Here is a 56,666-nt window from a genome sequence, read left to right as displayed (position 1 = left end):
GCGGAACTGAGGCGCCTTTGACGGTATTGAAAGGTTCGATGGCGCGTTCCACTTGAGAGAGGCGCAGCTTATAGAGGTTGGAAGTGCCCACGGCGAATTACCTTTTGAAAGCCTATAGGCTTTCAGTATTGCAATAAATATAAGCCTATAGGTATACAAATAATTCAAAAAATAAGCCTATAGGCTAACAAGATACTTCTTTTTGTTAGCCTATAGGCTTTCGGATTTATTCAGTTTGTTAATTTTAAATGGGACTCAGGTCCACCAGAAGCGCACCAGATGAAAGAAAATCGGCGCCGCAAAACACACCGAATCCAACCGATCCAGCATGCCGCCATGCCCTTCGATCATATGCCCCCAATCCTTTACGCCCCGGTCACGCTTGATCGCCGACATCACGATGCCGCCGGCAAATCCCAGCAGGTTGATCAACAGCGCGATCAGGAACGACTGCCACGGGTTGAACGGCGTGGTCCACCACAGCGCCGCGCCGATCAGGGATGACAGCAAGATCCCACCGACAAAGCCTTCCACGGTTTTGGACGGCGACAGGTTGGGTGCGATCTTGTGTTTGCCGAACAACTTCCCACAGACGTACTGGAGCACGTCCGACAGCTGCACCACGATCACCAGGTAGGCAATCAGCAGCAGGTTGCGGCCTTCGTAGCCGGGGATGTCGAGGGTCAGCAGGGCGGGCACGAAGGATACGCAGAACACTGCGATCATCAGGCCCCACTGCACTTTCGAGGCACGTTCCAGGAAGTGCGTGCTGTCGCCGCCCAAGGACGCGAGGATCGGCAGCAGCAGGAATACGTACACCGGGATGAAGATCGAGAACAGCCCGTACCAGTCGGCGAAGATCAGCAGGTACTGCAACGGCAGCGCCAGGTAGAACGCGGCCACCAGCGCCGGGTAGTCGCTGCGGCGGGTCGGGGTGAGGGTGAGGAATTCACGCAGGGCGTAGAACGACACCGCGTAGAACAACAGGATCACCGCGCCCGTGCCGAGCCAGAAGGCGATGCCGATCACTACCACCATCACCCACCAGGCGTTGATGCGCGCGTTGAGGTTGTCGATCACCGCGTTGGGCGTGCCACGGGTGCGCAGTTTGAGGATCAGGCCGATCAGCGAGGCGAGCACCAGGATCGCGCCGATGCCGCCGAACAGCATTATGGTCTGGCTGTGCATATCAGGAATGCTCCGGGGCAAGGGCAAGCAGGGCGTCGCGGGTACGGGCGAGGAAGGCGCTCTTGTCTTCGCCTTCTTCCAGGTGCAACGGCGCGCCGAAGCTGGTGGTGCACAACAACGGCAGCGGCAACACGCGGCCCTTGGGCATGACCCGGTTGAGGTTGGCTATCCACACCGGCACCAGTTCGGCCTGTGGGTAACTTTTTGCCAAGTGGTAGAGGCCGCTTTTGAACGGCAGCAGGCCATCTTCCAGGTTGCGTGTGCCTTCGGGAAACAGGATCAGCGAATCGCCGCCTTCCAGCGCGGCCAGCATCGGCTGCAAGGGGTTATCCACAGGGTCCTTGCGCTCGCGGTCGATCAGCACGCCATTGAACACGCGGTTGATGATGTAGCGGCGCAGGGCGCTCTTGCTCCAATAGTCGCTGCCGGCCACCGGGCGCGTGAACTTGCGCAGGTTTTGCGGCAACGAGGCCCACAGCAACACGAAGTCGCCGTGGCTGCTGTGGTTGGCAAAGTAGATGCGCTGCACCGGCACCGGCGCGCAGCCGAGCCACAGGCTGCGGGCGCCGGTGACGGTGCGGGCCATGGAGGTAATCAGCGTGGCGACCACGGGTTCGAACATGGGAATTCCTTATCCGGCGAAAGGCAGCCAAGGGCTGGCGAGGATCACGCTGAGGGTCAGCAGCGCTTGCGCACCCAGCAGCCAGGCTTGTTTGCGCAGCAGTTTGAGGGCGCCGCGACGGCGTTCGGTCCACGGCCGGCCGGCGCGCTTGGGCGCTTGCAGGCCGAGGGTTTGCAGGGCCTGGTCGAGGTCGGCGGTGCGTTCGGTGTCGCGGGCGAGCAGGGCGAACAGGTCGGCGTCGAAGGCCACGCGCAGCGCCCAGTACTTTTGCAGCAGGCCGAGGATAATCATCCACAGGCTCAGCAACAGGCAGATCGGCGTAATACTGGCCATCAGCAGTTGGGCCAGGCCGAACAGGACGCCGAGCAGGGTCAGGCCTGTGGATAACTGATCCAGCGAACGGCCACGGCGCAGCAGGCTGGCGACGACCTGGAGTTCCATATCAGCGGGCATGGGGCAAACCCTCCAAAGCTTCACGGTGAGCGGGGTGCAGGACCACATCGGCCCGCGCTGTACGAATAATAGTCAGCGCCTCTTCCACCGTCGCGGCGCGACCGCTGTGCAGCAGCCACGCGGCCACGGCGGTGGCGCTGCGCGAATAGCCGAGCGCGCAGCACACCAGCAGCGGGCCGCTGGCGCGCAGGCGCTCGATGGCGTGTGCGGCGTGCAGGCATTCCGCAGGCGTCGGCGCGATCAGGTCCAGCACGGGGATGGATTGATAAGCGCGGCCCTGTGGATCAATTGGCAATTCGGCGCAGAGATCGACGATGGCCTTGAAGGGCTCTTGCTCACGCGCTGTAGGAATACGCCCGAGCCAGACGTTATCCACAATCAGGTCGGGCTGTGGATGTTTGTGTGTCCACAGGCGCGAGTTGATCCACGCCGCCGCCAGATACGGCGCATACAGCCAGCGTGCGGCGGGTGTGAGTTGGCCATCGACGCGCTTCTGGAAACCCGCCGCGCCCAGCACAAAGTAGTTCGCCTTGATCAAGGCCAGGGCAACCGCCGGCCACAGTAGCCACAGCCAGCCGCCACCCATGACAAACGCCAGGACCGCCAAGACCAACGCCCCCAAGCCATAACGCACGCCCAGCCGCCAGCGTTTGCGGTCCCGCGTCAGCCGCGCATTCAGCAGCGGGCTGGGATGTTCCACCGGCCACAACCACACACAGATCCACCCCGCGAGTGCGCCTGTGGGTAAGTCGATAAAGTGATGTTGATAAGTGGTCAGCACCGAAACACCGATCAACGCAAACCAGCCATGCACCAGCCAGCGCCACACACCCTGGGTATGGCGCTGGTACATGACCCACAGGATCACCAGCAGGGCGATATGCAGCGATGGCGCCTGGTTGAAGGGTTTGTCGAAGCCGGCCAGCACGGCAAACAGCCAGCCGAACACGCCGTCCAGCTCTGGCCGCTCGAAGGTGAAGCGCAGCGGCCAGATCAGGAAGCAGCTCACGGCAATAAGCTGCGCCGAGAGCAGCCGCAACGCGTGCTGCTTCAATTCATGCCGGGTGTTGGGCAGCAGCAGGGAGAACCCGTAGAGCAAGTCGATGGACCAGTAGGGCACGATGGTCCATGCCCAGAAGGGCATGTGGGTTTCCCAGTCGAACACCAGCGTGCCGACGTCACTGCGCTGGCTGGTGACCCAGGTGGCGAAGCCGTAGGTGCTGAAAAACAGCGGCGCCAACAGCAGCAGCCAGAGGACGGCGGGTTTCAATAGACCGGGTTCGCGCATGCTCAGATCTTCTGTGCCAGGGACACGGTAAAGATGCCCCACTCATCCACACGCTGGGTGATCTTGCGAAAGCCCGCCGCCTCGACCAGTTGATCCATTTCCGCCTGGCTGCGCCGGCGCATCACCCAGGCCTGGCCCTGGCGATGGCTGGTCAAGGCGCGGGCGATCAATTCCAGCTGCGGGTGCCATGGCTGGCCGGTGTAGACGAGATACCCGCCGGGCTCCACGGCTTCGGCAAGCCCGGCCAGCGAACCGCCGACCATGGCGTTATCGGCAAACAACTCATACAACCCGGACACCACCGCCAGCGTCGGCTTGGGCTCCAGCGCCGCCAGGTCGGCACGGTCAAATGCATCGCCTTTGACGAATTGGGCGATATCCCCCAGGCCTTTTTCGCGGATCAGCGCGCCACCGTCGCGCACGTTGATGTCGCTGTAGTCGCGCAGCAGGATCGATTCCGGCAGTGGCGATACGCCCTGCAACGCTTCCAGGATGTAGCGCCCGTGGCCGGCGGCGATATCGACGATGCGCACTTCGCGATCATCCCCACGCAGCTTGGCCATGGCCAGGCGCAGCAGTTCCTCGACGTTCAGCTTGCGCTGGCGAATGCCGCGCCAGCCGATGGAGTTGAGGTAGTTGGTGTCGATCATCCGCCCCAGCCCGCCCTTGCCGGTGGGGGTGTTGCGGTACACGTAGTCCAGGGTGCTGCCGGAGTCGAAGCCGGTGTCGAAGCCCAGCTTCACGCCGTCCGACAGGTTCTTGCCCAGGCCCATGCTGGCGCGGGTCAGGCGCCAGTACAGGTCGCGCAGGGAGTTGCGCGGCAGCGGCGCGGCGAGGGCTTCGGACTCGGCGCAGGTGGCGCCGATCTTGTCGGCGTCCAGCAGCGAGGCGCGGTCCAGCGGGTGGGCGAAGTTTTGCAGGATAAAGCGCTTGGCGCTGCTCACGGCTGTGGCACGGTCGCGTTCGCCGAGGGTGTCGTGGAAAAAGCCGGGGAGGATATGCAGCTCTTTTTTCAGGCTGCCGAGGCGGTCGAAAAATTGCTGCTGGGGTTTGCGATGCACCACGAAGTCCGAGCCGGAGACCAGCAATTGGGTCGGCACTTGGATCGCCTGGGCATCGGCTACAACCCGGTCGGCGGCTTCGTACAGGCCGAGCAGCACATTTACCGAGATCGCCTTGGTGATCAGCGGGTCGCTGTCGTAGGAGGCCACGCGTTCCGGGTCATGGCTGAGGAACTTGGCCTTGACGTAGCTGTTGACGAAAAAGTTGCCGCGAAACTTGCGCATCAGTGCCAGGCCCGGGCGGGCGAAGGGCACGTAGAGCTTGACCTTGAACGCCGGGGAGGCGAGCACCAGGGCGCGGATCTTCGGTGCGTAGTCGTGCACCCAGGTGGCCGCGATCACGGCGCCGACGCTTTGGGCGATGACCGCGAAGTTTTCTTCTTCGATGCCGTAGGTGGCGCCGATGTGGTCGCAAAAGGTCTGCACATCGCGGGCGCTGGTGGCAAAACTGGGGCTGTCGCCGCGCTCGCCGGGGGATTGGCCGTGGCCGCGGGCGTCCCAGGCGAAGAAGTCGAACTGCGGCAGGTCCAGTTCATCCACCAGATGCGCGATCCGCCCCGAATGCTCGTGGCCGCGATGGAACAACACGATGGCCTTGCGCGGCCCGTCGTTCGCGGTGGCCGGCCAGTGGCGGTAGAACAGCTCGACGCCATCGTGGGTGCTGAAGGTGTGTGCTTGTTGTTCACGCATCGCAAAATCCTTATGCAGAAGGGGAAGTCGGTTCTTTGAGACCTTGGCGCACGCGGTTGACCAGGGTGTAGGCAAGCAGGGCGGCCACCAGCCACATCACCCCATCCACCCAGCCCGCGCCCAGCCAGCCCAGCGCCACACCGGTAGCCAGCACGCCGAGCACAAAGGCGCGGTCACTCTTGCCCATCGGTCCGTCGTAGCGGCGTGACGCGCCGACCATCGGCCCGAGCACGCCGGCGTATTCACTGAACACCGCCAGTAACGCCACCAGCAGCACCGGCGCCAGGCTCACGCCGGGGATCAGCGCAAACGGCAGGATCAGCGCGCTGTCGGCGATCACGTCGCACAGTTCATTGAGGTAGGCGCCCAGGCGCGACTGCTGGCCGAATTCCCGGGCGAGCATGCCGTCGATGGCGTTGAGGGCCATGCGCAGGATCATCCACAGCGGGATCAGCGCAAACAGCCACAGGTGGTGGGCGAAGCTGGCGATCAACAGGCCCACCAGCAGGGAAATCACGCCGGCCAGCACGGTGATCTGGTTGGCGGTGGTGCCGTTGTCATAGAGACGCTGCACGAGGGGGCGCAGCAGGTTTTGAAAACGCGGCTTGAGCTGATAGATCGAAATCATGGGAGGTGACGCTTCCTTGTCCGTGGACCCGCGAAAAACTGGTTCGGAGTGTGCCGCTTAATCCTGGGCTGCACCAGTGATGGCTCGTGTTTATGGGGGGTTAGTCACGCTCTTGAATGCAGCGATGTAACCCTGTGGGAGCTGGCTTGCCTGCGATGCTGACAACTCGGTCTTCCAGCAAAACCGCGGTGATTCAATCGCAGGCAAGCCAGCTCCCACACAAGCCAGCTCTCACAGGGATCGGTGGTCGGGTTTGAAAGCTGCATTCAGCGGACAAAAATTTCACGCCCCGTGTTATATCGTAACTAATTGTGTGCAAATGGGCGTGTTGGGATGCAAGTGGATCTAGAAGCTGACGGCGCTTCGGTAGAGGGCCTGCCGCGTTTTCAGCAAGGGCTGTTCCATGCCCGTCGATTGCGCCAGGCCGGTATCAGCCTGACCGCTGTGGCCGTGTGCGGCTGGGTGCTGGCGCTGTTTGTCGCGCTGTTCGCACCGCTGTCGATCTGGCCGGTGGTGTTGATCAACTGCGCCTCGGCCTTGCTGCTGCTGGTGGCCGGTTTGCAATCGGCGTGGTGGGTCGCCGATTGGCGCGCTCAGGCGCTGGAAGAACCGCCGCAGGAAGCCCCCGTAGAGGAAACCGGCCGTTACGCACGCCTGGCCGGGCGCTTCGGCAAGCAGATCGGCACCCCGGTGTTGTGGCTTGGCGGTTGGTCGCTGCTGGCGCTGATCAGCATTGTCGAGTTCTGGAACCTGGCATTGCCCGCTGCGCCTGTTGGTCAATCCGCCAGCATCGGTGCAGCGCTGGCCTTGGCGCTGGCCTTCGGCTTGCTGGTGTTCGAACGCCGCCTCGCCCAGGAAACCGCCGCCCAATGGCCGGAAGCTTCGCAACTGGCGCAATTGAGCCGGGTGGCGATTATCTGCCTGTTGATCAGCGCGATTTGCCTGTTGTTTGCGGGTGCCGAATCGGTCTGGCCGTTGCGCCTGGCGGTGATGATCGGCCTGCTGCCAGCGCTGGTCGCCGTGGAGTTTCTATTAAGAGCCGTGCTGTCACTGTTCAGCCCGCGCCAGCCACGCCTCGAACCGCGCCTGATGGCGCAAAGCTTTATCGCCGGGCTGTTACGCTGGCCGCCCCAACCCTTGCTCGCCTTGCAGCACGAATTGCACAACCGCTTCGGTATCGACCTGCGTCAAATCTGGGCGTTTACCTACATGCGCCGGGCGTTCCTGCCGGTGCTGCTGGTGGTGTTGGCGGTCGGCTGGGCGCTGACCGGTGTGCACGAAGTGCCCCTGCAAGGGCGTGGGATTTATGAACGCTTCGGCAAACCCGTCGAGGTGTTCGGCCCCGGCCTGCATGCCGGTTTGCCCTGGCCGCTGGGCCGTGTGATCAACGTGGAAAACGGCGTGGTGCATGAACTGGCCACCAGCGTCAGCGAAGCCGCCGCACCGGAATTGGCTGCTGCCGAAGGTCCCGCGCCATTGATCGCCAACCGCTTGTGGGACGCCAGCCACGTGAATGACAAGTCCCAGGTCATTGCCAGCAGCAGCGGCGACAAGCAGAGCTTCCAGATCGTCAACATGGACGTGCGCTTCGTCTACCGCATCGGCCTCACCGACCACGCCGCGCTCGCCGCCACCTATAACAGCGCGGATGTGCCGACCCTGATCCGCAGCACCGCCAGCCGTATCCTGGTCCACGACTTTGCCTCACGCACCCTCGACGAGTTGCTCGGCGAACAACGCACGAGCCTCGCCGAGGAGATCGGCCGCGCTGTGCAGGCCGACCTGCAAAAACTCGACAGCGGCGTGGAAATCCTCGCCACCGTCGTTGAAGCGATCCACCCACCGGCCGGCGCCGCCAACGCCTACCACGGCGTGCAAGCCGCGCAGATCGGTGCGCAGGCCCTGATCTCCCGCGAGCGCGGTGCGGCCAGCGAGCAGACCAACCTGGCGTTGCTGCAAGCCAGCACCGCCCGCGACCAGGCCACCGCCACGGCGCGCGAAGTGAATGCCGGCGCCCAAGCGGCCGACCTGCGCTTTGCCGCCGAACAAAAGGCCTACGCCACCGCTGGCAAAGCCTTCGTGCTGGAGCAGTACCTCGGCCAACTCAGCCAGGGCCTGGCCCACGCCAAATTGCTGATTCTGGATCATCGCCTGGGCGCCGACAGCGCGCCGACGATCGATCTGCGTTCTTTTACCTTGCCGGCCGATCCGTCGCTGCCGCGCAAAGCCGTTCAATAAGGAGTCGGTCTGTTGAGCGCTCATTCTCACGATCACGGTCATCATCATGGCCATCACCACCATCATCACGGTGACGAGCAAGCGGCTGGCCCGTTCCCTTGGCGGCGCATGGCCTGGGCGCTGTTGCTGGTGCTGTTTGCGGTCGCGGCCGCGAGCCTGGTGCAAGTGCGCTCCGGCGAGGCCACGGTGATTACCCGTTTCGGCAACCCGGTGCGGGTGCTGTTGGAGCCGGGCCTGGGCTGGCGCCTGCCGGCGCCGTTCGAAGCGGCGATTCCGGTGGACTTGCGCCTGCGCACCACCTCCAGTGGCTTGCAGGACGTGGGCACCCGCGATGGCCTGCGCATCATCGTGCAGGCCTACGTGGCGTGGCAGGTGCAGGGCGATGCCGACAATGTGCAGCGCTTTATGCGCGCGGTGCAGAACCAGCCGGACGAAGCGGCGCGGCAGATCCGTACCTTTGTCGGCTCGGCGCTGGAAACCACGGCGGCCAGCTTTGACCTGTCGAGCCTGATCAACACCGATGCCAGCCAGGTGCACATCGCCGATTTCGAGGCGCAGCTGCGCCAGCAGATCGATCAACAATTGCTCACCACCTATGGCGTGCGCGTGGCCCAGGTTGGCATCGAACGGCTGACCTTGCCGTCGGTGACGCTCACCGCCACGGTTGATCGCATGCGCGCCGAGCGCGAGACCATCGCCACCGAACGCACCGCCGTGGGCAAGCGTGAAGCGGCGCAGATCCGCTCCGCCGCCGAGCGCGACGCGCGCATCGTGCAGGCCGATGCCACGGTGAAAGCCGCCGATATCGAAGCGCAATCGCGGGTCGAAGCCGCGCAGATCTACGGCCGCGCCTACGCCGGCAACCCGCAGCTGTATAACCTGCTGCGTTCGCTGGATACCTTGGGCACGGTGGTGACGCCGGGCACCAAGATCATCCTGCGCACCGATGCTGCGCCGTTCCGCGCGTTGGTGGATGGGCCCAAGGACGTCCAACCATGATCGAGCGTGACAGCCCGGACAGCCCGTGGATCCAGGCCGGGCGCCTGACTTTCATGGCGCTGTACGCGGTGACCGTGTTGGCCGCGTTGGCCTGGGCGTTTTCCAATGTGCGCCAGATCGACCCGCAGAACCGCGCCGTGGTCCTGCACTTCGGCGCCCTCGACCGTATCCAGAACGCCGGCTTGCTGCTGGCCTGGCCGCAACCGTTCGAGCAAGTGGTGTTGCTGCCGGCGGCCGACCGCGTGATCGAACGGCGGGTGGAGAACCTGCTGCGCTCCGAGGCGGCGCTCCAGGCCGACCGCGTGGCCAGTTTTGCCACGCCGTTGAGCGATGCCCTGGCCGGCTCCGGTTACCTGCTGACCGGCGACGCCGGGGTGGTGCAGCTGGATGTGCGGGTGTTCTACAAAGTCACCGAGCCTTACGCGTTTGTGTTGCAGGGCGCCCATGTGTTGCCTGCCTTGGATCGCCTGGTGACGCGCAGCGCCGTGGCCCTCACGGCGGCCCGCGACCTGGACACGATCCTGGTGGCGCGCCCCGAGCTGATCGGCACCGACAACGGCGCCGCCGAGCGCCGTGAACGCTTGCGTGGTGACCTGGTGCAAGGCATCAACAAACGCCTCGCCGAATTGGCCTCGACGGGCTTGGGCCTGGGCATCGAAGTCACCCGCGTGGATGTGCAATCCAGCCTGCCGAGCCCGGCGGTGAATGCCTTCAACGCGGTGCTGACCGCCAGCCAGCAGGCTGACAAAGCCGTGGCCAACGCGCGCACCGACGCGGAAAAACTCACCCAGGCCGCCACCCAGCAGGCCGACCGCGTGGTGCAAGTCGCCCACGCTCAGGCCAGCGAACGCTTGGCCAATGCCCAGGCGCAAACCGCCACGGTCGCCAGCCTGGCCCAGGTGAAAGACCCGGGCTTGCTGTTGCGCCTGTACCGCGAACGCCTGCCGAAGATTCTCGGCCAGGCCGGTTCCGTGACCACGGTCGATCCGAAAGACGACTCCCGCTTGATTATCCAGGGAGCCGAACAATGAGCGCACCCATGCTGACCTCCGCCGAGCAGCGCAGTGCTGCGCGGCAATTGACCCTGGCCATGCTGGCCCTCGGCTTGCTGGTGTTGGGCCTGGTGTGGCGCTGGCTGGCGCCGGACCAGACCGGCGTGAGTCAGTTGTTGCTGGGTGTGGCGTCGCTATTGGTGGCCGTGCCGGTGATGCGTTCGGCGTGGTACAGCCTGCGTTTTCCCAGCCTGCATGGCATCACCGATCAACTGATCGCCCTGGCCATGCTCGGCGCCTGGGCCACCGGTGATCTGCTGACCGCTGCGCTGCTGCCAATCATCATGATCTTCGGCCATGTGCTTGAAGAACGCAGCGTGATCGGCTCCCAGGAGGCGATCCACGCACTGGGCAAACTGACCCGCAGCCACGCGCGCCTGGTGCAGGCCGACGGCAGCATTGTCGAGGTGGACAACGGCACGCTGCACACCGGCGATATCGTCGAAGTGCGCGCCGGCGACCGCGTGCCCGCCGATGGCGTGGTGCTGTCGGGTCAGGCGAGCCTGGACACCGCGCCGATCACCGGCGAGTCGGTGCCGTTGGAGGCGAGTGTGGGTGTGCAGGTGTTCGGCGGGGCGATCAACCTCGACGGCTTGCTGCGCCTGGAAGTGACCCGCACCGGCAATGAATCGACCCTGGGCAAAGTCATCGCGCTGATGCAAAACGCCGAGCGTTCCAAGCCGCCGATCACGCGGCTGCTGGAGCGTTACGCCGGCAGTTACATGGTGTTGGTGTTGCTGCTGGCGGCGGTCACCTGGTTTGTCACCAACGATGCGCAGGCGATGCTCGCGGTGCTGGTGGCGGCGTGCCCGTGTGCGTTGGTGCTGTCGGCGCCGGCCACGGCGATTGCCGGGATTGCAGTGGCGGCGCGCCATGGGATTCTGATCCGCAGCTCGGCGTTTCTGGAGGAGCTGGCGGACTTGACCTCGCTGGTCGTGGACAAGACCGGCACCCTGACGTTTGGCACCCTGCGCCTGCAATCCATCGAAACCTCGGCGCCGGATCGGCAGGTGTTGCTCAACCTGGCGGCCAGCCTCGGCTCCGCCAGCAGCCACCCGGTCAGCCGGGCATTGGCCGGGTTGGCCACGCAGGAACAGCTGCTGGTGCTGACGGATATCCGTGAGCGCCAGGGCCTTGGTGTGGTGGCGCAGACCGCACAGGGCGAAGCGGCGCTGGGGCGGCCGGAGTTGTTTGAGCAACTGGGGATCGTCACCACGCCTGTGCCGAACCACGACGGCCCGATTGCCGGGCTGGCGCTGGACGGGCAATTCCTCGCCTGGCTGCTGCTGGCCGACAGCGTCAAACCCGAGGCCCGCCAGGCGCTACAAGAGCTGCGCGACCTCGGCCTGGGCCGTCAATTGCTGCTCACCGGCGACCGCCAAAGCGTCGCCGACAGCCTGGCGCTGGACGTGGGCATCAGTGACGTCGAGGCGCAGGCGTTGCCGGAAGACAAGCTCAACCGTGTGCTGGGGGAGATCGGCAGCGGTTTCCGCCCGATGGTGGTGGGCGACGGCATCAACGATTCCCTGGCGCTCAAGGCTGGCGTGGTCGGCGTGGCCATGGGCGCGGGCGGCGCGGACATTGCGTTGGCCTCGGCGGACGTGGTGCTGATCGGCAGCGACCTGCGACGCCTGGGCACCTGTGTGCGCTTGAGTCGCCAGTGCCGGCAGACGTTGCAGGTCAACGTGATCATCGGCCTGGGTTGGACGCTGGCCATCGTGGTATTCGCCGCCTTTGGCTGGCTGGGCGCTGCCGGGGCGATGATTGCGGCGGTGTTGCATAACCTCAGCACCTTGCTGGTACTGGGCAATGCCGGGCGTTTGCTGCGCTTTCAGGAGCCTTTGTCGAAGCTCGAAGAATAAATTTTCGCGGGTGCTGTAACGCCAGGCGGGGACCTCTCTCTAGTGGTGTGTCGAGACTGAACAATCCGTTCAGACCGACACCCTACTGATATGAGGAATACAACAATGAACATCAAAAACGCGGTTTCCGGTGCTGCCCTGGCTATCGCTGCCGCCACCATGTTTGCCGGTGTCGCCACCCAGGCACAAGCCGCCGACGCGCCTGTTCACTGCTACGGCGTGACCTCCTGCAAAGGCATGAACGACTGCAAGACCGCTGAAAACGCCTGCAAAGGCCAGGCTGTCTGCAAGGGCCACGGCTTCAAGGCCATGACCAAGGCCGCGTGTGATGCGGCTGGCGGCAAAGTCGGCGAGTAATCGAGTGCACCCGCAGCGGTTGCCTACCGCCGCTGCGGACACTTTGCCCAGGAGCGTCTTATGTCCACTGCCCTTGCAAGCCTCGGTTACGGCCTGGGTCTGCGCAGCGAGTACTACCAGCAGATCCTTGAACAATCGCCGGCCGTGGATTGGTTCGAAGTGATCTCCGAAAATTACCTGGTGCAGGGCGGCAAAGCCTTGTACTACCTGGACGCCATCGCCGAGCGTTATCCCCTGGTGATGCACGGCGTGTCCCTGTCCATCGGCGGGCCCCATGCCCTCGATCTCGATTACCTGAAACAGATCAAGCAGCTTGCCGAGCGTATCCAGCCGGCGTGGGTGTCCGATCACCTGTGCTGGAGCCGTGGCAGCGCGCACCAGTTGCATGACCTGCTGCCCCTGCCTTACACCGAAGAAAGTCTCTACCACGTGGCCGCCCGTGTGCGCCAAGTGCAGGACGTGTTGCAGCGCCCGCTGGTGCTGGAAAATGTCTCCAGTTATGTGCGCGCCAAGGCCGATGAGTTCACCGAGTGGGAATTCCTCAACGCCCTGGCGCACTTGTCGGGCTGCCAGCTGTTGCTGGATGTGAACAATGTGTACGTCAGCTCGCGTAACCATGGTTTCGATGCCTGGACATTTATCCGCAACCTGCCGCCGCACAGCATCCGCCAGCTGCACCTGGCCGGGCATATGGACTACGGCGACTATGTAGTCGATACCCATGACCACCCGGTGTGCGACCCGGTGTGGGCGCTGTATCAACAGACCCTGCAACATTTCGGGCCGGTGTCGACGTTGTTGGAGCGCGACGACCATTTCCCGCCGTTCGAAGAGCTGCTCACCGAACTGGCCAAGGCCCGTGAACTGGGGGCAAGCGCCCTGGCCAGGAGGCCGTTATGCGCCTGACCGACTGGCAGTTGGCTTTTGAGCAGCATCTGTTAGACGAAACACCGCTGGCCAACAGTGGCTTTGCCGCGACGTTGCTGGGCGGGCCGACGCTGGATGTGGATACCGGCCTGGCGATCTATCACAACGCCTACCGGGCGCGGTTGCAGGACGTGTTGCGCAATGACTTCGGTGCTATCTGGTATTGGCTTGGGGATGCTGAGTTTGCCTTGCTGACGGAGGCTTACGTGCGCCGGTATCCGTCGGTCCATTACAGCCTGCGTTGGCTGGGCGAACGCTTCGCAGACTTTATCGTCGAGCATTTGCTGGAGGAACAAAGTGCGCCGCTGGCGGAGTTGGCGCGGTTGGAGTGGGCGTTCACCCTGGCGTTCGATGCGCCCCAGGGCGAGCCGCTGGGCCTGGAGGACATGGCGTTGTTGGCGCCTGAGGACTGGCCGGGTTTGCAGGTCACCCTGGCGCCCTCGGTGCAGCAGATGCTGTGTCACTTCAATACGCTGGCGATCTGGCGAGCGGGTAAGGACGACGCGGATTTTCCTGGCAGCGAGGCGTTGGCGTCGGCACGGATCTGCCTGGTGTGGCGCCACCGGAACGTGTGCCGTTACCGCAGCCTGGAACCCAAGGAAGCCTGCGCCCTGGCAGGCATGGTGGCCACTGGCTGGAGCTTTTCAGAACTGTGCGAGCACTTGGCAATCACGTATGCAGAGGGCGCACCGCTGCAGGCCGTTACATGGTTGAAACAGTGGATCGAAGAGGGGTTGCTTGAGCGCCGCGGCCATAGCGATGAGCTATCAGATCGATAGCCTCCTACTTGTCTCGGGATGGTCTACCCTCTTTTCAGACGTCTGAAACAAGGGGGGACTACTCATGCTCGCGCAACTTCCACCGGCCTTACAGAATCTTCAGCTGCCGCTGCGTCTTCGACTCTGGGATGGCCATGAATTCAACTTGGGCCCCGAGCCCAGTGTGACCATCGTGGTGAAGGACCCCACGGTCGTGCCTCAGCTGACCCATCCGACGCTCAATTCACTGGGCGAGGCCTTTATCGAGGGCAAACTGGAGCTGGAAGGCTCCATCAGCGAAGTGATCCGGGTATGCGACGAGTTGAGTCATGCCCTGGTGGAGGACGACGAAGAAACGCGTCCGGTGCGCTCGATCCACGATAAGGCCACAGACGCGGCGGCCATTTCCTACCACTACGACCTGTCCAACGAGTTCTACCAGCTGTGGCTGGACCAGGACATGGCGTACTCCTGCGGTTACTTCGAAACCGGCAGCGAATCCATCGACCAGGCTCAACAAGACAAATTCCGCCACCTGTGCCGCAAGTTGCGCTTGCAGCCGGGCGAGTATTTGCTCGACGTCGGCTGTGGCTGGGGTGGGCTCGCCCGGTTTGCCGCGCGGGAGTTTGGGGTCAAGGTGTTTGGCATCACCCTGAGCAAAGAACAGTTGGCCCTGGCTCGCGAGCGGGTGAAAGCCGAAGGTTTGGACGACCAGGTGGACCTGCAATTGCTCGACTACCGCGACCTGCCGCAAGACGGCCGTTTCGACAAAGTGGTGAGTGTGGGCATGTTCGAACACGTCGGCCACGCCAACCTGGCGCAGTATTGCCAGACCCTGTTTGGCGCGGTGCGTGAAGGCGGCCTGGTGATGAACCACGGTATCACCGCCAAGCACACCGACGGCCGCCCCGTTGGCCGGGGTGCCGGTGACTTTATCGAGCGCTACGTGTTTCCCAACGGCGAGTTGCCGCATTTGGCGATGATGACTGCCGAGCTCAGCGAAGTCGGGCTGGAAGTGGTCGATGTCGAAAGCCTGCGCCTGCATTACGCACGCACGCTGGACCATTGGAGCGAGCGCCTGGAGGACAACCTGGAAGCGGCGGCGAAGATGGTGCCGGAGCAGGCGTTGCGGATCTGGCGGTTGTACCTGGCGGGGTGTGCGTATGCGTTTGCGCGGGGGTGGATCAATTTGCATCAGATTCTGGCGGTGAAGCCCCATGGGGATGGTAGCCATGAGCTGCCGTGGACCCGGGAGGATATCTACCGCTGAATCAGCAGCACCAAAGATCTAAAAATGTGGGAGCTGGCTTGCCTGCGATAGCGGTGTATCAGAACCAGATGAGCTGGCTGATGCACCGCTATCGCAGGCAAGCCAGCTCCCACAGTTTTTTACCGTGTTGTTGGTTAGAGGATGGGTGAGATCAAGCGCGCCACCCGCATGCCCAGCTGTTGCAGGCGCCGGGTCTCGCGGCTTTCTTCCTGGCTGACTTCATGGGCCAGGGCAAAGTCATCCAGCAGCATCTGTTCCACCTCGTGGGCGAAGGCTTCATCCACCGTCAGCAACATCACTTCAAAATTCAGCCGGAACGAACGGTTGTCCATATTCGCACTGCCGATGGCGCTGATTTCGCTGTCCACCAACACCACCTTTTGATGCAAAAAGCCTGGCGTATAGCGGAACACACGCACGCCGGCGCGCACGGCTTCGATCGCATACAGGCTGGAGGCCGCGTAGACGATGCGGTGGTCGGGGCGCGACGGCAGCAGCAGGCGCACGTCAACGCCGCGCAATACGGCCAGGCGCAGGGCGGCGAACACGGCTTCGTCGGGGATGAAATACGGGCTGGTGATCCATACGCGTTCAGTCGCCGCGTGGATGGCTTCGACGAAGAACAGCGAGCAGGTTTCATACGGGTCGGCCGGGCCGCTGGCGAGCAGTTGGCAGAGCACGCCGTCGTCGGGGTAGGCGTCCGGCAGGATCAGCGGCGGCAGCTCCCGCGCCGCCCAGAACCAGTCCTCGGCAAACGACTCTTGCAGGCACGCCACCACCGGGCCGGTGACCTGCACATGGGTGTCGCGCCACGGCGCCAGCGGCGGTTTTTTGCCGAGGTATTCATCGCCGACGTTGTGCCCGCCGACAAACCCGGTAACGCCGTCCACCACGACGATCTTGCGGTGGTTGCGGAAGTTGACCTGGAAACGGTTGAGCCAGCCACTGCGCGTCGCGAATGCCTTGACCTGCACCCCGGCGTCACGCAGGGATTGCACGTAACGGTGAGGCAGGGCATGGCTGCCAATGCGGTCGTACAGCACGTAAATGCTGACACCTTGGGCGGCTTTTTCCTGCAGTAGGGTGTGCAACTGCCTGCCAAGCTCGTCGTCATGGATGATGAAAAACTGGAACAGCACCGCAGTCTTGGCGTTGCGAATCGCCGCGAAGATCGCGCTGAAGGTGGCGTCGCCATTGATCAACAAGCGCACTTCGTTGTTGGCCAGGCATGGCATGCGCCCCAGCTTGGGCATGGCGCGCAGCGAGGCGTAGGCGCTGGAGTTGCGCGCGGCGAGGGCTTCTTCGACCCACGGGCGCCAGTTCAGCTCGGTGATGGCGGTGTGCATTTCCTGGTTGGCCTGGCGCCGCGCCTGGATGTAGGCGTCAAAGGTGCTGCGGCCAAAGATCAGGTAGGGGATGAGCGTGAGGTAGGGCATGAACATCAGCGACAGGGCCCAGGCGATCGAGCCTTGGGCGGTCCTGACGGTCAGCACCGCGTGGATCGCGGCGAGCGTGCCGAGAAAGTGCAGCGTGGCGATGAAGTAGGCGAGCAGGTGCGGGCCAAAGAAATCCATGGACGACGAGACTCCAGACAATCCAATGCCTAACAGACCATGTCTGGTGCCGAATGTCGCTATTTTATTTGCCGTGCAACACTGGCGGCTTTGCGGCGTCTAACGCCCACAATTACCCAGGAGTTACCCGATGAATGCACGTCTGCTCTGTTTGGCCATGGTCACTGGTTTGGCGCTGCCCGTCGCAGCACAGGCGCAGATGCTGGCGCCGGGCTTGTGGGAATTGACCACCAGCAACATGAAAGTGGATAACCAGGACCTGCCGGATTTGTCGCTGATCCTCGGCCAGCTCAAGCAACAGATGACCCCCGAACAGCGCGCCATGCTGGAAAAACAGGGCATCACCATGGCCGGTAAAGGCGTGCAGGTGTGCCTCACCCCGGCGCAGGTCGCTTCTGACTCTATCCCCCTGACCGACCCGCAATCGGGCTGCAAACAGGAAGTGACCGACAAGACCGGCAACCAGTGGAAATTCCGTTTCAGCTGCCCGAAAGCCCAAGGCACCGGTGTCGCCACTTTCCAGAGCCAGAAGGAATTCAGCACCAGCGTCAACGGCACCTTCAATGCCACCGGCATTCAGCAGAAGGGCAGCCTGGACACCCACGCCCAATGGCTGGGCACCGATTGCGGCACGGTCAAACCCCGCGCCTAACGCAGAAAGTGAAGGGGCAAACCCTGGCAGCTGTTGACCACCTGGCCGTTGTGCCACGCCAGGTGGCCGGATACCAGCGTGGTGCTGACGCTGTGGCGGAAGCTACGCTCGGCGAAGGGCGTCCAGCCGCAGCGGCCGAGGATCGGTTGGCTGCTCACCGGTTTGCCTTGCGGTTCGGGCTGGATCAGCACCAGGTCGGCCCAATAGCCTTCACGCACATAGCCGCGATCAGGAATGGCAAACAGGTCCGCCACGCGGTGACTGGTCTTCGCCACCAGGGTGGCCAGGGGCAAATGCCCGTCGGCCACCAACTCCAATAACGCCGGCAGCGCGTGCTGCACCAGCGGCAAACCCGCCGGCGCTTGCCGATACTCCAACTGTTTTTGCGCCCAGGTATGCGGCGCATGATCACTGCCGATCACATCCAGACGATCACTCAACAAGGCCAGGCGCAGGGCGTCGCGGTCGGCGCGGGTCTTGATCGCCGGGTTGCATTTGATCTGGTGGCCGAGGCGGTGATAGTCGCGGTCGTCGAACAGCAGGTGGTGCAGGCAGACTTCAGCGGTGATGCGTTTTTCTGACAGCGGTTTGTCTTCGAACAGCGCCAGTTCGCGGGCGCTGGTCAGGTGCAGTACGTGCAGGCGGGTGCCGTGGCGCTTTGCCAATTCCACCGCAAAGGAGGACGAGCGATAACACGCCTCGGCATCGCGGATCAGCGGGTGGGCGACGGCGGGGATGTGTTCGCCGAAGCGCTCGCGCAGGCGCAGTTCGTTGGCCTGGATGCTCGGCGTGTGCTCGCAATGGGCTAGCAGGATGGTCGGCACTTCGGCAAACAGGCGCTCGAGGATGCGCGGGTCGTCCACCAGCATATTGCCGGTGGAGGCGCCCATGAACACTTTGACCCCGGCCACTTCACGCGGGTCGAGGGCCGCGACGATGTCGAGGTTGTCGTTGCTCACACCAAAATGAAAGCCGTAGTTGGCCACCGAGTGCAGCGCGGCACGGCGCTTTTTATCGGCCAGCGCTTCGAGGTCGAGGGTGGCGGGGTTGGTGTTGGGCATGTCCATGAAACTGGTGATGCCGCCGGCCACCGCCGCACGGGATTCGCTGTAGAAGCTGCCTTTGTCTGGCGCGCCGGGTTCTCGAAAATGCACCTGGTCATCGATCATGCCCGGCAGCAGCCACTGGCCCTGGGCGTCGATGGCCACGGGCGCGTTGCAACCTTCGATGCTGCTGGCGATCTTCTCGATGCGGCCATTGGCGACCAGCACATCGGCGTCGAATTCCTGGCCTTCATTCACCAGGCGGGCATTGCGGATCAGCAGGCGGCTCATGGTTCAGAACTCGTTTTGCAGGGCTTTGTAGCCGCGCACCAGATCGACGTTGGTGCGCGCCACGTCTTCGGAAAACTCCGAGGCGCTGACGCTCACTGGTGGGAATTGCGACAGGTCGGTGTTGGGCCCGATGCGGGTGGTGGAGGGCACGTAGAACGCGGCGGGCAAGTCGCGCCCGTCCACCACCGAGTTGTGGCGCACCACGCAGCCGTCGCCCACGGCGCAGTTGAACAGCACGCTGTTGAAGCCGATAAACACACGGTCGCCGACGGTGCAGGGGCCGTGGACGATGGAGCGGTGGGCGATGGAGGTGAACTCGCCGATGGTCACCGCGGCGCCGGATTTGGAGTGGATGACCACGCCGTCCTGGATATTGGAGTTGGCGCCGATGGTGATCGGGTCCATGGCGCCGCTGGCGTCGACTTCGTCGGCGCGGATCACGGCGTAGGGGCCGACGAAGACGTTCTCGCCGATGATCACCTTGCCGCAGATGATTGCGGTTTTATCGACGTAGGCCGATTCGGCAATCACTGGCAGATCGCCGGAAGGGTTCTTGCGGATCATGCTGAGGCTTCCGTAATGATGTGGACGTGGTCGCCATCGATGGCGTTGTAGAAGCAGGTGGGCCGACCGGTGTGGCAGGCGGGGCCTTGCTGATCGACGATCAGCAGCACGGCGTCGCCGTCGCAATCCAGGCGCGCTTCCACCAGTTGCTGCCAGTGGCCGGAGCTTTCGCCCTTGCGCCACAGCCGCTGGCGCGAGCGCGACCAGTAGCAGACGTGGCCGGTGGCGAGGGTTTCGTTAAGGGCCTGGCGGTTCATCCAGGCCAGCATCAGCACCTCGCCGCTGCCATGCTGTTGGGCGATGGCGGCGATCAGGCCAGCGCTGTTCCACGGCAGGGCATCGAGCACGGCTTCGAGGGGGAAGCGGCTGCCCAGGGCAGCCCCTTCCAGGTCGAGCATGCTCAGGCTCATGGCTTGGCCAGGGCCGCGCACAGGGTGTTGAGGTTGTATTCGAACAGCCCGGTAAAGGTGCTCGCCGGGCCTTCGGCGGCGAGGGCGTCGGAGTACAGCGTGCCGCCGATCTGCGCGCCGCTTTCGTCAGCGATCTGCTTGAGCAGGCGCGAATCCTTGATGTTTTCCATGAACACGGCCTTGACCTTGTCTTTGCGGATCTGCGTGATCAGCGCGGCGACTTCGGCGGCAGACGGTTCACGTTCGGTGGACAAACCCTGGGGCGCGAGGAACTCGATCCCGTAAGCCTGGCCCAGGTAACCAAAGGCGTCATGGGAGGTGACGATGCGGCGGTTGCCCGGCGGCAGTGCGCCGAACTTGGCCTTGGCTTCGGCCAGCAGGCGGTAGATGTCCTTCAGGTAGGTTTGGCTGTTGCGCTGGTAATCGGCTTTGTTGGCCGGGTCGGCGGCGATCAGGGCCTTGGTGATGTTGTTCACATAGATTTCGGCATTGGCCAGGTTGTGCCAGGCGTGCGGGTCGGGGATGGTTTCGCCGTCCTCGTCCATGGTGTGGGAAATCACGCCTTTGCTGGCGGTCACTACGGTGGCTTTGGTTTCGGTGCTGGTCACCAGGCGGTCCAGCCACGGCTCGAAGCCCAGGCCATTCTTGATAATGACCCGGGCCTTGAGCAGGGCCTTGGCGTCGTCCGGGGTGGGCTCGTAGGTGTGGGCATCGGCGTCCGGGCCGACCATGTTGCTGATCTGGATGTGCTCGCCACCGATCTGGTGGGTGATGTCATCGAGAATACTGAAGCTGGTGACCACCTGGAGTTTGTCGGCCGCCTGGGCCATCGACAGCGGCAGCAGTAGGCTGAACAGCACGAGTAGAGCACGCATCGGGAAACACCTCATTGGGATGACAGCAAAGGCGGGCGGCGCAGCAAGCCGTGCACCGGACCGAAGACCACGGACAGCAAATACCCGGCGCCCGCCACCAGCACGATGGCCGGGCCGCTGGGCAACGAGTAGTAGAACGACAGCAACAAGCCCAGCCATACCGACAGGCATCCCAGCACCGCCGATACCGCGATCAACACCGGCAGGCGCCGGCTCCAGAAACGTGAAGCGATGGCCGGCAACATCATCAGGCCTACCACCATCAGGGCGCCGATGGCCTGGAAGCCGATCACCAGGTTCAGCACCACCAGCGTCAGGAACAACCCATGCGCCAGCGGGCCGAGGCGGCTGACCGTTTGCAGGAACAGCGGGTCGAGGGTGTCCAGCAGCAGCGGTTTGTAGATCAGCGCCATGGCGATCAGGCTGAACCCAGTGACCCAGAGCATGCCGGTGAGGGTGGTTTCGTCCACCGCCAGGGCTGAGCCAAACAGCAGGTGCAGCAGGTCCAGGCGCTTGCCGGCGAGGCCGAGGATCAGCACGCCAGCGGCGAGGGAGATCGGGTAGATAGCGGCGAGGCTGGCGTCTTCGCGCAGGCCGGTGCGGCGGGTGATCCACGCGGACAGGCCGGCCATGCTCAGGCCGGCGCCGAGGCCGCCGATGGTCAGCGCGGGCAGGCTGAGGCCGGCAAACCAGAAGCCGAGGGCGGCGCCGGGCAGGATGCCGTGGGCCACGGCGTCACCGATCAGGCTCATGCGGCGCAGGATCAGGAACACGCCGAGGGGCGCGGTGCTGCATGCCAGAACGAGCCCGCCGATCAGTGCGCGGCGCATGAAGACAAAATCAACGAACGGCATCCACAGGTGGGCGGCGAAGTGCATCAGGCCACCTGCATTTGGGCTTGTGGGCGGATCAGCTCTTTGCTGTTGCCGAACACGCAGCCAGTGCTTTTGATCTGCACGACTTGTTGGGTGTGCTGGCGCACCGAGGCGAGGTCGTGACAGACCACGATCAGTGTGCGGCCGGCGTCATGCCAGGCGTGGATGTGTTTCCAGCACAGCGCCTGGCCGTCTTCGTCGAGGGCGGCGTGAGGTTCGTCGAGCAGCAACACCGGTGCTTCGGCCAGGCTCATGCGGGCGAGCAGGGCGCGTTGCAGTTCGCCGCCAGACAAGGCCATCAACGGGCGATGTTGCAGGCCGCTGAGGCACCAGTCTTCCAGGACCGCTTCCAGGCGCTGGCTGCGTTGTTGCGGCGAGAGTTTCGTGCCCCAGAAGCCAGCGGCGACCAGTTCTTGCAGGCTGATGGGGAACTGGCGGTCGAGGTGCTGTTGCTGGGGCAGGAACGACAGGCCGCCACGCCGTGAGACGTCCACGCGCACTTTGCCCGCCAGCGGCTTTTGCAGGCCGGCGATGACTTTGAGCAGGCTGCTTTTGCCGGTGCCGTTGGCGCCGATGATGCCGGTGAGGCTGCCTTGTTGCAGGGTGAGATCGAGGGCGGGGGTCAGCGGTTGGCCTGGCGCGCCCCAGCGTAATGCGGTGCAGGTGATCATGCAGGGTGTCTCGTCCAGCGACTTTCAGCCACGGCATCGTGCGCGTGCAGGCTTTCGGCGTGGATCACTTTCAGGTGGAAGGCTTTGACGGCATCCGAGCGTTTCAAGGCGAGGTTCAGGCGGCGGGCGGCGTCTTCGCAGAACATCAGGTTCTGCCCGTTGGCCAGGGCGAAGGCTTGTTCGTCCGCACGTTTTACGGCGGTTTGTACGGCGGTGCCGAGGGCCGCTTCGGCGTGGTCGATCAACTCAGTCAGCGCCAGGTCTGAGCCTTGCAATTGGATATTTAACTGCGCAGTGCTGCGCTGGCTGTGGGGCGTGGCGATGATGCCGTTGGCGCTGCCCAGCCAGTTGAGGACGTCTTCGTGCTTGAGCGGCGTATTGCTGAAGTCGTCGAGAAATTGCTGCTGAATCAACTGCCTGGCGAGGGCGGCGGAGCAAGGGCAGGTTGATGAGTAGGTAACGTCAATTTTTAGTTCCACGTGGAACATCTGGTTTTCCAGGCGCGCTTCGAGGCTCACCGGGTAGGCCTTCCAGCCAGCCAAAGGGCTGATCAACGCCGGGCGTTTGAGCAGCAAATCGGTGTGGATGCGCAGGTAGGCGTTCTTAGATAAACCTTCATGTGTGTCGAGGAAACGCTGCAGTACATTACGCAGAAGTGCAGGCGTAAGCGGCTGTTGCTCAAGCATTTCCAGCGCCAGGTACAGGCGTGACATATGAATGCCACGGGCTTCACCGTCGTCCAGGCTGACGCCGGCATCGGCGCGGGCGCTGAGGCGTTGGCCGTCGATCAGGATCGGCAGGGCGATGCCGCACATGCCCACCCAGTCAAGTGGCAAGGCTTGGCGTGAAGCCTGCGCGGCGATATCCGGCAGAGTCAGCGCATTCATAAGCAGGTCCATCGTTGGTAATAATTAGACATGTTATAGTATAACAATAACATCGACGATGAATATTCTGCTCCAGCCTTTTTTCAGCCCTGTCGAGTACGGACGCTCCTTTATCTGCGGTATTTGTCATGCACAGACGTCAGCTCCTCAACCTGCTCCTGGTCAGCCCGTTGTTCACCTTGCCGTTTGCCGCCCACGCCACGCAGATCAGCAATGCGCGCCTGTGGCGCTCGGCGGACAAGCTGCGCTTGGTGTTCGACCTCAGCGGGCCGGTGCAGTACAAGACCTTTTCCCTGACTTCGCCGGAACGCTTGATCATCGACCTGAGCGGCGCCGGGCTCAGTGGTGATTTTTCGCAGTTGGCCTTGAAGAACAGCGGCATCACGTCGATCCGCTCGGGGCATTTCGGCAAGGCGGACACGCGCATCGTGCTGGACCTGGCCGCGCCGATGCAGCTCAACAGCTTTCTGCTGCCGCCGCAGGATGGCCAAGGTCACCGCCTGGTGCTGGACTTGACCAGCAGCACCCTAGCGCCTCGGCAAATCGCCGCTGAGCCCGCGCCCATCACGGACAAGGCGCACCCCAAGCGCGACATCATCGTGGTGGTCGACCCCGGCCACGGCGGTAAAGACCCGGGTGCCATCGGCTCCAAAGGCCAGCGCGAAAAAGACGTGGTGCTGTCCATCGCCCAGTTGCTGGCCAAGCGTTTGAAGCGTGAGAAGGGCTTTGACGTGAAGTTGGTGCGCAACGATGACTTCTTCGTGCCGCTGCGCAAACGCGTGGATATCGCCCGTCAGCACAAGGCCGATATGTTCATCTCGGTGCATGCGGATGCTGCGCCACGGCTGACCGCGTCGGGAGCGTCGGTGTATGCGTTGTCGGAAGGGGGCGCGACGTCGGCTACGGCGCGCTTCATGGCGCAGCGTGAGAACGGTGCGGATTTGCTGGGCGCCACCACGCTGCTCAATCTCAAGGACAAGGACCCGATGTTGGCGGGGGTGATTCTGGATATGTCGATGAACGCCACCATCGCCTCCAGCCTGCAACTGGGCAGCTCGATCCTGGGCAGCCTGGAAGGCATCACCACCCTGCATCAGAAGCGCGTGGAGCAGGCTGGATTCGCGGTGCTCAAGTCACCGGACGTGCCGTCGATCCTGGTGGAGACCGGGTTTATCTCCAATACCCGCGACGCTGAGCGTCTGGTCACGGCGCGTCATCAACAGGCGGTCGCGGATGGTTTGTTCGACGGGTTGAAGAAGTATTTCCAGAAGAATCCACCAATGAACAGCTACATGGCCTGGGCCCAGGAACAGAAGGCCGGCCAGGTCTAACAGCCGGTGATCCGGCTGCAGGTGAACTTGGCGCTGGAACCACCGGAACTGGAAAACCGGTTGATCGTGGTCCAGCCCACACGCCGCGTGTAACCCACCCACGCCTCACCGTCCGAGGCCAGCCCGGTAAAGAACGTGAGTTGCCCATAACGGCTGTTGGTCTGTGCCCAGCGGCGTTTGCCGAGCACCTCGAAACCGCGCAAATACGTGGTGCTGCCGACCGTCGCCACGCTGTAGGCATTGCCTTGCGGGTCCACGCAGGCCAGCAGGTTGGCGCTGCGCGTGCACTTCGCCAGCAGGCTCGGCACTTGGGCGCAGGCCGGGCCTGCCACGGCCAATAACAGGGCGCACGCCAGGTATTTCATAAGGTTTCTCAAGGCTGGAAAGTGCTCAAGCATTGCGCCCTTCGTCGTGGCGAGCAAGGGGGATTGGGATCTTATTTGTATTGTTATACTATAACATAAAAGCACAGCCTGACCCGTGACCCGCTCCCCATGACTAGACAAGACCTGCTGGCCCAACCGCCCGCCGACTACATGAACGAAGCCCAGCAAGGCTTCTTCCGCGAACTGCTGTTGGCCCAGCGCAATGAGCTGCAAGCGCGCATCGACGCCGAGTTCCAGTTGCTGCGCGAGCAAGAGCCCAACAGCGACCCCGCCGATGTCGGCAGCGCCGAAGAACAACGGCAATGGCAGCTGCGCCTGCTGGAGCGCGAAAAGAAGCTGCTGGACAAGATCGACGACGCCTTCGAACTGCTCGCCCGTGGCGAATACGGCTGGTGCCGTGAAACCGGCGAGCCCATCGGCCTACAGCGCTTGTTGCTGCGTCCTACCGCCACCCTGTGTATCGAAGCCAAAGAACGTGAAGAGCTGCGCGAACGCCATAAACGGGCGATTTGACCGGCCACCTGATGAGGAATACCTGATGCCCAATCGTCTCCCCGTTACTGTGTTGTCCGGCTTTCTCGGCGCCGGTAAAAGCACGCTGCTCAACTACGTCCTGCGCAACCGCGAAAACCTGCGGGTGGCGGTGATCGTCAACGATATGAGCGAAATCAACATCGACGGCAGCGAAGTCCAGCGCGACGTCACCCTCAACCGCGCCGAAGAAAAGCTGGTGGAGATGAGCAACGGCTGCATCTGCTGCACCTTGCGTGAAGACTTGCTGCTGGAAGTGGGAAAACTCGCCAAGGAAGGTCGTTTCGATTACCTGCTGATCGAGTCCACCGGCATTTCCGAGCCATTGCCGGTGGCGGAAACCTTCACCTTTCGCGATGAAAACGAGCAAAGCCTGGCTGATATCGCCCGCCTGGACACCATGGTCACCGTGGTCGATGGCATGAACTTCCTGCTCGACTACCAGGCCGCCGAAAGCCTCGCTTCCCGCGGCGAAACCCTCGGCGAAGAAGATGAGCGCTCGATCACCGACCTGCTGATTGAACAGATCGAATTCGCCGACGTGATCCTGATCAGCAAGATCGACCTGATCAGCAGCCGCGAACGCGAAGAGCTGATGGCGATCCTCGAACGCCTCAACGCCCAGGCCGAAATCATCCCGATGGTCATGGGCGAAGTGCCGCTGCACAAGATCCTCAATACCGGGCGCTTCGACTTCGAGCGTGCGGCCCAGGCTCCGGGCTGGTTGCAGGAATTGCGCGGCGAACATGTGCCGGAAACCGAAGAGTACGGCATCGCCTCCACCGCTTACCGCGCGCGCCGGCCGTTCCATCCGCAGCGTTTTTTTGACTTCATCGACCGCCCTTGGGTCAACGGCAAACTGCTGCGCTCCAAGGGCTTTTTCTGGCTGGCCAGCAAGCACCAGGACGCCGGCAGTTGGTCCCAGGCGGGTGGCCTGATGCGCCATGGTTTTGCCGGACGCTGGTGGCGCTTCGTGCCCAAAAGCCAGTGGCCGCAGGACGAAGAAAACGTCGCGGCGATCATGGGCAACTGGCAACTGAGCACCGGCGATTGCCGCCAGGAACTGGTGTTTATCGGGCAGAACATCGACTTCGCCGCCATGCGCGCCGAACTGGACGCCTGCCTGCTCAACGATGAAGAAATGGCCCTGGGCGTCGAAGGTTGGCGCTTGCTGGCCGATCCTTTTGGCCCTTGGTATGAGGAGGCAGCTGCCTGATGCTCGCCCCGGTAATCCCCCTGCGTCCCGTGATTCGCCAGACCCGCGGGGAAACCCCGTTGGCCCTGTCCGATATCCTCGAAGACGGCGTGAACCTGGCGCTGTGGCAGCGCCAATTGCCCCTGCACATCGCCGAGTTCGGCGCCTTGCTCGTATCGCTCAACGAGCCGTTGGCCGATTCCATGGTGGTCGAACTCGACAGCGAAGATGCAGTGCCGAATTTGCAGGACCTGGCGTCCAGTTGCCGTGATCTTGAAGGCTATGAGGGCTTTATCGCCGATGTCTCGTGGCTGGTCAGCGCATTCGCCTGCCTGCTGGGCGCCAAGCGCATTGGCGTGCGCTTGCGCCTGTTGGACAAGGCCATGTGCCCGCGTTTTCACGTCGATCACGTGCCGGTGCGGTTGATCACCACCTACGCCGGCATTGGCAGCCAGTGGTTGCGCGAAGGGGTGATGGATCGTCGCCAGCTGAGTCAGGCCGATGCCGAACCGAGCGAGCGCATCGAGCAGATCCACTGCGGCGAAGTCGCGCTGCTCAAGGGCACTAAATGGCACGGTAACGAAGGCCATGGCCTGATCCATCGTTCACCGGCATTAAAAGCGGACGAGCGCCGCTTGATCCTGACGCTGGATTGGCTCGCATAACCGCGTAGGATCAAACCCTCTACACGGCCTGAATGATGCCTTCCATGTTGCAGAACATTCCCACTCACGTGATTGCCGGTCCCCTGGGCGCCGGCAAGACCAGCCTGATCAAGCACCTGCTCGCCCAACGCCCGGCCAACGAACGTTGGGCCGTGCTGATCAATGAGTTTGGGCAGATTGGCCTGGACGCCGCGCTACTGACCCTGGACGACGACGGCATTGCCTTGGGCGAAGTCGCCGGCGGCTGCTTGTGCTGTGTGAATGGCGCACCGTTCCAGGTCGGCCTGGGCCGTTTGCTGCGTAAGGCCAAGCCGGATCGGCTGTTTATCGAACCGTCGGGGCTGGGCCATCCCGCGCAGTTGCTCAAGCAACTCAAGGCGGCGCCGTGGCAGGCCGTGCTGGCAGTTCAGCCGTGCGTACTGGTACTGGATGCCCAGGCCCTGGCGGCCGGTAAACCCTTGCCGCAGGCGCAACAAGAAGCGCTGGCCAGTGCGGGGTTGTTGGTGTTGAACAAGGATGAAGGGCTGGATGCCGCACAACGCCAGGCCATCGAACGGCAGTTACCCGATTGCCCGCTCTACTGGACGCGCCAGGCGCACATGCCCCTCAAACAGTTGCCAGGCTTGAATGCCCAAGGGTACGGGGCAGTGGATAACTTCGACGTGCCCAAAGGGTTGGCGCAAATGCCGGCGATCTGGAGCGACCCCGCGCTGCCTATCTGCCTGAGTCAGGCCCAGGAAGGCGGCTGGAGCATCGGTTGGCGCTGGCACCCGAGCCAGCGATTTAACGCCGAGCGCCTGCATCAGTGGCTCACAGGCCTTGAATGGCGCCGCGCCAAACTGGTTATCCACAGCGGCGAAGGCTGGCTCAGCGCCAACGCGGTGGATAGCAGCCCGCTCACCTGGCAACCCAGCGAATGGCGCCGCGATTCACGTATCGAATTGATCTTCAGCGCGCCACAGGACGTGGCGGCGCTACAGGCCGCGCTGGCCGCCTGTCGTCAGTGACGGTTCTTGCTGGCGTGGTCCTGGCGCCATTGGCTCAGCTCGATCACGTCGGCGCTGGGCAGCGGCGTCTTGATCTCGAACGGGTAGGGCGCCAGTTCGATCTGCGCGCTGTGGGCGCCGAATTGGGTGATGGTCCCCGGATGACGGCTTTCGCCGGTCACGGTGAACTCGAAATTGTAGATGCGTGCCAGGCGCCGGCGGCCCTTGGCATCCTTCACAAACCCGATGCGCTTGAGCGCCACGGCGCCGTCGAGCAGTTCGATGTCGAGCTTGGCGCAATGCTGCTTGACCCGCTCCAGCGCGCGCTCGCGCAGGCCGTGGTTGTGCCACACCCAGGCGGCGCCGGTCGCCAGCAGCATCAACACGAAGATATTTCCCAGGGTCAGCATGCGAAAAACTCCAACAAAGTGAGAGCAGCTTAACTGTGTCGCCGGTCTGTCGTACAGGCTGCGTTTAGTCGCATACTGCGCGGCCAGAATCTCAATGGCTTTACGGACATTCCCTGCATGAAACGCACACCTCATCTGCTTGCGATCCAGTCTCATGTGGTCTTTGGCCACGCCGGAAACAGCGCCGCCGTGTTCCCCATGCAGCGCGTCGGGGTGAACGTCTGGCCGCTGAACACGGTGCAGTTCTCCAACCACACCCAGTATGGCCAGTGGGCCGGCGAAGTGTTGGCGCCGCAGCAGATTCCGGCGCTGGTGGAAGGCATTGCGGCGATTGGCGAGTTGGGCAACTGCGATGCGGTGCTGTCCGGCTACCTGGGCAGTGCCGATCAGGGCAGGGCGATCCTGACCGGGGTGGCGCGCATCAAGGCGATCAACCCCAAGGCCCTGTACCTCTGCGACCCGGTCATGGGTCACCCGGAAAAGGGCTGCATCGTGCCGCAGGAAGTCAGCGATTTCCTGCTGGACGAAGCGGCGGCCATGGCTGACTTCCTGTGCCCCAACCAGCTGGAGCTGGACAGCTTTGCCGGGCGCAAGCCGCAGTCGCTGTTCGATTGCCTGGCCATGGCCAAGGCCTTGTTGGCGCGCGGGCCGAAGGCAGTGCTGGTTAAACATTTGGATTATCCGGGCAAGTTGCCGGAAGGTTTCGAGATGCTGCTGGTGACCCACGACGGCAGCTGGCACCTGCGCCGGCCGTTGCTGGCGTTTCCGCGTCAGCCGGTGGGGGTGGGTGACCTGACTTCCGGCCTATTCCTGGCGCGGGTGCTGCTGGGCGACAGCCTGGTGGCGGCTTTCGAGTTCACCGCAGCGGCGGTGCATGAAGTGCTGCTGGAAACCCAGGCGTGTGCGAGTTATGAGCTGGAGCTGGTGCGGGCTCAGGATCGGATTGCGCATCCGCGGGTGCGCTTTGAAGCCACGCCGATAGATCTGTAAACACACAAAACCCAATGTGGGAGCTGGCTTGCCTGCGATGGCGGTGTGTCAGCTTGCACATCTGGTACTGACATACCGCCATCGCAGGCAAGCCAGCTCCCACATTTTGATTGGGTTTACAGCTCGAGCTTTGCCGTGTCTCAGCCCTTGATTTCCTGATACCGCTTTTCCAGCTCCTGGCGGATCTGCCGTCGTTGCTGCGCCTGCACAAACCGGCGCTTGTCTTCGCTGTTGTGCGGCTGCAACGGCGGTACGGCGGCCGGCTTGCGCTGGTCGTCCACGGCGACCATGGTGAAGAAGCAGCTGTTGGTGTGACGCACCGAGCGCTCGCGGATGTTTTCGGTGACCACCTTGATCCCCACCTCCATCGAGGTGTTGCCGGTGTAGTTGACCGACGCGAGGAAGGTCACCAGCTCGCCGACATGGATCGGCTCGCGAAAAATCACTTGGTCTACGGACAATGTCACTACGTAGCGGCCGGCATAACGGCTCGCACAAGCGTAGGCCACTTCGTCGAGGTACTTGAGCAGGGTGCCGCCGTGGACATTGCCAGAGAAGTTGGCCATATCAGGGGTCATCAGCACCGTCATCGACAGTTGGGCGTTTCCGGGTTCCATAGCACACTCACGGTTGTAGGCATTGGTTTGGGGGGCACCTCTGCGGGTGCTGGAATCTTTGTTGCGCCATCCATAACGGGACGCAGGTGGGCGGCTTGCCGTCACGCCTGGGCCGATCTGTTTCCATATATTGCACCGGCTTTCTGCCGGAAGTCGCGGTGTTAACCTGCAAAAGCCCGTCTCAGGGCATTTCTTACGATTTAGGCAGACTTTTCCTTCCGCACTTTGCGACTTTCCAAAGGCGCGTACGGAAGTGGGAAAAGCGCCGGTACCTTCAAGGAGCCCCTCGCCATGCACGCCATCAGCTTTATCCAGGACCTGGCCGTGATCATGCTGGTCGCAGGGGTGGTCACCATCCTGTTTCACCGCCTCAAGCAGCCGGTGGTGCTGGGCTACATTGTCGCCGGCTTTATCATCGGCCCGCACACCCCGCCGTTCGGCCTGATCCACGACGAAGACACCATCAAGACCCTCGCCGAGCTGGGGGTGATCTTCCTGATGTTCTGCCTGGGCCTGGAGTTCAGCCTGCGCAAGCTGTTCAAGGTCGGCGCCACGGCGTTTATCGCGGCGTTCCTGGAGATCATCCTGATGATCTGGATCGGCTACGAGATCGGCCAGTGGTTCGACTGGAACACCATGGACTCGCTGTTCCTCGGCGCGATCCTGGCCATCTCCTCCACCACCATCATCGTCAAGGCGCTCAACGACCTGAAGATGAAAAACCAGCGCTTCGCCCAACTGATTTTCGGTGTGCTGATCGTCGAAGACATCCTCGGCATCGGCATCATCGCCTTGCTGTCGAGCATCGCCGTCAGTGGCACGGTCAGCTCCGGCGAGGTGTTTTCCACGGTCGGCAAGCTCTCGCTGTTCATGATCGTCGCGCTGGTCATCGGCATCTTGCTGGTACCGCGTTTGCTGGCCTACGTGGCCAAGTTCGAAAGCAACGAGATGCTGCTGATCACCGTGCTGGGCCTGTGTTTCGGCTTCTGCCTGTTGGTGGTCAAGCTGGAATACAGCATGGTGCTGGGCGCGTTCCTGATCGGCGCGATCATGGCCGAATCCAAGCAGTTGATTAAGATCGAGCGCTTGATCGAGCCGGTTCGCGACATGTTCAGTGCGATCTTCTTTGTGGCGATCGGCTTGATGATCGATCCGCAGATCCTGCTGCAATACGCCTGGCCGATTGCGGTGATCACGGTGGCGGTGGTGCTGGGCAAGATGTTGTCCTGCGGCCTTGGGGCGTTTATCGCCGGTAATGATGGCCGCACCTCACTGCGGGTAGGCATGGGGCTGTCACAGATTGGCGAGTTTTCCTTCATCATCGCGGCGCTGGGGATGACGCTGCAGGTGACCAGCGACTTCCTGTACCCGGTGGCGGTGGCCGTTTCGGCGATTACCACGTTGCTCACGCCTTATCTGATTCGTGGCGCCGACCCGTTGTCGTTGAAGATCGCGGCGGTGATGCCCAAGCGCATGAGCCGGGTGTTCGGCATGTATGGCGAATGGCTGCGCAGCATTCAACCCCAGGGCGAGGGCGCGATGCTGGCGTCGATGATCCGCAAGATCATCCTGCAAGTGGGGGTGAATCTGGCACTGGTGGTGGCGATCTTCTTTACCGGCAGCTTTTTTGCAAAGCGCATCGGCGGCTACCTGGAAGGTTGGATCAGCGATCCAAGCTGGCAAAAGGCATTGATCTGGGGCGGGGCGTTGCTGTTGTCGCTGCCGTTCTTGATTGCGGCGTATCGCAAGCTCAAGGCGCTGTCGATGTTGCTGGCGGAGATGAGCGTGAAACCGGAAATGGCCGGGCGCCATACCCAGCGCGTGCGACGGGTGATCGCGGAGCTGATCCCGATCCTGTCGCTGCTGGTGATCTTCCTGCTATTGGCAGCCTTGTCGGCCAGTATTCTGCCGACCAACAAGTTGCTGGTGCTGATCGCCGTGGTCACGGCGGCGGTGGCGGCCGTGCTCTGGCGCTGGTTCATCCGCGTGCATACGCGGATGCAGGTCGCCTTGTTGGAGACGCTGGATAACCATAAGGATACGGCGGAGCACTGAGTGAGGGGGCTGCTTTGCAGCCCGGCGGGAGCAAGCTCCCTCGCCACTAGAGCACACAGGGCTCAGCTTTCCAGCCAGACGTCCCGCGCCCAGTGCCACACCGATTCCCAGGTTTCTTCGGTGACCAGCTCTTCTTCGCCGGACCACAGCACCACGGTGCCGTCTTCTTCGACGCAGTAGTAGTCGTCGCCGTCCTGGCAGATCGGGATCATGCTGCGGTCAACGCCGGCATCCCAGGCGTTGGCGGCCACGTCCGGCAGGTAGGTGTGGGACTGCGGGTCGGTGACGGTCACCGGCTCCAGGCTGCCGTAGACCACGTCGCTGACAGTCAGCAGGAACTCACGGAAGACAAACGGGATGTCGATGAACAGTTGTTCTTCGATTTCCACCAGCTGGTCTTCGTCAGGCAGCTCCAAAGGAACCGGGACCGGTTCGTTGGCTTCACGCAATTGTTCGATGATTTCTTCCACGGCCGGGATCCTCTTGCTGATGGCGCGGTTTATAGGGGCGTTTTATACAGTAGCTCGCTATAAGTGCAACCGTGAAATAGATATCTCAGCGCAAGCACAATCCCTGTGACAGCGGCGGACTAGAACTGTTTCTCCAGTTTTAGGCTGATGCTGTTTTTGTCGTAGGAATAAATCCAGTCGATGTTGCTCTGCACCTTGTTGTATTTGACCGTAAGACTGGGCACCACGTCGTACACCGCCAGCCGTGGGGCACGCAGGATGAAGGTGTAGCCTTGCTCATCTTCATTGCGTCGGCCATCGACGATTGCGCTGTAGGCATCGTATTGACGCTTGCGGTACGAGGCGAACAGCACGGCGCTCACGCCGATGTCGAAATCCTTGGCGACGCCCAGGCGCACCCCTTTTTGCAGGTACGCCGCGACGCGGTCGCGGGCGTTGCGTTCGGTGATGTCGACGCCGCCGAACAGCGTCCACTGCCGGGGCAATGCCTGCCACAGGGTGGCGTAGACCGAGCTGATACCGCCGTCGAGGTTGCTGTTGATCTGGTGTTTGTACGTCATGTCCTTGTACTCGCCTTCGAGCTTGAACATGCGCGTGGCCGACAGCGTGTGAATCCACTCACCGCGCAGGCCCCAGGCGCTGTACATGGCGTTGTCGCCAATGGTGTTGAACTCGTACGACGGCCCGAAGGCGTACTGGTTGCGCGCATCGTGGTAGCTGTAGCCGGCGTTGTTGATCACGGTGGCTTCGTTGTACTTGCTCTCTTTTTCGTACGCTTGGCCGTACAAAAGCGAGCGCACGAACAGCCCGTGATGGCCGCTGATGGCGACGCGTTTGTTGAGCGTCGCCTCGTAATCCTGGCCGTGGGCCGACACGGCCTTGGGCAGGGATTGCTTGACCACGTAGGTTTCTTCAGCGGTGACATAACGGTAAGTCACGCTGCCTTCAGACGACTGGTTGAGGTTGTCGCTCCAGGTCGGGCCGATGGCGAACGAGCCTTGCCAGTCTTCGCGGTGGTCGAGGGCCTGGATAAAGCTGTCGACGGTCTTGCCCAGGCCCATGGCCTGGGCGTCCGACGGGCTGAGGCTGCTGCTGATCTGTGCGAAGACGTGTTTCGAATCGCGGTCCTTGCGGTTCTCGAACTGCACCCGCGCCAGTTCCAGGCGCCCGGGCAGAAAGTCGGGCTGGATCGCCAGCAGGTCCTGGTAATACCGTTCGGCGCTGTCCAGATCGCCATCGGCACGGGCCAGGCCGCCGTTGGCGTAGGCGGTGAGCATCGGGTCGTGGCCGGGCAGGGCGGTGTAGCGCTTGAGGTAGTCGCGGGCGTTCGGCCATTGCTGGCGCTGGACACTCAGGTACACCGCGCGGCCCAGCTCGTCGAGGTTGTTGCCGACGCTGTAGGTCTGGCCGTCGATGGTCAGCGACGGCGCGGCGCCGTCACTGGGCAATTCGTCCTTGAGCAATTCGCGCTCTTGCTTGTTGGCGCGGTACTCGATGCTCTGGTTAAGGCGCAGGCTGGTGTCCTGGTCGGCGGCGAACACCGTCGGGGCCATGAACAGCAGCAGGGAAAGGGGCAAAACGTGAAACGTGAGGGATCGCTTGCAGTAGGGCTGGGGCATTACCGGGCTCTCGGGATCGCTTCAAAACGCCAAAAGCAAGTGCCTGGAGGCCAGGCACTTGCTTGGTGGTGCTACGTCAGTTCAAGCCGCTGTTACTTGGCTACGCCGCCGAAAGCGGTGTCGTAGTTGCGGTTTTCGAACTTGGCGATACCGGCCAGCGATGCGGTAGCGCCTGCGCCATAGAAGCTACCTTGGGTAGTGCCGTTCGAAAGCAGGGCATTACTCGCGGTATTACGTGCTTGTGCGGCACCCGAGAAGCTGGCGTTAGCCGTATTGATGTTGGCGGCGACTTGAACCTTCAGCGCGCTGTTGCTCAGCGATCCGGTCAAGGTTGGCGCGGCGTTGCCGAACGATGCGGTCAGCTCGCCAGACAGTACGTTAGCCCCGGAGTAGTTGTTGATGCCCTGTACCGCGTAGGTCACGTTGGTGGTTGGCAGCACGCGGCCGGCGTTGTCGCCGGAGTAATACACGACGCGAGTTGGGTCGTTGTCAGTGCCGTTTTGCGACCACTCGCCGTAGTACACCTGCTGGCTGGCGACTTGCTTGAAGTCAAAGTTGCCCAGTGCCGCGTGGGAGGCAGGCATCATGGCCGGGGTAATGGTGGTGACGCCGTTGGTGTCGGTAGCGACCATGCCTTTGAGGCCGGCGAACCCGACCTTTGCACCGCCGTAGAATGCCAATACGCCAACGGCCGGTTGGCCGGCAGAGCCTGGGTGGTTAGTGGAGCCCGTGCCGCTGGAACCTTCCACAACGATGGTGCCGGTATAGCTTTGGCCCGAAGAAGTATCTGCTTGAGCAACGCCAGCCAAACCAAGAAGAGCCACTGCCAATACTGTGTAGTTGAAAGTTTTCATTTCATCATCCATTGAGTGATTTTAATTAAGTCAACACGTCAAGCATCTGCCAAGTTCTCTTAGCCTCCCATGGTGCACCTCGTAAGTTAGAACGTAGTGGTAAAGCCGATTTTTAATGTACGACCCGGTGCGGGCATGGCCGAGCGGGTCAACGGGTCGATGTAATAGAGATTGCTTAAGTTTGTACCGGTCAATTCGATAGCGGCATCGTCGGTCAACTTGTAGTTGATGTAAGCGTCATACGTGACGATGTTGTCCCACGACATCGGCGTGTTGATGTAATAGCTGACCATCGCGCTGTCGGGGTAGTTGCTATAAAACTTGCTATCGTGCTGGCGGTAATAAATGGCCCGTCCGCCGACTTCCAATTTGCGATTGAAGAAGCGTGCGCCCGCGCCCAGGTTGGCCGACCACTCTGGCTGGGACATGCTCACCAAATACCCACCGACGAAGCCATCGTCCACGCAGTTTGGGGTACTGCCATTGGTGCTGATGGCAACGGCGGAGTCTTCGTCGCAGACTTTGTTTTTCAGGACGTGGGCAATGCTCAGGTCAGTAAAAACGCGGCCATTGTCGTAGCGCGTCTGCAGCTCCACGCCGGAAGTTGTCTGTTTTTCCAGGTTGCTGAAGCGCAGTTGCGGGCTGCGCTCAATCACGTTTTTGATAGTGTTGTGGTAATATGTCAGCTTTATGTCGGCGCGCTCACTGCCACCCCAGCCGGCCAAGTTGTGTATATAGGCGGCTTCGTAGTTATAGGCATGCTCCGGCTCCAGGCCCCACGGATTGACCGATGAGGAAAACCCAAGTGTGCTTTCAAACATGCTGGGGTAACGGATTGCTTCGCTGTAGCGAAGATACACCCGACCATTCTCCGAGGTATAAAAGGTTGCAGATAAACTCGGCGCCCAAGCACTGTCTTTTTGATGTTTGGCACTCACGTCTTTTTGACAACCTGTGTTACTGCCAAAGGCGCTGCACGCAATAATGTTTTCGCCTGCATTCAAACCGTTGATACACGGGTTGTTGTCGCGAGCGTAACGCCCCTTGCCATCATTCGCCCAATACGCCAAGTGTTGCGTGTCTTGAATCCGGGGGGTTTCCTGTTTGATCATGTCTATTATTTCCTGGCGCTCCGCTTCGGGAGTACCAAACATGTCCCAGAACACTTGGTTGCTGGCGATTTTCTGATCAACACTGGCATTCCACTCCGCATCGGTGAGCGTTTTACGCGTGGTGTAACTCACGGTGCGCCCGCTTTCTTCAAACTGTGTGGTTACTCCGGTTGTGTCCTGCGTTTCCTTTAAATAGTCATCAAACGCCCAATAGGACGAATACCGCGCGCCTGCGGTGAACTTGGCAAAACTCACCGGCCGCCAATCGAAGTTGAAGTTGTACTCGCGCTCGTCCCTGCGCCCCGCGCGCGGGTTCATGCGCAAGGTGTCGAAGATGGCCGCGTCGTAATAGTTGTCTTTGGAGCTCAACTTCTCATGCTGGTAACTGGCGCCGAGGGTCAGGTCCAGGCTGTCGACCAATTTGAGTTTGTTGCTGACCGTCACGCCCGCGCGGTTGTGCTGGGCATTCGCTACGGCAGTGTTGCGGAATACGGGGTCGGCGATACTGGTTGCATTCGGCACGCCGCCGCTGGTGTAGGTGTCGCTTTGGGTATTGGTTGCCCACAGGTTGGAATAGAAATCCACCCACGGGTTGCCCTCGGGCTTGAGGTTGTATTCCAGGTTGTAGGCTTTGCTCTGCACGTGGCTCAGGGGCCATTGCGGTACGCCGCTGGATTCGGCATCGAATTGGTCGCCCGGGCGGAAGAACGAGATGCGCGACGGCATGATTTCGCCATACAGCGAGTCGGTGTCGCGGTAACCGAACTCCAGGGATTGGTCGTCGTCGATCTTCAGCTTGGCCTTGGCCAGCCACGACTCCATCTTGCTCGAGGTGTTGGGCACTTCATCGCCCGGCTTATAGATGTTGGCCAGGTTGGGGATGTAGTCGAACTGGCCGTTGATCTGTTTGCCGGTGGCGTAGAAGCCGGATTTGTTCTTGCCTGCGTAGTGGTTGCCCTTTTCGCGGTAGGCGTAGGCGGCAAGCAGTTCGAATTTTTCCTGGCGGGTGCCGAGGGCCAGGCGATAGGCCGAGTCGCCCCCGGTGATCAGGTTGTTGTCGCGGCTGGTGCGCGGGTGTTTGTACAGCGACGGGTCGTAGTAGGAATACACCGGGATGTACTGGTAATCGGCGGGCGGGCTTTGGCCGGTCATCAAATGCGGTAACTTGGGCGACACCGAGTTGTTGCTGCCTTCCATCTTCAGCTCGCCGCCGAATGCCTGGCCTTCCTTGAGGATGTCATCCACGTTCAGGGTGTTGGCAACCACCGCGCCGCCCACGCCGCTATAGACGTTGCGCTCCAGGTTCGGCCCCTTGAGCACCTTGATGCTGCCGATCAGGTTGGGGTCGATGTAGTTGCGGTTATTGGCGCCCATGTAGCCGCGATACACCGTCAGCGCCTGCTCGGTGCCGTCGATGGTCAGCGGCACGCGGCCGGGACCCTGGATGCCGCGTACGTTGGGGTCCAGCGCGCCGCTGTTGCGGCCGTCACCGCTGTAGACGTTGAGCATGCCCTTGAACATGTCCGCGGGGGCGGCGCCTTTGTAGCGTTCGATCTGCTCCTTGCCGGAGTACACCGAGGACACGTCCTGATCGTAGATGTCGTTGTAGCCCTTTTCGTCGCGGGATTCTTTGCCGTCCAGGCCATGCACGTAGATCGGGTGCAGGTCGCCTTGCTGGATGCCGCTCATGCCCGGCGCGGGTTGCACCTGGATGATCGGCCGCTCGGGCTGGTTGCCCAGGCTGTAGGTCAGCGCCTGGTTGGCGAGCAGTTGTTGCAGTGCGGCTTCCAGGGACAGTCGGCCCTTGACCGGGTTGCCGTAGGTGCCGGTGAGGTCATTGCTGCCCAGGTAGACCTCGACACCCGCCTGGCGCGCCAGCAGCACCAGGCCTTCGTCCAGCGACAGGGCAGGTACGTCGAAGTCGTGGTAGCCACCTTGGGGTTGCACCTGTGCAGCGCTGTTGACCGGGCGGGTTTGCACCGGATTGATGGCGGCGGCGTCGGCGGCCAGCGCGAACACGGCGAGCTGGATGCCCAGGCTCAGTCGCGTGCGATTTGCTGCCTTGCGCTTCTTGTTGTTCTGTTGCATCTGCAAAACCGGCCTCACTAAAGCAAATAAGAGTTATTCACATGTAGTAGAAACGCAGCAGCAACGAAAACGCGATAGATCGTTATGATCTATGTATCTGGTTTTATATATTCATGATGTCAAAAGGCCCGCAAACGGGGCCTTTCAGTAGATCAGCGTCAGCCCAGGCAGGTCGAGAATGCGCCCGTGGGCTTGCTGTGCGAGGTGTTTGAGGGCGTCGTCGAGAGTGTCTATGCGCATCACCGCGCTGATGCGCATGGCGCGCAATGTGTCGCCCTTGACCACGACCAGCCCCGGTCGATAGCGATTGATGCGCGCCACCGCGTCGCCCAGCGGCTCGCGTTGGAACACCAGGCGACCTTCCTGCCAACTGGCCAGTTCATCCGGGCGCGTGGTGAGCGGCACCAAACCGGCCTTGGCGCTGAAGCGCAAGCTGTTGCCTTGCTCCAGCAGGGCGGAGCCGGCCGCGTCATCGCGTTGGGCGGGGGTCAGGTTGACCTCGACCTTGTGCTGCAAAACCCCGACCCAGCCTTCGCGATCCTGGCCGACACCGACCAGATAACGGGTGCCGCGTGCAGTGATGTCGGCGCCGGGGGCGCGCACGGTGAATGGTCGGCGCTCCTGATCATTGATAGGCGACGGAGTGAACACCGCTTCGCCCTGGCTCAGGCTGACCAGCCGAGTTTGCTCGTCATAACTGACGTTCAGGATACTGTGGCTGCCCAGCTCAACTTGGCTGCCATCTGCCAGCGTAATGTGGCGAACCTCGCCAAAACCGGTGTGATAGTCGCTGTTCAGTGCTTGCAGCCAGAAGGGCGGCGCGAGCAGCATCCAGCAGCCCAGCGCGGCGGCACCGAGGGCGCTGGCGCAGGTGCTGCGGGTCCACAGCCTGCGTGGCGGGCGTTGCGGTTTTACATAGCCGGGGTGGCGTTTGAGCGAGGCAGTGGCGCGCCAGGCACGGTCTGCCCGGCCGGCAGCGGCGGCATGTCTGGGGTCGGCGTCCTGCCAACGCTGAAAAGCTTCTAGCTCACGCGCCGACAGCTGGCCTTGTCGATGACGCATCACCCAATCGGCAGCTTTGCGCTCCAACGGGTCGGTCGTTTGTGGGGGAGCATTCACGGTTCTGACTGTTTACCTTCTTGCTTTTCAAGATACCCAAGGCTTAGCCCTCTTGGTCTGGATCAAGCGCCCTGCCAATCTTGGCCAGCGCCATCGCCATGTGTTTTTGTACAGAGCTTGTGGATATCCGTAAATAGCGGGCGGTCTCTTTGTGCGTCATGCCTTCCACCCGGCACAGCATGAAAATGTCGCGGGTGCGTTCTGGCATGCGTTCCAGCAGGCTTTCCAATTGCTCCAGGGCCAGGGCGTCGAGCGCTTGCTCTTCCGGGCCGCTGGCTTCGTCCACCAGGGTCTCGAAATAGGCGGCGGCGTCGCTGTCGAAACGCTTTTCACCGTAGCGCCGATGGTGGTCGATCATGAGGTTGTGCGCGACACGAAACAGGTACGACGGCGCGCACAGGATGCGTTCCATGTTCTCCAGCTGGGCGATGCGCAGGAACGTGTCCTGCACCAGGTCCGAGGCCAGGCTGGGGGTGCATTTCTTCCGCAACAGGTAACGATGCAGGGCGGATGCATGTTGATTGAAGAGTTTTTCCAGCACGGCGGCACGTTCCTATGCTCGGGCAGAACCGGGAGAGGGCACGAGTATAGTGAGAATGTTTCTCATTAATCCAGTAAAAACAACAAAGCATTTCTGACCGGCAAAAAAAGACCCCGGCGGTGTATTTCACTACACCGCCGGGGTCGTTTACTGCGCGCTCAAGGCGCCGGGTGATCAGCCGTTCTGGCGGATACCGGCCACCAGCCAAGGCTGGTTTTCGCCTTGTGGGCGTTCCATGTTCCAGCTTTCGCTGAACACTTCGCCCTGGTCAAAGCGCGAGTTTTTCGACACGCCGCTGAAGGTCAGGGTGGCGATGGTCTTGTCGGCGCGGTCATCCACACCTTCAAGCTGTACGCGCAGGTCGTCGATGTAGGTCGACTGGAACGCGTCGCCCAGCTCAGCGCGTTCGCGCTTGAGGAACTCCAGCAGTTGCGGGGTCACGAACTCGGCGATCTTGTCCATTTCGTTGGCGTCCCAGTGTTGCTGCAGGGACTGGAAGTGGCTGCGGGCCGCTTCGACGAAACGCTCTTCGTTGAACCACGCCGGAGCGTTGATCACCGGGCGGGCAGCAGCCGGGGCTGCGGAACCACCGAAGATCGAACCCATGGCCGGCTTTTGCTCGAACACTTCACGCTGCATCGGCGCGCCGGCTGGAGCCATGTGCTCCTGCTGCTTGCGGCGACGGGCGGCGATAAAGCGGAAGATCACAAAGGCGATGACCGCCAGGATCAGCATGTCGAAGATCTGCATGCCCTGGAAGCCGCCGCCCATGAACATGGAAGCGAGCAGGCCACCGGCCGCGATGCCGGCCAGAGGGCCCAACCAGCGCGAAGCACCGCCGGCCTTGGCAGCAGCGCCAGCAGCACCGGCCGCGCCTGCGGTAGCGGCTGCACCGCCCATGCCGCCAGCGGAGGGAGCCATCTGGCTGGTTTGGTGAGTCGGTGCTGCGCCCGAACTTTTGCCGCCACCGAAGCGCTTGGCGTTGGCGTCGAGGCTCATCGTCAGGCCGATGCACAACGCCATGGCGATGCTAAGAAAACGTTTCATAAAGGGAATTCCCATTTGTGGATTGCACGCGCGCCATGTTGCACAGGTGTCGTGACAGTGGCTAGCGACATAATGTTTCGGGCTTTTGCGTAAGACGAAATCTGAATGGTCTGTAGGACGTATTACAGATATTGGCCCGTCTTGTCGGAATACAAGGGCACGTTGTCGCTGTGGCGAGGGAGCAAGCTCCCTCGCCACAGAAGTCGGCTCCTGCAGGAAGGCGTGTCAGATGGCTTCGAGCTTCGCGTAGCCCATCATCAGCCACTTGCTGCCTTCGGCGAAGTTCACCTGCACCCGTGCCTGGGCGCCGGCGCCTTCGAAGTTGAGGATCACGCCTTCGCCGAACACCGAATGCCTGACCTGCTGGCCGAGGCTGAACTGGGTTTCCGGAATTTCGGAGCCGGCAAACAGGCTGCTGGCGCTCTGCTGCTGGCCGCCGCCGAACGGGCGGCTGACGCTGTTGGACAGGCGTACTTCCTGGATCAGCCCCTTCGGCACTTCACGTACGAAGCGCGACACCTTGTTGTAGGTCTCGCTGCCGTACAGGCGTCGGGTCTCGGCGTAGGTCATCACCAGGTTCTGCATCGCCCGGGTAATGCCCACATAGGCCAGGCGGCGTTCTTCCTCAAGACGGCCGGGTTCTTCCAGGCTCATCTTGTGGGGGAACAGGCCTTCTTCCATGCCCACCAGGAACACATACGGGAATTCCAGGCCCTTGGCGCTGTGCAAGGTCATCAGCTGGATGCTGTCTTCATGCTCGTCGGCCTGGGTATCACCGGCTTCCAGGGAGGCATGGCCGAGGAAGGCGGCGAGCGGGGTCAGTTCCTCTTCGTTCTCGGTGTTTTCGAACGCGCGGGCGGCGCTGACCAGTTCCTCAAGGTTTTCTACCCGGGCCTGGCCTTTCTCGCCTTTTTCCGCTTCGTGGTAGGCAATCAGCCCGGACTGCTCGATCACCGTCTGCGTCATTAAATGCAGGGGCATTTCCGCGCACTTGGCGGCGAGGTTCTCGATCAGCTCGACAAACACCCACAACGCCCCGGCCGCGCGACCGGTCAGGCCTTTATTGGCGACGAGCAAGCGCATGGCTTCCCACATCGACACATCGGCATGGCGTGCGTGATCGCGGATCGCCTCGACGGTTTTTTCGCCGATGCCACGCGCCGGGATGTTGATCACCCGCTCCAGCGCCGCATCGTTGCCGCGACCTTCCAGCAAACGCAGGTAGGCCATGGCGTTCTTGATTTCGGCGCGCTCGAAGAAGCGCTGGCCACCATAGATGCGGTACGGGATGCGTTCGCGCAGCAAGGCTTCTTCCAACACGCGCGACTGGGCGTTGGAGCGGTACAGAATCGCGATATCGCTGCGCGCCAGGCCGGTCTTCAGCGCGCTTTCAATGGTTTCCACCACGTAGCGCGCTTCATCGTGCTCGTTGAACGCGGCGTACAGGTTGATCGCCTCGCCTTCGCCGCCGTCGGTCCACAGCTCCTTGCCCAGGCGCCCGGTGTTGTTGGCGATCAAGGCGTTGGCGGCCTTGAGGATGCCGGCGGTGGAGCGGTAGTTCTGCTCCAGGCGGATGGTCACCGCGTCCGGGAAGTCTTCGGAATACTGGTAGATGTTCTCGATTTTCGCGCCACGCCAGCCGTAGATCGACTGGTCGTCGTCGCCCACCACCATCAGGCTGCCGCCGCCCTTGGCCAACAGGCGCAACCAGGCGTATTGCACGGCGTTGGTGTCCTGGAACTCGTCCACCAGGATATGCCGGAAGCGCTTCTGGTAATGGGCCAACAGGCCCGGGTTGTCGCGCCACAGGTCGAGGGCGCGCAGCAGCAGCTCGGAGAAGTCGATCACCCCGGCGCGCGCGCAGGCCGCTTCGTACGCTTCATATATGCTGCGCATGGTGGCCAGGAACAGATCGCCGCTGGCCTGGATATGCTGCGGGCGCAGGCCTTCGTCTTTCTGGCCGTTGATAAACCACTGCGCCTGGCGAGCCGGCCAGCGTTGTTCGTCCAGCCCCAGCTCGCGGATCACCCGCTTGACCAGGCGTTGCTGGTCATCGCTGTCGAGGATCTGGAAGGTCTGGGCCAGGCCCGCTTCCTGCCAATGCGCCCGCAACAGGCGGTGCGCCAGGCCGTGGAAGGTGCCCACCCACATGCCGGCCGGGCTGATGCCCATCAACTGCTCGATGCGGTGGCGCATCTCGGCAGCGGCCTTGTTGGTGAAGGTCACCGACAGGATCGAATGGGGAGACGCGTTCTCGACCTGGATCAACCAGGCGATACGGTGCACCAGCACTCGGGTTTTACCGGAGCCAGCACCGGCCAGGACCAACTGACGGCCAACGGGGGCTGCTACGGCCTGGCGTTGGGCATCGTTGAGGGAGTTCAGCAAAAGGGAGAGATCATCGCGCATCGGCGCATTCTATGGCCCTCGGGGGAGTGGGGCAAACCCCAATGCTGGACGGTCGATAATTCTGCCGGGGCTGATGACCGGTCGGTCAGAGGGTGCAGCCCCCGCACCGCCTTGCCCGAGCTGTCTGGCACCGAGGTTTGCGGGTAAATATCCGCTGGTTTTTATGACGCAGAGCAGTTTGGCCCGCGCGCAGGCTTGTGTATGCTCCGTGCACGTTTCGGGCTCACCATTATAAGAACACTGCCTATGACCCTCAGCACCGACCTGCTCAGCCCTTCGGCGGCGCCCGCGCAGGTTATCCGCAAGCACTACGCCACCGAGATGGCGGTCGAACGCACACGCCTGCTGTATCAGGGCTCGTTGTTGCCCACCTTATTAATGTTGGTCAACGGCCTGGTCTGCGCCTGGCTGCTGTGGAACCCCAAGCAATACCTGCTGGACAGCATCTGGCTGGTCTGGCTGCTGGCGTTGGTGGCGATGCGCGTGATCCAGGTGGCGGCCTTTGATTCGGCCATGCCCAGCCGCCAGGCCCAGCCAGTTTGGCGGCGCATGTTCATGCTCGGCTCGGCAGTGAGCGGCCTGACCCTGGCCACCGCCGCCATCGCCCTGGTGCCGGCAGACAGCTTTATGCAGCAGGCCTGGGTATTCGGCCTGATCGGCGCCGCGACACTGTCGGCCAGCGTGGCCTACGCCGTGAGCTTGCCGGCGTTCCTGTCGTTTGCCTTGCCGTGCCTGGTGCCGGCGATCCTCTATCTGTTCTGGAACGGCGCGCCGCAGCAACAAGGCTGGGGCGTGCTCGGCCTGATCCTGCTGGCGTCCTTGAGCGTGGTGGCGTGGCAGGTCAACCGCCTGATCCAGCGCGGGCTGTTGCGGCGCTTCCAGAACCAGGCGCTGATCGAGCACTTGCAGCAGGCGCAACAGCGCAGCGAGCAGTTGAATCAAGAACTGGTGCGCGAAGTCGAGCAACGCCGCCAGATCGAGCAGGAATTGCGCGAGGCCCAGACCGGCCTGCAAGACCGCGTGGCCCAGCGCAGCCAGGAACTCGACGCCGCCAGCCTGGCCCTGAACAAAAGCGAAGCGCGCCTGGCCATGGCGCTGCAAGCCAGCGAGCTGGGCCTGTGGGACTGGAACCTGCAAACCGACGAGGTCCACCACACCCAACTCAAGGAATTGTTCGGCCTGGAGCCCGAGTACGTCACGGCGATGCTCAGCCACCTCAAGCCACGCCTGCACCCCGACGACTTGCCGCTGCTCAAGCGCGCGTTGGTCGAGCACCTCAAGGGCCGCAGCGAGGACTATCAGGTCGAATACCGCGTGCGTCACGGCGACGGCCACTGGGTGTGGATCGAAGACCGTGGCCGCGCCGTCGAGCGCGCGCCCAGTGGCCGGGTCACGCGCATGCTTGGCACCCGTCGCGATATCAGCGCGAGCAAAGTCCTGGAAGAACAACAGCGCCTGGCGTCGACGGTCTTCGAGGCGGCCAGCGAAGGCATCGTGATTCTCGACCCGGACTACAAGCTGATCGCGGTGAACCAGGCCTTCAGCCGCGTCACCGGTTTTGACATCGATGACATGCTCGGGCGCAACGTCGTCGAACTGCCCAGCAGCCGCGACGCGCGCCGCCACTTCCCGGTGATCCGCCAGGCGTTGCTCAGCCACGGCACCTGGCAGGGCGAACTGGTGGAGACGCGCAAGAACGGCGAGTTGTACCCGCAGTGGCTGCAATTGAATGTGGTGCGTGATGTTCGGGGAAAGGTCAGCCATATCGTGGGCTTCTTCGCCGATCTTTCTGCGCGGCGCGAATCCGAAGAGCGCATGCGCTACCTCACCCACTACGACGAGCTGACCGGCCTGGCCAACCGCTCGCTGTTCCGTGAGCGCCTGCGCGAAGCCCATGCGCGGGTGCGTCAGGGCGGGCGCAGTCTGGCGCTGCTGCATATCAACCTCGACCGTTTCAAGCTGCTCAACGACAGCCTGGGGCATGAAGTCGCCGACCAACTGCTGCAGAAAATGGCGCGGCGCTTGATCAATGCCTTGCCCGAGGCGGACACCATTGCGCGGTTGTCTGGCGATGAGTTCGCCGTGCTGTTCGATGCCTACGGCAGCCTGTCGAGCCTGGCGCGCGTGGCCACGCGGCTGTTGGCCAAGCTGCGGGTGCCGGTGACGGTGGACGGGCATGAGCTGGTGGTCAGCGCTTCGATGGGCGTCAGCCTGCTGCCGGACAATGCGCGGGAAATTTCCGCACTGGTCAGCCAATCGAACATGGCCATGCAACACGCCAAGCACCTGGGCGGCAACAATTTCCAGTTCTACACCGACAGCCTGCAAGCGAGCACTTTGGAGCGCTTGCAGCTGGAAAACCAACTGCGCAAAGCCATCGAAGATCGCCAGCTGACGGTGTTCTACCAGCCGAAACTGTGCCTGGCCACCGGCAAGCTGAACGCCGCCGAGGCGCTGGTGCGTTGGGAGCATCCGCAGTGGGGCATGGTGCCGCCGGGCGAGTTTATCGGCCTGGCCGAAGAGACTGGCCTGATCGTGCCGCTGGGCGAGTTTGTGCTGCGCCAGGCCTGCTGGCAGGCGTGCGAATGGCAGCGCCAGGGGCTGGCGCCGATCCGGGTGTCGGTGAACCTGTCGGTGCATCAGTTGCGCCAGGGCAAGTTGGTCAGCCTGGTGCGCCAGGTCCTCGAAGAAACCGGGCTGGACCCGCAATACCTCGAGTTGGAGCTGACGGAAAGCCAGCTGCTCGACAGCGTTGAACACATCATCGCCACCTTCCAGCAGTTGCGCGACCTGGGGGTGAAGCTGGCCATCGATGACTTTGGCACCGGCTATTCGTCCCTCAGCTATCTCAAGCGCATCCCCGTGGATTACGTGAAGATCGACCAGACCTTCATCCGTGGGCTCGGCCAGGGCCGCGAGGACGCGGCCATCACCCGCGCAATCATCGCCATGGCCCATGGCTTGGCGCTGAAAGTGGTGGCCGAAGGCGTGGAAGATCAGCAGCAGTTGGACTTCCTGCGCGGGGAGCGGTGTGACGAAGTGCAGGGCTATCTGATCAGCCGGCCGATGCAGGCCGAAGGGCTGGCAGATTTGTTACGGAAAAATGCAGATTTTCCTTAACGACGGCAGGGCCGCCCTAATGGCTACAAAGCGCCTGCCCTTTGAATCAGAGGGCAGCAGGGCGATTTAGTGATGCATCAGACGGGCAAAACGACAATTCTTGTAGTATAACTACAAGCTTGCTACATCCCTGGCACCTGCCAATAACAAGAGTCCTGCCCTTTGAACCTGTTGCAACATATCGCCCAGTCGCGCCACCTGTTACGTAAATCGGAACTCAAGGTTGCCGACCACGTGCTGCTTGATCCTGCGGCCGTGATGCACAGCTCCATGGCCGACCTGGCCCACAGCGTGGGCATCAGCGAGCCGACCATCGTGCGCTTCTGCCGCGCCATCGGTTGCTCCGGGTTCCAGGACCTGAAACTCAAGCTGGCCCAGAGCCTGGCCGCCGGTGCGAGCTTCGGGCAGTTTGCGATCCACGAAGACGATTCCGTCGCCGACTACAGCCTGAAAATCTTCGACACCACGCTGCACACCCTGATGGAAGTGCGCGAGAAGCTTGATCCGATCGAGCTGCAAAAAGCCGTGACGGCGATGTCCCAGGCCCAGCGTGTCGAGTTCTATGGTTTTGGCGCATCGGGTGCGGTGGCAGCCGACGCTCAGCACAAATTCTTCCGACTGCTGCTCACGGCAGCGGCCTACAGCGACCCGCACATGCAGGCGATGTCGGCGGTGACGTTGAAGCCCACCGACGTGGCGATCTGTATTTCCCAGTCCGGGCGCTCCAAAGACCTGCTGATCACCGCCAACCTGGTGCGTGAAAGCGGCGCGACCCTGATCACCCTGTGCCCGAGCCAGACGCCGTTGGCGGAGCTGTCCACCGTCAACCTGGCGATCGATGTACATGAAGACACCGAGATCTATACGCCGTTGACCTCGCGCATCGCCCACCTGGTGGTGATCGACGTGCTGGCGATGGGCGTGGCCATGGCGCGCGGGCCGAGCCTGGTCAACCACCTCAAGAGCGTGAAACGCAGCTTGCGCAGCCTGCGGTTGTCGCCAAAATCCGTAAAAGCCCTCGACGACTGACAGACTAATGTGGGAGCGGGCAAGCCCGCTCCCACATTGACCCGTTCCCACAGTGGATATGCGTCAACTTCCGAAGATTCATCGTCCTGTCATCCCCGCGCCGCCAAACCGTAACCGCCCAAGGCCATCCTGAACTCCCGTACTCGCATTGGGAGACTCGAAATGGCCCGTCCCTACGAAGACAGCAACAGCGCCGTAAAAACCCGCCGTCAGCAGGAAGACCAGCGCCGCATGGCGTTCCGTCGCGCAATCGAAGACCGTTGTGAAGAACGCCAATTGCTCCAGAGCATCAGTGACTACCCGGAACTCCACTGGCAAGCACCCGTGGCTGCCCAGCGAAACGCTCAGCCAGCACGCTGATCTGTGCCCGTTCGCTGCGGATAAAGCCCAGGAACGCATGGGCCACCGGTGACAGGCGCTTGGCCTTGGCCTGCACCAGGCACCAACTGCGGTACAGCGGCAGCTCTTCCACCGGCAGCTCCTTGAGCCCGCCGCTGGCCAGTTCCAGGTTCACGGCGTGGCGCGTCAGCAAGGCCACGCCCAACCCTGCGCTCACGCATTCGCGCTGGGCCTCGGCCGATGACACTTCCACCGTCTGGGTGAAATGCACGCGCTTCTCCTTGAAGTATTCCTCGCAGGCCATCCGCGTGCCGGAACCCTGCTCGCGCACCAGCAGCGTGTAAGGCTCCAGGTCTTGCAAGCGCAGCGGGCCTTGCAGGCTCAAGGGGTGATCAGGGGGCGCCACCGCGACGATCGGGTTGTTGAGGAACGGCAGGAACTCCAGGCCCATGTCCTGGGGCACCATGGACATGATCACCAGGTCGTCGCGGTTGTCCGACAGCCGGCGAATCACCTGGGCGCGGTTGACCACGGTCAGGTGCAGCTGCACTTCGGGATGCTGGCGCTTGAACGCGGCAAACAGGTGCGGCACGAAGTACTTGGCGCTGGATTCAATCGCCAGCTTCAACTGGCCTTGCAGCGAGCCCTGCATATCCGACAGCTGCATGTCGAGGTTTTCCAGGCGCCCGAAAATGTCCCGGCTGGCGCGCTGCAAGGCTTCGGCGGCCTCGGTCATGTAGAGCTTTTTGCCGACGTAATCGAATAATGGCTGGCCGATCAGCTCTTCCAGCTGGCGAATTTGCAGGCTGACGGCGGGTTGTGTGAGGGACATTTCCTCGGCAGCACGGCTGTACGAGCGCAAATCGCACACTTCATTGAAGATCTGCAATTGACGCAATGTCATACGCATCAATGACTTACGCATTTTTATCGTCCTTTCGCGCGCGGCTGTCCGGCCAACTATAAGTCTTTACTTATGCACGACCCAATAATTATTGATTTTTGTTAATCCCTCCACGGGCTTAGTGTGTGTCTCGCGACTGTCATGAAACATTTGGTCACGCGCCGACCCGGGTCTAGCGGGTCGAAGAACGCAGCAATCGGCTCAAGGGAATTTCCAAGTGATAAAAAAGATCCTGATCGCCAACCGTGGTGAAATTGCCGTACGAATCGTGCGTGCCTGCGCCGAGATGGGCATTCGCTCGGTCGCGGTCTACTCCGACGCCGACCGTCACGCGTTGCACGTCAAACGTGCCGACGAAGCCCACAGCATTGGTGCCGAGCCCCTGGCCGGCTACCTGAACCCGCGCAAGCTGGTGAACCTGGCCGTGGAAACCGGTTGTGATGCCCTGCACCCCGGCTACGGCTTCCTGTCGGAAAACGCCGAACTGGCGGACATCTGCGCCGAACGTGGGATCAAATTCATCGGCCCGTCCGCTGAAGTGATCCGCCGCATGGGCGACAAGACCGAAGCGCGCCGCAGCATGATCAAGGCCGGCGTACCGGTCACCCCCGGCACCGAAGGCAACGTCGCCGACATCGCTGAAGCCCTCACCGAAGGCGACCGCATTGGTTACCCGGTGATGCTCAAGGCCACCTCCGGTGGTGGCGGGCGCGGTATCCGCCGTTGCAACAGCCGCGAAGAACTTGAACAAGCCTTCCCCCGGGTTATTTCCGAAGCCACCAAGGCCTTCGGTTCGGCGGAAGTGTTCCTGGAAAAATGCATCGTCAACCCCAAGCACATCGAGGCACAGATCCTCGGTGACAGCTTTGGCAACGTGGTGCATCTGTTCGAGCGTGATTGCTCGATCCAGCGCCGCAACCAGAAGCTCATCGAAATCGCCCCAAGCCCGCAGCTGACCCCGGAACAGCGCGCCTACATCGGCGACCTGTCGGTGCGTGCCGCCAAGGCCGTGGGCTACGAGAACGCCGGCACCGTGGAGTTCCTGCTCGCCGAGGGCGAGGTGTACTTCATGGAGATGAACACCCGGGTGCAGGTGGAACACACCATCACCGAAGAAATCACCGGGATCGACATCGTCCGCGAGCAGATCCGCATCGCCTCGGGCCTGCCGCTGTCGGTGAAACAGGAAGATATCCAGCACCGTGGTTTTGCGTTGCAGTTCCGTATCAACGCCGAAGACCCGAAAAACAACTTCCTGCCCAGCTTCGGCAAGATCACCCGTTACTACGCCCCCGGCGGTCCCGGCGTGCGCACCGACACGGCGATCTACACCGGCTACACCATCCCGCCGTTCTACGACTCCATGTGCCTGAAACTGGTGGTGTGGGCGTTGACCTGGGAAGAAGCCATGGACCGCGGCCTGCGTGCCCTGGACGACATGCGCCTGCAAGGCGTGAAGACCACCGCCGCCTACTACCAGGAAATCCTGCGCAACCCGGAATTCCGCAGCGGCCAGTTCAACACCAGTTTCGTGGAAAGCCACCCTGAGCTGACCAACTACTCGATCAAGCGCAAACCCGAAGAGCTGGCCCTGGCCATCGCCGCCGCCATCGCCGCCCACGCAGGCCTGTGAGGAAAAGAATAATGAGCAAGAAAATCTTCGTAACCGACACCATCCTGCGCGACGCCCACCAATCGTTGCTCGCAACCCGCATGCGCACTGACGACATGCTGCCGATCTGCGACAAGCTCGACAAAGTCGGCTACTGGTCCCTGGAAGTCTGGGGCGGCGCGACCTTCGACGCCTGCGTGCGCTTCCTGAAAGAAGACCCGTGGGAGCGCCTGCGCAAACTGCGCGCCGCGTTGCCCAACACCCGCCTGCAAATGCTCCTACGCGGCCAGAACCTGCTGGGCTACCGCCATTACAGCGACGACGTGGTCAAAGCCTTCGTCGCCAAGGCCGCCGTGAATGGCATCGACGTGTTCCGCATCTTCGACGCGATGAACGACGTGCGTAACCTGCGCGTGGCCATCGAAGCAGTAAAAGCGGCAGGCAAACATGCCCAGGGCACCATCGCCTACACCACCAGCCCGGTGCACACCGTCGAGGCGTTCGTGGCCCAGGCCAAGCAGTTGGAAGCCATGGGTTGCGACTCCATCGCGATCAAGGACATGGCCGGCCTGCTGACCCCGTACGCCACCGGCGAACTGGTCAAGGCGCTGAAAGCCGAGCAGACCCTGCCGATTTTCATCCACTCGCATGACACTGCTGGTCTGGCCGCGATGTGCCAACTCAAGGCCATCGAAAACGGCGCGAGCCACATCGACACCGCCATCTCCAGCTTCGCCTGGGGCACCAGCCACCCGGGCACCGAGTCGATGGTCGCCGCCCTTAAAGGCAGCGAGTTCGACACCGGCCTGAGCCTGGAGCTGCTGCAAGAGATCGGCCTGTACTTCTACGCAGTGCGTAAGAAATATCACCAGTTCGAAAGCGAATTCACCGCGGTCGACACCCGTGTGCAAGTCAACCAGGTGCCGGGCGGGATGATTTCCAACCTGGCCAACCAGTTGAAAGAGCAGGGCGCCCTCAACCGCATGAGCGAAGTGCTGGCCGAGATCCCGCGTGTGCGTGAAGACCTTGGCTTCCCGCCGCTGGTCACGCCGACGTCGCAGATCGTCGGCACCCAGGCGTTCTTCAACGTGCTGGCCGGCGAGCGCTACAAGACCATCACCAACGAAGTGAAGCTCTACCTGCAAGGCGGCTACGGCAAGGCGCCGGGCACGGTGAATGAGCAACTGCGTCGCCAGGCTATCGGCAGCGAAGAAGTGATCGACGTGCGCCCGGCTGACCTGCTCAAGCCGGAAATGACCAAGCTGCGCGGCGAGATCGGCGCGTTGGCCAAGTCCGAAGAAGACGTGCTGACCTATGCCATGTTCCCGGACATTGGCCGCAAGTTCCTCGAAGAACGCGACGCCGGCACCCTGGCGCCGGAAGTGCTGCTGCCGATTCCCGAGGCGGGCGGCGTGGCGCGTGCCGGTGGCGAAGGCGTGCCGACCGAGTTCGTCATCGACGTGCACGGTGAAAGCTACCGCGTGGACATCACCGGTGTCGGCGTGAAGGCCGAAGGCAAGCGCCACTTCTACCTGTCCATCGACGGCATGCCGGAAGAAGTGGTGTTCGAACCGCTCAACGAGTTTGTCGGCGGCGGCAGCAGCAAGCGCAAGCAAGCCACTGCGCCGGGCCATGTCAGCACCGCGATGCCGGGCAATATCGTCGACGTGCTGGTCAAGGAAGGCGACGTGGTCAAGGCCGGCCAGGCCGTGCTGATCACCGAAGCGATGAAGATGGAAACCGAAGTGCAGGCAGCGATTGCCGGCAAGGTGACCGCCGTTCACGTGGCCAAGGGCGACCGGGTCAACCCGGGCGAAATCCTGATTGAAATCGAAGGCTGATCCAGCCTTCGACACTATCGCTTAATCCTCGGGGGGGCAGGTGCCCTCCTTTTTTTTGCCTGCTCGTTCCCACGCTCCGCGTGGGAACGCCGCCCCGGACGCTCCGCGTCCCGCTGTCGTAAGACGTGTCAGAACCTCATCCGCCATTGCCCCATCAGGCCCTGGTTGCTGCTGTGGGTGCCGTTTTCAGCCATATAGGCCAGGCCGAGGCTGTGGTTCGAAGACAGATTCAAGTCCAGCCCCGCCAACAGGCTCAGGCTGTTGCGGTCCAGGGAAGAGCCTTGGATGGTGAAGTCATCGATGCCGCCCTGGCGAAAGGACTGGCGCACCTGGCTTTCGACGTCGCCATACAGGTGTTTCCAGCCTGCGCTCAGGTGTGGCGTGAGGCTCATCTGGTTATCGAACCGAATCAGCCTGGCCAGGCGCAGGCCAACGGTGCTGTTCAGGTTTTGCTGGGTCTGTGCATCGACATTCAGTGCTGTCGGCCCCCCTTGCTCCCTGAAACTGTCCCGGCTGTAGCGCTGGTAGCCAAGCCCGGCAAACGGCTCGATGCTCAGGCTGCCAGTGCCCAGTTGGTAGCCCACTTCACCGAACACATTCTGGCTTGTGGCGTTGTAGCTGCCCTTGAGCGTGTCCTTGTAACTGAGGATCTCGACGCCGCGTCGATTCTGCCCGGCATGGCTGCTGTAGATCGCCCCCAGGCGCAACGCCAATGGGCCGTCCTGGCGCACGGCGTAGGCGCCCAGGTGCCAGCTGTCCAGGTCGGCGGTGAAGCGTCGGGTGTCGAAGCGACTGCTGGACTTGGCCCCCAGCACCCCGACTCGCCATGCATGATCGACTGCCCAGTCTGCGCCCAGGAGCACGCCCTGGTTGGCCGTGTTCAGGCCGGCGGTGCCGCGCTGGCTGTCGAGGCCGCCTTCACTGCCGAGGTTTTTGACCCAGAAGTGGCCATCGGTGTCGGTGGGCAGTTCGCGCAGGGTCGAGAGCACGCGGCTGCTGAGTTGCTGGGTGGTGCTCTGTGTTGCAGCGGCGAGGTTGGCATTCTGGCTACCGGCCAACTGTTCGAGAGCTGCGCCGAAAGCGTTCGGTTGCTGCGCGAGTTCGGCGTAGCGTTTTTCCAACGCCTTGAGCTGTTCAGAGGTCAGCTGACCAGATTCCAGCAGGCGAACCAACGCCGGCTCCAGCACCTTCGCCACCTGCCGGCCATTGTGTGTGGTGGCTTGGCGGATGATAAAGCCGTCGATGGACGCGGCTTCAATGTTCGGCTCATACGCCCATTCGTCATCCAGCGCGTCGTAGGGGTGAGGCCAATAGGGCATGGACTCGATGTCGCCGCGTGCTTGCGCGTGGGGAAGGCTGGCGGCTACCGCGAGGCTGATGAACAGTACGATTCTGCGGGGGGTTATGGGCATGAATTCCCGACCTCTTGTGGATGAGGTCGGGAATTTAGCGAGATGGCGGGGGGATAACTGTCAGGGCCAACACTCTTGGTGTGCGGGAGTTGTCTCTATTGGCGCGGGTTTCAAATAGGGTCAGCATTTTATTGCGTACAAAATCACACAGCCGTCATCTACCTGCATTTTATTGCAGTTTCTCGGTGTGCAAATGGGCGTGGCAAGCTGCGCCGTCACTACAACTGAGCATCAGCTGCGGCGCACATACCCCTTGCCATAATGCCGTTCCATCCGCGCCTGGATCAGTTCCAGCCCCAGCGACAGCACCCAGTAGATGATCGCAGCGGTGGTCAGCATCTCGATATAGCGATAGCTCGACCGGCCGTAGGATTGCGCCAAAAACATCACTTCCCACACGCCCATCACCGAGATCAGCGACGAGTCCTTGAGCATCGAGATGAACTGGTTGGTCGCCGGCGGGATGATAGTGCGCATGGCCTGGGGCAAGGTCACGTGCCAGAAGATCGCACTGTCGCGCATGCCCAGGGCCAGGGCCGCTTCGCGTTGGCCGTGGGCGACGCCAAGGATGCCGGCGCGGAAGATTTCGCTCAGGTAAGCGCCGTAGTTCAGCGACAACGCGATGATCCCGGCGACGATGGCGCCCGGCACCAAACCCAGCTGCGGCAGGCCGAGGTAGATCAGCAGGATCTGGATCAGCAGCGGCGTGCCGCGAAAGAACGACGCGTAGAAGCTGGCGATGCCAAAGGCCACGGCGCTTTTCGACAAGCGTCCCAGCGCGGTGACGAAACCCAGCACCGACGAAATCACCATGGAGCACAGGCATAGGAACAACGTCAGCGCCGCGCCTTGCAGGAAGCCGTTGGGCGCCAGGTGCAGGCCGACCAGGTTGGGCAGCTTGTCGAGGATGATCGAGAACTTCAGGTCAAAGCTCAGGAAGAAGCTGGCGAACAGGCAGAACAGCGCGGCCCAGGTCAGGTAGAGCCGCGTGCGAAAGCCAAACAGCCGCTGCACGCGTGATTCGCTGATCTTTGGAGGTGTAGGAAACGCTGTCATTGGCTGATGTCGGCGCCGATCCATTTTTGCGACAGCTGGCTCAAGGTGCCGTCCTGTTTCAGCTGGGCGAAGACTTCACGCACCTTGCTGTCCCACTGCGGGTCGCCTTTTTCGATGGCCACCGAGTTGGGCTCCGAATACAGCGGCTCGCCAGCGAGCTTGAAGCGCTTGTCTTCGCTCAGGCGCGGTTGCGCGGTAACCAGGTTGGTGAGGATCGCATCCAGGCGCTTGCCGGCGCCGAGGCCGAGGTCCTGGAAGGCCACGTTGTCGGTGTCGTACGGGGCGATCTGCACGTTGTCGAACGGGTACTGCAACTGGGTGTCTTCGGCGCCTTCGATCACCAGGTTTTTGTTCAGGTAGCTTTCATAGCTGGAGGCGCTGGTGAGGCCGACTTTCTTGCCGCTCAAGTCCTTGGCGCTGTGGATGCGGTCGTCCGTGGCGTTGACCACGATCACCGCGGGCGACGCGTAGTACTCCACCGGGAAATCGAACACTTCGGCGCGGGCCTTGCTCGGGGTCATGGAGCAGATGCAGATGTCGTAGCGCCCGCTCCAGCGGCCGGCGGCGATCACGTCCCAGGACGGGGTTTCCAGGCGCAGCTTCACGCCGAGCTTTTGTGCCACGGCCTTGGCCACATCGACGTCGAAGCCGTCCAGTTGGTTTTGCTCGTTCAAGAAGGAAAACGGCGGGTAGCTTTCCATCAGCACACCTACCAACTCTTTCTTTTGCTCGATGCGGTCCAGCGTGGTGCCGCCGAAGGCTTGGGTAGAAGCAGCCAGAATCGTCAGGCCCAGGGCCAGCAGCGGTTTAAGTTTCATGAAGAGCACCGTTAGAAAAAAGAGTTGTTATGTACTGAATTGAACGTATTAAATAGTTATAAGAACGACTCTCATAGTGAGTTATTTTCATAAGCTTATGAGTAAAAAGCATATGGCCAACGCAACAGTAATTCTCGATGGCGGCATGGGCCGTGAACTGCAACGCCGTGGCGCGCCGTTCCGGCAGCCGGAATGGTCGGCGCTGGCGTTGAGCGAAGCGCCGCAGGCAGTGGAAGCGGTGCACGCGGCTTATATCGAAAGTGGCGCGAACGTCATCACCAGCAACAGCTATGCGGTGGTGCCATTCCATATCGGCGAGGCGCGTTTCGCCGCCGAAGGCCAGGCCTTGGCGGCGCTGGCGGGTGAATTGGCGCGGCGTGCCGTGGACGCGTCGGGCAAGGCCGTGCGGGTGGCTGGCTCGCTGCCGCCACTGTTTGGCTCGTACCGCCCCGACCTGTTCGAGCCGCAGCGCGTCGCCGAGCTGCTGACGCCACTGGTGCAAGGCCTGGCGCCGTTTGTCGACCTGTGGCTGGCCGAAACCCAGAGCTCCATCGCCGAAGCGCGCGCCATCCAGGCCGGGCTGCCAAAGGACGGCAAACCGTTCTGGCTGTCGTTTACCCTCAAGGACGAAGACACCGACGACGTGCCGCGCCTGCGCTCCGGCGAGCCGGTGGCGGACGCGGCCGAAGCAGCGGCGCAGTTGGGGGTGCAGGTGTTGCTGTTCAATTGCAGCCAGCCCGAAGTGATCGGTGATGCGATCGATGCCGCGCGTCAGACGTTCGAACGCCTGGGCGTGCAGATTGACGTAGGCGCCTACGCCAACGCCTTCCCGCCGCAACCCAAGGAAGCCACGGCCAACGATGGCCTGGACCCGT

Annotated in this window: 52 protein-coding genes (2 of these 52 cut by a window edge); 22 read left to right on the top strand and 30 right to left on the bottom strand. The window is 62.3% G+C overall.

All coding sequences use genetic code 11. The annotated features are described in order from the left end of the window. The 7 genes from PSH87_RS28485 to PSH87_RS28455 all read right to left on the bottom strand — a co-directional run. Positions 1-91, bottom strand: partial view of a mobile mystery protein A gene (locus PSH87_RS28485; protein ID WP_305431941.1) — the start only. It extends 374 nt beyond the left edge of the window; 91 of the gene's 465 nt are visible here — the first part of the coding sequence; the start codon lies at positions 89-91; its stop codon lies beyond the left edge, outside the window. Positions 92-255: 164 nt separating this feature from the next. Further along, positions 256-1,188 (bottom strand): phosphatidate cytidylyltransferase, encoded by a 933-nt coding sequence (locus PSH87_RS28480; RefSeq protein ID WP_017737614.1) that lies wholly within the window; start codon positions 1,186-1,188, stop codon positions 256-258. A 1-nt stretch (position 1,189) separates the two neighbouring features. Next, a complete protein-coding gene (locus PSH87_RS28475) occupies positions 1,190-1,810 on the bottom strand; it encodes a 1-acyl-sn-glycerol-3-phosphate acyltransferase (protein ID WP_017737613.1) in 621 nt (206 codons plus the stop codon). A 9-nt stretch (positions 1,811-1,819) separates the two neighbouring features. After that, a complete protein-coding gene (locus PSH87_RS28470) occupies positions 1,820-2,263 on the bottom strand; it encodes a hypothetical protein (protein ID WP_305431940.1) in 444 nt (147 codons plus the stop codon). After that, the gene (locus PSH87_RS28465; protein ID WP_305431939.1) at positions 2,253-3,551 is read right to left on the bottom strand and encodes a phosphatase PAP2/dual specificity phosphatase family protein; all 1,299 of its coding nucleotides are present in this window, start codon (positions 3,549-3,551) and stop codon (positions 2,253-2,255) included. Before PSH87_RS28465 ends, PSH87_RS28470 begins: the two co-directional genes overlap by 11 nt. 2 nt (positions 3,552-3,553) lie before the next feature. Then, entirely contained in the window at positions 3,554-5,302 is a 1,749-nt protein-coding gene (locus PSH87_RS28460) for a bifunctional alpha/beta hydrolase/class I SAM-dependent methyltransferase (protein WP_017737610.1), read from the bottom strand. A 10-nt stretch (positions 5,303-5,312) separates the two neighbouring features. Beyond that, positions 5,313-5,930, bottom strand: coding sequence for a CDP-alcohol phosphatidyltransferase family protein (locus tag PSH87_RS28455; RefSeq protein ID WP_017737609.1), 618 nt, complete (start codon positions 5,928-5,930; stop codon positions 5,313-5,315). A 333-nt stretch (positions 5,931-6,263) separates the two neighbouring features. Between PSH87_RS28455 and hflK (PSH87_RS28450) the strand changes: the two genes are divergently transcribed. The 8 genes from hflK (PSH87_RS28450) to cfaB all read left to right on the top strand — a co-directional run bounded on the left by hflK (PSH87_RS28450) (position 6,264) and on the right by cfaB (position 15,393). Beyond that, positions 6,264-8,168 carry a protease modulator HflK gene (gene hflK, locus PSH87_RS28450; RefSeq protein WP_305431938.1) on the top strand — a complete coding sequence of 635 codons (1,905 nt, stop codon included), beginning with the start codon at positions 6,264-6,266 and terminating at the stop codon, positions 8,166-8,168. A gap of 9 nt (positions 8,169-8,177) precedes the next feature. Further along, the gene (hflC, locus tag PSH87_RS28445; RefSeq protein WP_305434379.1) at positions 8,178-9,167 is read left to right on the top strand and encodes a protease modulator HflC; all 990 of its coding nucleotides are present in this window, start codon (positions 8,178-8,180) and stop codon (positions 9,165-9,167) included. Next, a complete protein-coding gene (hflK, locus tag PSH87_RS28440; protein WP_305431937.1) occupies positions 9,164-10,198 on the top strand; it encodes a protease modulator HflK in 1,035 nt (344 codons plus the stop codon). The genes hflC and hflK (PSH87_RS28440) overlap by 4 nt, the downstream gene beginning before the upstream one ends. Next, complete coding sequence (locus PSH87_RS28435; RefSeq protein ID WP_026136890.1) at positions 10,195-12,081, top strand: cation-translocating P-type ATPase; 1,887 nt, start codon at positions 10,195-10,197, stop codon at positions 12,079-12,081. Before hflK (PSH87_RS28440) ends, PSH87_RS28435 begins: the two co-directional genes overlap by 4 nt. Before the next feature lie 105 nt (positions 12,082-12,186). Continuing rightward, entirely contained in the window at positions 12,187-12,438 is a 252-nt protein-coding gene (locus tag PSH87_RS28430) for a hypothetical protein (RefSeq protein WP_305431936.1), read from the top strand. A gap of 60 nt (positions 12,439-12,498) precedes the next feature. After that, on the top strand, positions 12,499-13,344 hold the full coding sequence (locus tag PSH87_RS28425; RefSeq protein ID WP_305431935.1) for a DUF692 domain-containing protein: 846 nt from the start codon (positions 12,499-12,501) through the stop codon (positions 13,342-13,344). After that, positions 13,335-14,144 (top strand): DNA-binding domain-containing protein, encoded by an 810-nt coding sequence (locus PSH87_RS28420; RefSeq protein WP_305431934.1) that lies wholly within the window; start codon positions 13,335-13,337, stop codon positions 14,142-14,144. The genes PSH87_RS28425 and PSH87_RS28420 overlap by 10 nt, the downstream gene beginning before the upstream one ends. 64 nt (positions 14,145-14,208) lie before the next feature. Then, entirely contained in the window at positions 14,209-15,393 is a 1,185-nt protein-coding gene (cfaB, locus tag PSH87_RS28415; protein WP_305431933.1) for a C17 cyclopropane fatty acid synthase CfaB, read from the top strand. Between the two features lie 134 nt (positions 15,394-15,527). Here cfaB and cls read toward each other — a convergent pair whose 3' ends face one another. After that, entirely contained in the window at positions 15,528-16,967 is a 1,440-nt protein-coding gene (gene cls / locus PSH87_RS28410) for a cardiolipin synthase (protein WP_017737600.1), read from the bottom strand. Between the two features lie 130 nt (positions 16,968-17,097). Between cls and PSH87_RS28405 the strand changes: the two genes are divergently transcribed. Further along, positions 17,098-17,619 carry a DUF3617 domain-containing protein gene (locus PSH87_RS28405; protein WP_257782906.1) on the top strand — a complete coding sequence of 174 codons (522 nt, stop codon included), beginning with the start codon at positions 17,098-17,100 and terminating at the stop codon, positions 17,617-17,619. On the opposite strand, the gene PSH87_RS28400 is transcribed toward PSH87_RS28405, so the two are convergent. From PSH87_RS28400 to folE2, 7 genes are read right to left on the bottom strand one after another with little or no spacing between them, the layout of a single operon-like run. Beyond that, positions 17,616-18,953, bottom strand: coding sequence for a dihydroorotase (locus PSH87_RS28400; protein WP_305431931.1), 1,338 nt, complete (start codon positions 18,951-18,953; stop codon positions 17,616-17,618). The two genes, PSH87_RS28405 and PSH87_RS28400, sit on opposite strands and share 4 nt — an antisense overlap. Positions 18,954-18,956: 3 nt before the next feature. Further along, positions 18,957-19,517 carry a DapH/DapD/GlmU-related protein gene (locus PSH87_RS28395; protein WP_005792581.1) on the bottom strand — a complete coding sequence of 187 codons (561 nt, stop codon included), beginning with the start codon at positions 19,515-19,517 and terminating at the stop codon, positions 18,957-18,959. Beyond that, a complete protein-coding gene (gene hisI, locus PSH87_RS28390) occupies positions 19,514-19,927 on the bottom strand; it encodes a phosphoribosyl-AMP cyclohydrolase (protein WP_026136888.1) in 414 nt (137 codons plus the stop codon). The genes PSH87_RS28395 and hisI overlap by 4 nt, the downstream gene beginning before the upstream one ends. Beyond that, positions 19,924-20,802: a metal ABC transporter substrate-binding protein gene (locus tag PSH87_RS28385; protein WP_017737595.1), complete on the bottom strand. Its 879-nt coding sequence runs from the start codon at positions 20,800-20,802 to the stop codon at positions 19,924-19,926. Before PSH87_RS28385 ends, hisI begins: the two co-directional genes overlap by 4 nt. An 11-nt stretch (positions 20,803-20,813) precedes the next feature. Further along, positions 20,814-21,680 carry a metal ABC transporter permease gene (locus PSH87_RS28380; RefSeq protein WP_017737594.1) on the bottom strand — a complete coding sequence of 289 codons (867 nt, stop codon included), beginning with the start codon at positions 21,678-21,680 and terminating at the stop codon, positions 20,814-20,816. Further along, positions 21,680-22,348 (bottom strand): metal ABC transporter ATP-binding protein, encoded by a 669-nt coding sequence (locus PSH87_RS28375; protein WP_017737593.1) that lies wholly within the window; start codon positions 22,346-22,348, stop codon positions 21,680-21,682. Before PSH87_RS28375 ends, PSH87_RS28380 begins: the two co-directional genes overlap by 1 nt. Continuing rightward, positions 22,345-23,235: a GTP cyclohydrolase FolE2 gene (gene folE2 / locus PSH87_RS28370; RefSeq protein ID WP_017737592.1), complete on the bottom strand. Its 891-nt coding sequence runs from the start codon at positions 23,233-23,235 to the stop codon at positions 22,345-22,347. Before folE2 ends, PSH87_RS28375 begins: the two co-directional genes overlap by 4 nt. Before the next feature lie 128 nt (positions 23,236-23,363). On the opposite strand from folE2, the gene PSH87_RS28365 reads away from it, so the two are divergent. Continuing rightward, positions 23,364-24,566, top strand: coding sequence for an N-acetylmuramoyl-L-alanine amidase (locus PSH87_RS28365; protein WP_305431928.1), 1,203 nt, complete (start codon positions 23,364-23,366; stop codon positions 24,564-24,566). Here PSH87_RS28365 and PSH87_RS28360 read toward each other — a convergent pair. Continuing rightward, on the bottom strand, positions 24,563-24,931 hold the full coding sequence (locus PSH87_RS28360) for a hypothetical protein (protein WP_017737590.1): 369 nt from the start codon (positions 24,929-24,931) through the stop codon (positions 24,563-24,565). The genes PSH87_RS28365 and PSH87_RS28360 overlap by 4 nt on opposite strands. Before the next feature lie 129 nt (positions 24,932-25,060). On the opposite strand from PSH87_RS28360, the gene dksA reads away from it, so the two are divergent. The 4 genes from dksA to PSH87_RS28340 are packed head-to-tail and all read left to right on the top strand — an operon-like array spanning position 25,061 to position 28,350. Next, positions 25,061-25,465, top strand: a complete 405-nt coding sequence (dksA, locus tag PSH87_RS28355) for an RNA polymerase-binding protein DksA (RefSeq protein WP_257782897.1) — start codon at positions 25,061-25,063, stop codon at positions 25,463-25,465. 25 nt (positions 25,466-25,490) lie between these two features. Continuing rightward, a complete protein-coding gene (gene zigA / locus PSH87_RS28350; protein WP_026136887.1) occupies positions 25,491-26,699 on the top strand; it encodes a zinc metallochaperone GTPase ZigA in 1,209 nt (402 codons plus the stop codon). Next, positions 26,699-27,343, top strand: coding sequence for a DUF1826 domain-containing protein (locus tag PSH87_RS28345; protein WP_305431925.1), 645 nt, complete (start codon positions 26,699-26,701; stop codon positions 27,341-27,343). Before zigA ends, PSH87_RS28345 begins: the two co-directional genes overlap by 1 nt. 44 nt (positions 27,344-27,387) lie before the next feature. Next, the gene (locus PSH87_RS28340; RefSeq protein WP_305431924.1) at positions 27,388-28,350 is read left to right on the top strand and encodes a GTP-binding protein; all 963 of its coding nucleotides are present in this window, start codon (positions 27,388-27,390) and stop codon (positions 28,348-28,350) included. On the opposite strand, the gene PSH87_RS28335 is transcribed toward PSH87_RS28340, so the two are convergent. Further along, entirely contained in the window at positions 28,344-28,739 is a 396-nt protein-coding gene (locus PSH87_RS28335) for a DUF3301 domain-containing protein (protein ID WP_017737585.1), read from the bottom strand. The genes PSH87_RS28340 and PSH87_RS28335 overlap by 7 nt on opposite strands. A gap of 117 nt (positions 28,740-28,856) precedes the next feature. Between PSH87_RS28335 and pdxY the strand changes: the two genes are divergently transcribed. Next, positions 28,857-29,729, top strand: coding sequence for a pyridoxal kinase PdxY (gene pdxY, locus PSH87_RS28330; RefSeq protein ID WP_305431922.1), 873 nt, complete (start codon positions 28,857-28,859; stop codon positions 29,727-29,729). A 140-nt stretch (positions 29,730-29,869) separates the two neighbouring features. Here pdxY and PSH87_RS28325 read toward each other — a convergent pair whose 3' ends face one another. After that, complete coding sequence (locus PSH87_RS28325) at positions 29,870-30,346, bottom strand: acyl-CoA thioesterase (RefSeq protein ID WP_017739034.1); 477 nt, start codon at positions 30,344-30,346, stop codon at positions 29,870-29,872. Between the two features lie 291 nt (positions 30,347-30,637). On the opposite strand from PSH87_RS28325, the gene PSH87_RS28320 reads away from it, so the two are divergent. Further along, positions 30,638-32,401 carry a cation:proton antiporter gene (locus PSH87_RS28320; protein ID WP_017739033.1) on the top strand — a complete coding sequence of 588 codons (1,764 nt, stop codon included), beginning with the start codon at positions 30,638-30,640 and terminating at the stop codon, positions 32,399-32,401. A 62-nt stretch (positions 32,402-32,463) separates the two neighbouring features. Here the strand turns inward: PSH87_RS28320 and PSH87_RS28315 are convergent, their stop codons facing one another. The 8 genes from PSH87_RS28315 to uvrD form a co-directional block, all read right to left on the bottom strand. Then, on the bottom strand, positions 32,464-32,871 hold the full coding sequence (locus PSH87_RS28315; protein ID WP_017739032.1) for an SMI1/KNR4 family protein: 408 nt from the start codon (positions 32,869-32,871) through the stop codon (positions 32,464-32,466). 119 nt (positions 32,872-32,990) lie between these two features. Next, a complete protein-coding gene (locus PSH87_RS28310) occupies positions 32,991-34,448 on the bottom strand; it encodes a surface lipoprotein assembly modifier (RefSeq protein WP_305431921.1) in 1,458 nt (485 codons plus the stop codon). A gap of 134 nt (positions 34,449-34,582) precedes the next feature. Next, a complete protein-coding gene (locus PSH87_RS28305; RefSeq protein WP_026137084.1) occupies positions 34,583-35,344 on the bottom strand; it encodes a Slam-dependent surface lipoprotein in 762 nt (253 codons plus the stop codon). An 86-nt stretch (positions 35,345-35,430) separates the two neighbouring features. Further along, positions 35,431-38,544: a TonB-dependent receptor domain-containing protein gene (locus PSH87_RS28300; RefSeq protein WP_305431919.1), complete on the bottom strand. Its 3,114-nt coding sequence runs from the start codon at positions 38,542-38,544 to the stop codon at positions 35,431-35,433. Positions 38,545-38,688: 144 nt separating this feature from the next. Then, a complete protein-coding gene (locus tag PSH87_RS28295) occupies positions 38,689-39,606 on the bottom strand; it encodes a FecR family protein (protein ID WP_305431918.1) in 918 nt (305 codons plus the stop codon). 100 nt (positions 39,607-39,706) lie between these two features. After that, complete coding sequence (locus tag PSH87_RS28290; protein ID WP_017739027.1) at positions 39,707-40,204, bottom strand: RNA polymerase sigma factor; 498 nt, start codon at positions 40,202-40,204, stop codon at positions 39,707-39,709. A gap of 174 nt (positions 40,205-40,378) precedes the next feature. Next, positions 40,379-41,251 (bottom strand): Tim44 domain-containing protein, encoded by an 873-nt coding sequence (locus PSH87_RS28285; protein WP_257782576.1) that lies wholly within the window; start codon positions 41,249-41,251, stop codon positions 40,379-40,381. Between the two features lie 225 nt (positions 41,252-41,476). Beyond that, complete coding sequence (gene uvrD / locus PSH87_RS28280; RefSeq protein WP_305431917.1) at positions 41,477-43,660, bottom strand: DNA helicase II; 2,184 nt, start codon at positions 43,658-43,660, stop codon at positions 41,477-41,479. A gap of 246 nt (positions 43,661-43,906) precedes the next feature. On the opposite strand from uvrD, the gene PSH87_RS28275 reads away from it, so the two are divergent. The 3 genes from PSH87_RS28275 to PSH87_RS28265 all read left to right on the top strand — a co-directional run bounded on the left by PSH87_RS28275 (position 43,907) and on the right by PSH87_RS28265 (position 48,169). Then, positions 43,907-46,780 (top strand): EAL domain-containing protein, encoded by a 2,874-nt coding sequence (locus tag PSH87_RS28275; protein ID WP_305431915.1) that lies wholly within the window; start codon positions 43,907-43,909, stop codon positions 46,778-46,780. Positions 46,781-46,942: 162 nt separating this feature from the next. Beyond that, the gene (gene hexR, locus PSH87_RS28270; protein WP_017739023.1) at positions 46,943-47,809 is read left to right on the top strand and encodes a transcriptional regulator HexR; all 867 of its coding nucleotides are present in this window, start codon (positions 46,943-46,945) and stop codon (positions 47,807-47,809) included. Between the two features lie 162 nt (positions 47,810-47,971). Next, the gene (locus PSH87_RS28265) at positions 47,972-48,169 is read left to right on the top strand and encodes a PA3496 family putative envelope integrity protein (protein WP_081609292.1); all 198 of its coding nucleotides are present in this window, start codon (positions 47,972-47,974) and stop codon (positions 48,167-48,169) included. Here the strand turns inward: PSH87_RS28265 and PSH87_RS28260 are convergent. Further along, complete coding sequence (locus tag PSH87_RS28260) at positions 48,099-49,073, bottom strand: LysR family transcriptional regulator (RefSeq protein WP_305431913.1); 975 nt, start codon at positions 49,071-49,073, stop codon at positions 48,099-48,101. The two genes, PSH87_RS28265 and PSH87_RS28260, sit on opposite strands and share 71 nt — an antisense overlap. A gap of 196 nt (positions 49,074-49,269) precedes the next feature. Between PSH87_RS28260 and PSH87_RS28255 the strand changes: the two genes are divergently transcribed. Together PSH87_RS28255 and oadA are read left to right on the top strand one after the other, a co-directional pair. Then, on the top strand, positions 49,270-50,685 hold the full coding sequence (locus PSH87_RS28255; RefSeq protein ID WP_003213442.1) for an acetyl-CoA carboxylase biotin carboxylase subunit: 1,416 nt from the start codon (positions 49,270-49,272) through the stop codon (positions 50,683-50,685). Positions 50,686-50,696: 11 nt separating this feature from the next. Then, entirely contained in the window at positions 50,697-52,505 is a 1,809-nt protein-coding gene (gene oadA / locus PSH87_RS28250; protein ID WP_017739020.1) for a sodium-extruding oxaloacetate decarboxylase subunit alpha, read from the top strand. A 128-nt stretch (positions 52,506-52,633) separates the two neighbouring features. On the opposite strand, the gene PSH87_RS28245 is transcribed toward oadA, so the two are convergent. The 3 genes from PSH87_RS28245 to PSH87_RS28235 all read right to left on the bottom strand — a co-directional run bounded on the left by PSH87_RS28245 (position 52,634) and on the right by PSH87_RS28235 (position 55,791). After that, the gene (locus tag PSH87_RS28245) at positions 52,634-53,917 is read right to left on the bottom strand and encodes an autotransporter domain-containing protein (RefSeq protein ID WP_017739019.1); all 1,284 of its coding nucleotides are present in this window, start codon (positions 53,915-53,917) and stop codon (positions 52,634-52,636) included. Between the two features lie 231 nt (positions 53,918-54,148). Then, positions 54,149-54,973 (bottom strand): amino acid ABC transporter permease, encoded by an 825-nt coding sequence (locus PSH87_RS28240; RefSeq protein WP_305431911.1) that lies wholly within the window; start codon positions 54,971-54,973, stop codon positions 54,149-54,151. Next, positions 54,970-55,791: an ABC transporter substrate-binding protein gene (locus tag PSH87_RS28235; protein WP_305431909.1), complete on the bottom strand. Its 822-nt coding sequence runs from the start codon at positions 55,789-55,791 to the stop codon at positions 54,970-54,972. The genes PSH87_RS28240 and PSH87_RS28235 overlap by 4 nt, the downstream gene beginning before the upstream one ends. A gap of 112 nt (positions 55,792-55,903) precedes the next feature. On the opposite strand from PSH87_RS28235, the gene PSH87_RS28230 reads away from it, so the two are divergent. Continuing rightward, positions 55,904-56,666, top strand: the 5' portion of a protein-coding gene (locus tag PSH87_RS28230) for a homocysteine S-methyltransferase family protein (protein WP_305431907.1). It continues 137 nt past the right edge of the window; 763 of the gene's 900 nt are visible here — the first part of the coding sequence; its start codon is at positions 55,904-55,906; the stop codon falls past the right edge of the window.

The organism is Pseudomonas sp. FP453 (assembly GCF_030687495.1).
Taxonomy (GTDB): Bacteria; Pseudomonadota; Gammaproteobacteria; order Pseudomonadales; family Pseudomonadaceae; genus Aquipseudomonas.
Note: the sequence above shows the minus strand (reverse complement) of the source record. Positions and strands in the feature narration are given on the sequence as shown.

What these genes read in the sequence shown, in the direction of transcription:
- PSH87_RS28305 (WP_026137084.1), bottom strand. Translation starts at nt 35,344, where the DNA reads ATGAAAACTTTCAACTACACAGTATTGGCAGTGGCTCTTCTTGGTTTG.
- PSH87_RS28470 (WP_305431940.1), bottom strand. Translation starts at nt 2,263, where the DNA reads ATGCCCGCTGATATGGAACTCCAGGTCGTCGCCAGCCTGCTGCGCCGT.
- PSH87_RS28475 (WP_017737613.1), bottom strand. Translation starts at nt 1,810, where the DNA reads ATGTTCGAACCCGTGGTCGCCACGCTGATTACCTCCATGGCCCGCACC.
- hisI (WP_026136888.1), bottom strand. Translation starts at nt 19,927, where the DNA reads ATGAGCCTGAGCATGCTCGACCTGGAAGGGGCTGCCCTGGGCAGCCGC.
- hflK (WP_305431937.1), top strand. Translation starts at nt 9,164, where the DNA reads ATGATCGAGCGTGACAGCCCGGACAGCCCGTGGATCCAGGCCGGGCGC.
- PSH87_RS28300 (WP_305431919.1), bottom strand. Translation starts at nt 38,544, where the DNA reads ATGCAACAGAACAACAAGAAGCGCAAGGCAGCAAATCGCACGCGACTG.
- PSH87_RS28245 (WP_017739019.1), bottom strand. Translation starts at nt 53,917, where the DNA reads ATGCCCATAACCCCCCGCAGAATCGTACTGTTCATCAGCCTCGCGGTA.
- PSH87_RS28405 (WP_257782906.1), top strand. Translation starts at nt 17,098, where the DNA reads ATGAATGCACGTCTGCTCTGTTTGGCCATGGTCACTGGTTTGGCGCTG.
- folE2 (WP_017737592.1), bottom strand. Translation starts at nt 23,235, where the DNA reads ATGAATGCGCTGACTCTGCCGGATATCGCCGCGCAGGCTTCACGCCAA.
- zigA (WP_026136887.1), top strand. Translation starts at nt 25,491, where the DNA reads ATGCCCAATCGTCTCCCCGTTACTGTGTTGTCCGGCTTTCTCGGCGCC.
- uvrD (WP_305431917.1), bottom strand. Translation starts at nt 43,660, where the DNA reads ATGCGCGATGATCTCTCCCTTTTGCTGAACTCCCTCAACGATGCCCAA.
- PSH87_RS28395 (WP_005792581.1), bottom strand. Translation starts at nt 19,517, where the DNA reads ATGATCCGCAAGAACCCTTCCGGCGATCTGCCAGTGATTGCCGAATCG.
- PSH87_RS28265 (WP_081609292.1), top strand. Translation starts at nt 47,972, where the DNA reads ATGGCCCGTCCCTACGAAGACAGCAACAGCGCCGTAAAAACCCGCCGT.
- dksA (WP_257782897.1), top strand. Translation starts at nt 25,061, where the DNA reads ATGACTAGACAAGACCTGCTGGCCCAACCGCCCGCCGACTACATGAAC.
- PSH87_RS28375 (WP_017737593.1), bottom strand. Translation starts at nt 22,348, where the DNA reads ATGATCACCTGCACCGCATTACGCTGGGGCGCGCCAGGCCAACCGCTG.
- PSH87_RS28420 (WP_305431934.1), top strand. Translation starts at nt 13,335, where the DNA reads ATGCGCCTGACCGACTGGCAGTTGGCTTTTGAGCAGCATCTGTTAGAC.
- PSH87_RS28275 (WP_305431915.1), top strand. Translation starts at nt 43,907, where the DNA reads ATGACCCTCAGCACCGACCTGCTCAGCCCTTCGGCGGCGCCCGCGCAG.
- PSH87_RS28385 (WP_017737595.1), bottom strand. Translation starts at nt 20,802, where the DNA reads ATGCGTGCTCTACTCGTGCTGTTCAGCCTACTGCTGCCGCTGTCGATG.
- oadA (WP_017739020.1), top strand. Translation starts at nt 50,697, where the DNA reads ATGAGCAAGAAAATCTTCGTAACCGACACCATCCTGCGCGACGCCCAC.
- PSH87_RS28430 (WP_305431936.1), top strand. Translation starts at nt 12,187, where the DNA reads ATGAACATCAAAAACGCGGTTTCCGGTGCTGCCCTGGCTATCGCTGCC.
- hflK (WP_305431938.1), top strand. Translation starts at nt 6,264, where the DNA reads ATGCAAGTGGATCTAGAAGCTGACGGCGCTTCGGTAGAGGGCCTGCCG.
- PSH87_RS28400 (WP_305431931.1), bottom strand. Translation starts at nt 18,953, where the DNA reads ATGAGCCGCCTGCTGATCCGCAATGCCCGCCTGGTGAATGAAGGCCAG.
- PSH87_RS28340 (WP_305431924.1), top strand. Translation starts at nt 27,388, where the DNA reads ATGTTGCAGAACATTCCCACTCACGTGATTGCCGGTCCCCTGGGCGCC.
- cls (WP_017737600.1), bottom strand. Translation starts at nt 16,967, where the DNA reads ATGGATTTCTTTGGCCCGCACCTGCTCGCCTACTTCATCGCCACGCTG.
- PSH87_RS28380 (WP_017737594.1), bottom strand. Translation starts at nt 21,680, where the DNA reads ATGCACTTCGCCGCCCACCTGTGGATGCCGTTCGTTGATTTTGTCTTC.
- PSH87_RS28425 (WP_305431935.1), top strand. Translation starts at nt 12,499, where the DNA reads ATGTCCACTGCCCTTGCAAGCCTCGGTTACGGCCTGGGTCTGCGCAGC.
- PSH87_RS28295 (WP_305431918.1), bottom strand. Translation starts at nt 39,606, where the DNA reads ATGCGTCATCGACAAGGCCAGCTGTCGGCGCGTGAGCTAGAAGCTTTT.
- PSH87_RS28455 (WP_017737609.1), bottom strand. Translation starts at nt 5,930, where the DNA reads ATGATTTCGATCTATCAGCTCAAGCCGCGTTTTCAAAACCTGCTGCGC.
- PSH87_RS28345 (WP_305431925.1), top strand. Translation starts at nt 26,699, where the DNA reads ATGCTCGCCCCGGTAATCCCCCTGCGTCCCGTGATTCGCCAGACCCGC.
- cfaB (WP_305431933.1), top strand. Translation starts at nt 14,209, where the DNA reads ATGCTCGCGCAACTTCCACCGGCCTTACAGAATCTTCAGCTGCCGCTG.
- PSH87_RS28240 (WP_305431911.1), bottom strand. Translation starts at nt 54,973, where the DNA reads ATGACAGCGTTTCCTACACCTCCAAAGATCAGCGAATCACGCGTGCAG.
- PSH87_RS28360 (WP_017737590.1), bottom strand. Translation starts at nt 24,931, where the DNA reads ATGAAATACCTGGCGTGCGCCCTGTTATTGGCCGTGGCAGGCCCGGCC.
- PSH87_RS28435 (WP_026136890.1), top strand. Translation starts at nt 10,195, where the DNA reads ATGAGCGCACCCATGCTGACCTCCGCCGAGCAGCGCAGTGCTGCGCGG.
- PSH87_RS28465 (WP_305431939.1), bottom strand. Translation starts at nt 3,551, where the DNA reads ATGCGCGAACCCGGTCTATTGAAACCCGCCGTCCTCTGGCTGCTGCTG.
- PSH87_RS28285 (WP_257782576.1), bottom strand. Translation starts at nt 41,251, where the DNA reads ATGAAACGTTTTCTTAGCATCGCCATGGCGTTGTGCATCGGCCTGACG.
- PSH87_RS28260 (WP_305431913.1), bottom strand. Translation starts at nt 49,073, where the DNA reads ATGCGTAAGTCATTGATGCGTATGACATTGCGTCAATTGCAGATCTTC.
- PSH87_RS28325 (WP_017739034.1), bottom strand. Translation starts at nt 30,346, where the DNA reads ATGGAACCCGGAAACGCCCAACTGTCGATGACGGTGCTGATGACCCCT.
- PSH87_RS28460 (WP_017737610.1), bottom strand. Translation starts at nt 5,302, where the DNA reads ATGCGTGAACAACAAGCACACACCTTCAGCACCCACGATGGCGTCGAG.
- PSH87_RS28320 (WP_017739033.1), top strand. Translation starts at nt 30,638, where the DNA reads ATGCACGCCATCAGCTTTATCCAGGACCTGGCCGTGATCATGCTGGTC.
- PSH87_RS28365 (WP_305431928.1), top strand. Translation starts at nt 23,364, where the DNA reads ATGCACAGACGTCAGCTCCTCAACCTGCTCCTGGTCAGCCCGTTGTTC.
- PSH87_RS28235 (WP_305431909.1), bottom strand. Translation starts at nt 55,791, where the DNA reads ATGAAACTTAAACCGCTGCTGGCCCTGGGCCTGACGATTCTGGCTGCT.
- PSH87_RS28480 (WP_017737614.1), bottom strand. Translation starts at nt 1,188, where the DNA reads ATGCACAGCCAGACCATAATGCTGTTCGGCGGCATCGGCGCGATCCTG.
- pdxY (WP_305431922.1), top strand. Translation starts at nt 28,857, where the DNA reads ATGAAACGCACACCTCATCTGCTTGCGATCCAGTCTCATGTGGTCTTT.
- PSH87_RS28335 (WP_017737585.1), bottom strand. Translation starts at nt 28,739, where the DNA reads ATGCTGACCCTGGGAAATATCTTCGTGTTGATGCTGCTGGCGACCGGC.